The 57,671-nt window shown below is 69.9% G+C and carries 49 protein-coding genes and 3 pseudogenes (2 of these 52 only partly in view); 23 read left to right on the top strand and 29 right to left on the bottom strand.

Annotated features, from left to right (window positions below):
* Nucleotides 1-131, top strand: partial view of an IS110 family transposase gene (locus OG395_RS46065; RefSeq protein WP_327243526.1) — the final stretch only. Its footprint begins 1,069 nt before the window's first position; only the last 131 of its 1,200 coding nucleotides appear in the window; the start codon falls outside the window, past its left edge; it ends in the stop codon at nt 129-131.
* A 238-nt stretch (nt 132-369) separates the two neighbouring features.
* Here the strand turns inward: OG395_RS46065 and OG395_RS46060 are convergent, their stop codons facing one another.
* The gene (locus tag OG395_RS46060) at nt 370-1,734 is read right to left on the bottom strand and encodes an APC family permease (protein WP_327248240.1); all 1,365 of its coding nucleotides are present in this window, start codon (nt 1,732-1,734) and stop codon (nt 370-372) included.
* Between the two features lie 336 nt (nt 1,735-2,070).
* Between OG395_RS46060 and OG395_RS46055 the strand changes: the two genes are divergently transcribed.
* The 3 genes and pseudogenes from OG395_RS46055 (at nt 2,071) to OG395_RS46045 (ending at nt 4,440) form a co-directional block, all read left to right on the top strand.
* Nucleotides 2,071-3,519 (top strand): aldehyde dehydrogenase family protein, encoded by a 1,449-nt coding sequence (locus tag OG395_RS46055; RefSeq protein ID WP_327248239.1) that lies wholly within the window; start codon nt 2,071-2,073, stop codon nt 3,517-3,519.
* Between the two features lie 93 nt (nt 3,520-3,612).
* Nucleotides 3,613-3,825: pseudogene (locus OG395_RS46050) on the top strand (FAD-dependent oxidoreductase); the annotation flags it as partial.
* A gap of 81 nt (nt 3,826-3,906) precedes the next feature.
* Nucleotides 3,907-4,440, top strand: coding sequence for an Lrp/AsnC family transcriptional regulator (locus tag OG395_RS46045; protein ID WP_266989543.1), 534 nt, complete (start codon nt 3,907-3,909; stop codon nt 4,438-4,440).
* Between the two features lie 72 nt (nt 4,441-4,512).
* Here the strand turns inward: OG395_RS46045 and OG395_RS46040 are convergent, their stop codons facing one another.
* Nucleotides 4,513-4,749 (bottom strand): hypothetical protein, encoded by a 237-nt coding sequence (locus OG395_RS46040; protein WP_327248238.1) that lies wholly within the window; start codon nt 4,747-4,749, stop codon nt 4,513-4,515.
* A 134-nt stretch (nt 4,750-4,883) separates the two neighbouring features.
* Nucleotides 4,884-5,954 carry a LacI family DNA-binding transcriptional regulator gene (locus OG395_RS46035; protein WP_327248237.1) on the bottom strand — a complete coding sequence of 357 codons (1,071 nt, stop codon included), beginning with the start codon at nt 5,952-5,954 and terminating at the stop codon, nt 4,884-4,886.
* A 226-nt stretch (nt 5,955-6,180) separates the two neighbouring features.
* On the opposite strand from OG395_RS46035, the gene OG395_RS46030 reads away from it, so the two are divergent.
* From OG395_RS46030 to OG395_RS45980, 11 genes are all read left to right on the top strand, one after another.
* Entirely contained in the window at nt 6,181-7,449 is a 1,269-nt protein-coding gene (locus OG395_RS46030) for an ABC transporter substrate-binding protein (RefSeq protein WP_327248236.1), read from the top strand.
* Nucleotides 7,450-7,461: 12 nt separating this feature from the next.
* Entirely contained in the window at nt 7,462-8,430 is a 969-nt protein-coding gene (locus tag OG395_RS46025) for a carbohydrate ABC transporter permease (protein WP_327248235.1), read from the top strand.
* The gene (locus OG395_RS46020; protein WP_327248234.1) at nt 8,417-9,340 is read left to right on the top strand and encodes a carbohydrate ABC transporter permease; all 924 of its coding nucleotides are present in this window, start codon (nt 8,417-8,419) and stop codon (nt 9,338-9,340) included. The genes OG395_RS46025 and OG395_RS46020 overlap by 14 nt, the downstream gene beginning before the upstream one ends.
* A gap of 104 nt (nt 9,341-9,444) precedes the next feature.
* Nucleotides 9,445-10,209: an SDR family NAD(P)-dependent oxidoreductase gene (locus tag OG395_RS46015; protein WP_327248233.1), complete on the top strand. Its 765-nt coding sequence runs from the start codon at nt 9,445-9,447 to the stop codon at nt 10,207-10,209.
* The gene (locus tag OG395_RS46010; protein ID WP_327248232.1) at nt 10,197-11,984 is read left to right on the top strand and encodes a heparinase II/III domain-containing protein; all 1,788 of its coding nucleotides are present in this window, start codon (nt 10,197-10,199) and stop codon (nt 11,982-11,984) included. The genes OG395_RS46015 and OG395_RS46010 overlap by 13 nt, the downstream gene beginning before the upstream one ends.
* A gap of 3 nt (nt 11,985-11,987) precedes the next feature.
* Nucleotides 11,988-13,970, top strand: coding sequence for a hypothetical protein (locus tag OG395_RS46005; protein WP_327248231.1), 1,983 nt, complete (start codon nt 11,988-11,990; stop codon nt 13,968-13,970).
* 2 nt (nt 13,971-13,972) lie between these two features.
* A complete protein-coding gene (locus OG395_RS46000) occupies nt 13,973-14,602 on the top strand; it encodes a hypothetical protein (protein WP_266989528.1) in 630 nt (209 codons plus the stop codon).
* Nucleotides 14,599-15,678, top strand: a complete 1,080-nt coding sequence (locus OG395_RS45995) for a right-handed parallel beta-helix repeat-containing protein (protein WP_327248230.1) — start codon at nt 14,599-14,601, stop codon at nt 15,676-15,678. Before OG395_RS46000 ends, OG395_RS45995 begins: the two co-directional genes overlap by 4 nt.
* A complete protein-coding gene (locus OG395_RS45990; RefSeq protein ID WP_327248229.1) occupies nt 15,675-16,829 on the top strand; it encodes an SGNH/GDSL hydrolase family protein in 1,155 nt (384 codons plus the stop codon). Before OG395_RS45995 ends, OG395_RS45990 begins: the two co-directional genes overlap by 4 nt.
* Nucleotides 16,830-16,840: 11 nt before the next feature.
* Nucleotides 16,841-19,243 (top strand): polysaccharide lyase 8 family protein, encoded by a 2,403-nt coding sequence (locus tag OG395_RS45985; protein WP_327248228.1) that lies wholly within the window; start codon nt 16,841-16,843, stop codon nt 19,241-19,243.
* A 4-nt stretch (nt 19,244-19,247) separates the two neighbouring features.
* Nucleotides 19,248-20,222, top strand: coding sequence for an acetylxylan esterase (locus tag OG395_RS45980; protein ID WP_376342042.1), 975 nt, complete (start codon nt 19,248-19,250; stop codon nt 20,220-20,222).
* A gap of 13 nt (nt 20,223-20,235) precedes the next feature.
* Here the strand turns inward: OG395_RS45980 and OG395_RS45975 are convergent, their stop codons facing one another.
* The 9 genes and pseudogenes from OG395_RS45975 to OG395_RS45935 form a co-directional block, all read right to left on the bottom strand.
* The gene (locus OG395_RS45975) at nt 20,236-21,780 is read right to left on the bottom strand and encodes a phytoene desaturase family protein (RefSeq protein ID WP_327248227.1); all 1,545 of its coding nucleotides are present in this window, start codon (nt 21,778-21,780) and stop codon (nt 20,236-20,238) included.
* A 61-nt stretch (nt 21,781-21,841) separates the two neighbouring features.
* A complete protein-coding gene (locus OG395_RS45970) occupies nt 21,842-24,130 on the bottom strand; it encodes a serine/threonine-protein kinase (protein ID WP_327248226.1) in 2,289 nt (762 codons plus the stop codon).
* Between the two features lie 27 nt (nt 24,131-24,157).
* The gene (locus OG395_RS45965; protein WP_327249674.1) at nt 24,158-25,045 is read right to left on the bottom strand and encodes an oxygenase MpaB family protein; all 888 of its coding nucleotides are present in this window, start codon (nt 25,043-25,045) and stop codon (nt 24,158-24,160) included.
* Nucleotides 25,046-25,147: 102 nt separating this feature from the next.
* Nucleotides 25,148-25,452: pseudogene (locus OG395_RS45960) on the bottom strand (SDR family oxidoreductase); the annotation flags it as partial.
* Between the two features lie 596 nt (nt 25,453-26,048).
* Nucleotides 26,049-27,213, bottom strand: a pseudogene (locus OG395_RS45955) (IS701 family transposase).
* Between the two features lie 320 nt (nt 27,214-27,533).
* Entirely contained in the window at nt 27,534-28,856 is a 1,323-nt protein-coding gene (locus OG395_RS45950; protein ID WP_327241768.1) for an IS701 family transposase, read from the bottom strand.
* 176 nt (nt 28,857-29,032) lie between these two features.
* The gene (locus OG395_RS45945; protein ID WP_327248225.1) at nt 29,033-30,211 is read right to left on the bottom strand and encodes an acyl-CoA dehydrogenase family protein; all 1,179 of its coding nucleotides are present in this window, start codon (nt 30,209-30,211) and stop codon (nt 29,033-29,035) included.
* Nucleotides 30,212-30,314: 103 nt separating this feature from the next.
* Complete coding sequence (locus OG395_RS45940; RefSeq protein ID WP_327248224.1) at nt 30,315-31,472, bottom strand: methyltransferase; 1,158 nt, start codon at nt 31,470-31,472, stop codon at nt 30,315-30,317.
* 64 nt (nt 31,473-31,536) lie between these two features.
* A complete protein-coding gene (locus OG395_RS45935; RefSeq protein ID WP_266989504.1) occupies nt 31,537-31,743 on the bottom strand; it encodes a hypothetical protein in 207 nt (68 codons plus the stop codon).
* A gap of 218 nt (nt 31,744-31,961) precedes the next feature.
* Between OG395_RS45935 and OG395_RS45930 the strand changes: the two genes are divergently transcribed.
* Nucleotides 31,962-32,792 (top strand): endonuclease I family protein, encoded by an 831-nt coding sequence (locus tag OG395_RS45930; protein WP_327248223.1) that lies wholly within the window; start codon nt 31,962-31,964, stop codon nt 32,790-32,792.
* A gap of 152 nt (nt 32,793-32,944) precedes the next feature.
* Here the strand turns inward: OG395_RS45930 and glsA are convergent, their stop codons facing one another.
* The 3 genes from glsA to OG395_RS45915 form a co-directional block, all read right to left on the bottom strand.
* A complete protein-coding gene (glsA, locus tag OG395_RS45925) occupies nt 32,945-34,231 on the bottom strand; it encodes a glutaminase A (protein WP_327249673.1) in 1,287 nt (428 codons plus the stop codon).
* Between the two features lie 70 nt (nt 34,232-34,301).
* Nucleotides 34,302-34,865, bottom strand: coding sequence for a hypothetical protein (locus OG395_RS45920; protein WP_327248222.1), 564 nt, complete (start codon nt 34,863-34,865; stop codon nt 34,302-34,304).
* A 98-nt stretch (nt 34,866-34,963) separates the two neighbouring features.
* Nucleotides 34,964-35,458, bottom strand: coding sequence for a DUF1269 domain-containing protein (locus OG395_RS45915; RefSeq protein ID WP_327248221.1), 495 nt, complete (start codon nt 35,456-35,458; stop codon nt 34,964-34,966).
* 119 nt (nt 35,459-35,577) lie between these two features.
* Here OG395_RS45915 and OG395_RS45910 point away from each other — a divergent pair, with 119 nt between their 5' ends.
* Nucleotides 35,578-36,693: a baeRF3 domain-containing protein gene (locus OG395_RS45910; protein WP_327248220.1), complete on the top strand. Its 1,116-nt coding sequence runs from the start codon at nt 35,578-35,580 to the stop codon at nt 36,691-36,693.
* Nucleotides 36,694-36,986: 293 nt separating this feature from the next.
* The gene (locus OG395_RS45905) at nt 36,987-37,313 is read left to right on the top strand and encodes a plasmid stabilization protein (RefSeq protein ID WP_266989492.1); all 327 of its coding nucleotides are present in this window, start codon (nt 36,987-36,989) and stop codon (nt 37,311-37,313) included.
* Between the two features lie 55 nt (nt 37,314-37,368).
* Here OG395_RS45905 and OG395_RS45900 read toward each other — a convergent pair whose 3' ends face one another.
* From OG395_RS45900 to OG395_RS45865, 8 genes are all read right to left on the bottom strand, one after another.
* Nucleotides 37,369-39,801 (bottom strand): phosphoketolase family protein, encoded by a 2,433-nt coding sequence (locus OG395_RS45900; protein WP_327248219.1) that lies wholly within the window; start codon nt 39,799-39,801, stop codon nt 37,369-37,371.
* 52 nt (nt 39,802-39,853) lie between these two features.
* Nucleotides 39,854-41,281 carry an NADP-dependent succinic semialdehyde dehydrogenase gene (locus OG395_RS45895; protein ID WP_327248218.1) on the bottom strand — a complete coding sequence of 476 codons (1,428 nt, stop codon included), beginning with the start codon at nt 41,279-41,281 and terminating at the stop codon, nt 39,854-39,856.
* 221 nt (nt 41,282-41,502) lie between these two features.
* Nucleotides 41,503-41,970, bottom strand: a complete 468-nt coding sequence (locus OG395_RS45890) for an ATP-binding protein (RefSeq protein WP_327248217.1) — start codon at nt 41,968-41,970, stop codon at nt 41,503-41,505.
* Between the two features lie 593 nt (nt 41,971-42,563).
* The gene (locus OG395_RS45885) at nt 42,564-44,663 is read right to left on the bottom strand and encodes a xanthine dehydrogenase family protein molybdopterin-binding subunit (RefSeq protein ID WP_327248216.1); all 2,100 of its coding nucleotides are present in this window, start codon (nt 44,661-44,663) and stop codon (nt 42,564-42,566) included.
* A gap of 18 nt (nt 44,664-44,681) precedes the next feature.
* On the bottom strand, nt 44,682-45,668 hold the full coding sequence (locus OG395_RS45880; RefSeq protein ID WP_327248215.1) for an FAD binding domain-containing protein: 987 nt from the start codon (nt 45,666-45,668) through the stop codon (nt 44,682-44,684).
* Nucleotides 45,665-46,231 (bottom strand): 2Fe-2S iron-sulfur cluster-binding protein, encoded by a 567-nt coding sequence (locus OG395_RS45875; RefSeq protein ID WP_442818677.1) that lies wholly within the window; start codon nt 46,229-46,231, stop codon nt 45,665-45,667. Before OG395_RS45875 ends, OG395_RS45880 begins: the two co-directional genes overlap by 4 nt.
* Nucleotides 46,232-46,330: 99 nt before the next feature.
* Entirely contained in the window at nt 46,331-46,717 is a 387-nt protein-coding gene (locus tag OG395_RS45870; protein ID WP_327248214.1) for a hypothetical protein, read from the bottom strand.
* Nucleotides 46,714-46,893, bottom strand: a complete 180-nt coding sequence (locus tag OG395_RS45865; RefSeq protein WP_327248213.1) for a hypothetical protein — start codon at nt 46,891-46,893, stop codon at nt 46,714-46,716. Before OG395_RS45865 ends, OG395_RS45870 begins: the two co-directional genes overlap by 4 nt.
* Before the next feature lie 313 nt (nt 46,894-47,206).
* Here OG395_RS45865 and OG395_RS45860 point away from each other — a divergent pair, with 313 nt between their 5' ends.
* From OG395_RS45860 to OG395_RS45850, 3 genes are all read left to right on the top strand, one after another.
* Nucleotides 47,207-47,572 (top strand): DUF6479 family protein, encoded by a 366-nt coding sequence (locus OG395_RS45860; RefSeq protein WP_327248212.1) that lies wholly within the window; start codon nt 47,207-47,209, stop codon nt 47,570-47,572.
* A gap of 640 nt (nt 47,573-48,212) precedes the next feature.
* Nucleotides 48,213-49,064 (top strand): VOC family protein, encoded by an 852-nt coding sequence (locus OG395_RS45855; RefSeq protein ID WP_327248211.1) that lies wholly within the window; start codon nt 48,213-48,215, stop codon nt 49,062-49,064.
* Between the two features lie 157 nt (nt 49,065-49,221).
* Nucleotides 49,222-49,611: a VOC family protein gene (locus OG395_RS45850; protein WP_327248210.1), complete on the top strand. Its 390-nt coding sequence runs from the start codon at nt 49,222-49,224 to the stop codon at nt 49,609-49,611.
* Nucleotides 49,612-49,683: 72 nt separating this feature from the next.
* On the opposite strand, the gene OG395_RS45845 is transcribed toward OG395_RS45850, so the two are convergent.
* The 6 genes from OG395_RS45845 to OG395_RS45820 all read right to left on the bottom strand — a co-directional run bounded on the left by OG395_RS45845 (nt 49,684) and on the right by OG395_RS45820 (nt 53,517).
* Nucleotides 49,684-50,184 carry a GNAT family N-acetyltransferase gene (locus OG395_RS45845; RefSeq protein ID WP_327248209.1) on the bottom strand — a complete coding sequence of 167 codons (501 nt, stop codon included), beginning with the start codon at nt 50,182-50,184 and terminating at the stop codon, nt 49,684-49,686.
* Between the two features lie 42 nt (nt 50,185-50,226).
* Nucleotides 50,227-50,631, bottom strand: a complete 405-nt coding sequence (locus tag OG395_RS45840; protein WP_327248208.1) for a J-domain-containing protein — start codon at nt 50,629-50,631, stop codon at nt 50,227-50,229.
* A 59-nt stretch (nt 50,632-50,690) separates the two neighbouring features.
* A complete protein-coding gene (locus OG395_RS45835) occupies nt 50,691-51,674 on the bottom strand; it encodes a hypothetical protein (protein WP_327248207.1) in 984 nt (327 codons plus the stop codon).
* A gap of 107 nt (nt 51,675-51,781) precedes the next feature.
* A complete protein-coding gene (locus tag OG395_RS45830) occupies nt 51,782-52,579 on the bottom strand; it encodes a tyrosine-protein phosphatase (RefSeq protein ID WP_327248206.1) in 798 nt (265 codons plus the stop codon).
* A 124-nt stretch (nt 52,580-52,703) separates the two neighbouring features.
* A complete protein-coding gene (locus OG395_RS45825) occupies nt 52,704-53,021 on the bottom strand; it encodes an SHOCT domain-containing protein (protein ID WP_327248205.1) in 318 nt (105 codons plus the stop codon).
* Nucleotides 53,022-53,103: 82 nt separating this feature from the next.
* Nucleotides 53,104-53,517: a DUF6325 family protein gene (locus OG395_RS45820; RefSeq protein ID WP_327249671.1), complete on the bottom strand. Its 414-nt coding sequence runs from the start codon at nt 53,515-53,517 to the stop codon at nt 53,104-53,106.
* Nucleotides 53,518-54,155: 638 nt separating this feature from the next.
* Here OG395_RS45820 and mutA point away from each other — a divergent pair.
* Nucleotides 54,156-56,015, top strand: a complete 1,860-nt coding sequence (gene mutA / locus OG395_RS45815; RefSeq protein ID WP_327248204.1) for a methylmalonyl-CoA mutase small subunit — start codon at nt 54,156-54,158, stop codon at nt 56,013-56,015.
* Nucleotides 56,015-57,671, top strand: partial view of a methylmalonyl-CoA mutase gene (gene scpA, locus OG395_RS45810; RefSeq protein ID WP_327248203.1) — the 5' portion only. The gene runs 545 nt beyond the window's last position; only the first 1,657 of its 2,202 coding nucleotides appear in the window; its start codon is at nt 56,015-56,017; its stop codon lies beyond the right edge, outside the window. The genes mutA and scpA overlap by 1 nt, the downstream gene beginning before the upstream one ends.

Raw genomic sequence — 57,671 nt, 5'->3', positions numbered from 1 at the left:
AGAAAATCACCCTCACCGCCGCCGCCCACCACTTCAACGTCTGGCCCGCAGTCATCTCCTGCATCGAACGCGGCACCCGCCGTGACGACACCCTCGCCAACGCCTACCGCGACTGGCTAACCGCCGCTTGACAGCCAATAGGAGCATCAACACCCGAAAGCACAGGTCACCGCAGGTACGCAGAGAACTCCACCACTTCACGGCTCCGCTCCAAAGACCCATTCCTCCCCGACCCGAAGGCCGGGGCATCCTGGGAGAAATCAGGCGAGAGCGGGGCGTCCGACAGCACCATCGCGATGATTCCGCGGCCAGCGGGTCCGCTTCACGCCTGCTTCCGGCGGCTCGCCCGAAGCCTGTGCGCCAGCCGGGTCAGGCCGGGCGGTCGTCGGTGAGGTGCCGATCCTGCACCTTGGTCCGGTACAGCCACAGCAGTACCGCCACGACCAGAACGGCGAGTGCCACTCCCAGTTCTGTGTAGCCGCCGTATCCGGTGATGGAGAAGCCGGTCGCGCCCACCACCAGCACCACGGTGAGGAACCCGGCCAGCGTCCAGGCCAGGGGCACGAAGAACCGGGGCAGCCTGATGGGACGCACGGCGTCCGGACGGTCCCTTCGCAGCAGCGCGAAGCCGGAGACCGCCAGCACATGGACGAGGATGTATCCCAGGTTGCCCGTGACGATGATGGCCAGCGGGGTCTGAAGCACCGTCAGCACGAAGACATTGAGCACCAGGGCCACCAGCAACGCCCGGGCCGGCACACCGCGCTTGTTCAGCACCCCCACTTGCCTGATGGTGAGCCCCGACTTGCCCATCTCGTACAACACGCGGGAACCGTCCGCGAGACCGGTGATCATGATGAGCAGCAGCGAGGCGACGAGGAAGACCACCATGAGGTCGGAGGCGCCGCCCACCAGGTCCTGGAAGGCTCCGATGAAGAAGGTGGTGGGCTCCTCGCCGATGGCCTTCTCGCCGACGTACCCCGACAGGGTCAGTGGCAGCAGGATGAACACACCGAGGGAGAACAGCACACCGGCGCGCAGGGCTCGGGAGGTGTCGCGCACCGTGTCCTTGTATTCGGGGGCGAAGGTCGCGCACACCTCCACACCGAACGACGTCCACGCCATGACGTACAGCCACACCAGCGCCTCACGCAGCCCCGCGGCGCCGTGCAGATTCCAGTGCAGGCCCTGCGCGCTCCAGTCACCGGAGAACAGCGGCAGGACGATGAACACAGCGAGCGGCACGAGCAGCGCACCGCCGGTGACGTAGACGACCCACATGGCGACGTGCAGGCCGATCATCGCCGCGCCGAACAGCAGCAGCATCACGAGCAGGCCCACGGCTATGGGGAAGTCCACCTTCACCGGCCCGAACTCCACGCTCCAGTCCTGGCCGGGGAACCACTGGGCTTGGACGAACGAGCCGATGAGTCCGGAGTAGACGGCGAGGGCCGTCGTCCAGGGGAACCAGTAGCCGATGCTCGCGATCGGACCCACCACGGGCGCCCGCTTCTTCCAGCCCTCGGTCGCATAGTGCGCGATCCCTCCGGAGGAATCGGGGAACATCGCGGCCATCTCGGTGTAGATCCAGTTCGTCGCGGTGGCCAGCACCATCGAGGCCGTCCACAGGGCGATCGCACCCCAGGCGCCGAGTCCGCCGATGGAGGCGCCGAGCGAGGCGATGAGCGCCGCCGGCATGGTCAGCGACATCGCGAATCCGTCGAACCAGCTCATCTTTTTCGGCAGTGCCGGGGCGGACGCACCCGCCGATCCCGAGGAGTCCGAAGGGTCCGAGGAGGGCGGGGCTGGGATCTGTGGCTGGGATGACATGGCGTTCCCCTCAGGGTGGGCGCGGACATGACAGTCGATGAGGCCTCGTTATAGAGGAGGCGAAAAACGCCTGTCAATACTCACGAAAAAGCAATGATCGACTTCCACTTTTGCTCATTCCGCATTCTTGACAGTCCTTGATTGCCCAGCGAGTCTCCAGTCATCGCACCGGACCCGGGCCGACCCGGCTCAGAGCCGATGCGCCCTTTCCCGGTCAGGACAGGACAGAGAGGCCAACGCATGACCACCCCGACCGCCGACCGGCACCAGCTCTTCATCAACGGCGCGTACACCGAAGGCACTTCCGGGACCACCCACGAGGTCATCAGCCCCGCGACGGGCGAACGCGTGGGCACCTTCCCGCTGCCCGCGGCCGCCGACGTCGACGCCGCGGTGCGTGCCGCCAACGAGGCCCAGCCGGCCTGGGCCGCGACCAATGTGTGGACCCGTGCCGAGCTCTGCCACCGCATCGGTACGGAACTCGGCAAGCGCGTGGACGAACTCGCCCACCTCCAGTCCTTGGAGCAGGGCAAGCCGCTCGCCGAGTCCGTCGCCGACATCGAGGAGGCGGCCAAGCTCTTCCACCTGCACGCCGAGGACGCCGTACGACTGCACGGCGAGACGCTGCCCTCCACCGACAACACCAAGCGGATGTTCACCTTCCAGCGCCCGGTGGGCACTTGGGGCATCATCACGCCGTGGAACTTCCCCCTGCTGATGCTCGCGGAGTTCGTCGCCCCCGGTCTCGCCACCGGCAACGCCCATGTCGTCAAGCCGCCGGCCAACACCCCGCTCACCGTCCTCAAGGCGATGGAGGCGTTCGTCGCCGCCGGACTGCCCGACGGCCTCGTCAACATCGTGCCCGGAGAGGGCGACACCGGCGATGCGCTGGTACGCCACAAGGGCATCCACGCGATCGGATTCATCGGCTCCACCGCGACCGGTGCGAAGATCCAGTCCGCCGCCGGACTCAAGCGCTCCATCATGGAGTGCTCGGGCAACGGGCCGCTTGTCGTCCTCGCCGACGCCGATGTCGAGGCCGCCGCCAAGGCCGCTGTCGACGGTGCCTATCCGTGCGCCGGACAGGTCTGCTGCGCCACCGAACGCGTCATCGTGCACGCGGACATCCACGACGAGTTCGTCGAGGCCGTGCTCCGCGAGGCCCAGCGCATCACCCTCGGCGACCCGTTCGACCCCAAGACGGTTCTCGGCCCCCTCAACAACGAGGGCGTCGCGGCCAAGATGGACCGCCACATGGCCGACGCCCGCGAGCGCGGCGCGCGCATCCTGCTCGGCGGCAAGCGAGCTTCAGGGCACCCCACGGACCTCTACTACGAGTTCACCGTGGTGGACGGGGTGCCCGAGGACAGCCTGCTGTCCCGCGAGGAGTCCTTCGGCCCGGTCGTCCCGATCATCACCGGGCAGGACGAGGACGACCTTCTGCGCATCGCCAACGACGACGAACTGGGCCTCCAGGGTGCCGTCTTCACCCGCAGCATGACCTCCGCCTTCCGCTTCATCGAGGAAATGGCCGTCGGCCAGGTCGTCGTGAACGAGAGCAACAACTGGTGGGACATCAACATGCCTTTCGGCGGCGCCGGCAACCGCTCCACCGGCTGGGGACGCATCGGCGGCAAGTGGACGCTGATGGACATGACCGACACCCGTACCGGCGTCATCAGTCTCTGAGGGCCCCGCTCATCCGAACGTCCGCCGGCCGGGGCCCCGACAGCGTCGGGGCCCCGGACCGCACTGCCCCACCGAGCCGGCAACGAGGTACCCGCCCAGGTCATGCTGGACCTGCTCTCCGGCCGGCGCACGGAACGGCTCCGGCCCGCCATGATCCGCCGCCCTCCGGTGCCCTTCCCCCCGGAGCCGGTCCGGCATCTCGGCGTCGAGGCCACCGGGTGGTCCATGGCCCGCGAGGACACGTACGGCCATCGCAACCTGTGGTTGCGCACCCTGGACCGACTCGGCCTCGGCTTCGACTCCTGAGCCGGGCAGGATAGGCCCGTACGACCAAAGATCCAGGCCCGCACACCGTGGCGGACCGTACATGAGAGCCGGAGCAACAGCATGAGCACGCTGGGTGGCAGCCCCCTGGACGACACCGACCGCCAGATCATCGCCGCACTCCAAGCGGACGGCCGCCGCCCGTACAGCCAGATCGCCGAAGAACTGGACATCCCCGCCTCCTCCGTGCGATACCGCGTCCAGCGCATGGAGGAGAACGGCACCCTCCAGATCGTCGGCATCGCAAACCCGCTCACCATCGGCTTCGACCGGTTCGCCATGGTCGGCATCCGGGTCAGGCCGGGCAGCGCCCAGGAGGTCTGCCGAAGACTGCGGGAGCTGCCCGAGACCTCGTACGTCATCATGACGGCAGGCACCTACGACGTGATGGCGGAGGTGATCTGCCGGGACACCAACCACTTCACCGACCTGATGAACCGCAGACTGCATCACATCGACGGAGTCGTCTCGACCGACTCGTTCTTCGTGCTGGAAGTGCACAAACTCGCGTACGGCTGGGGCGTCGGTGAGGTGGACACCTCGCTGCTCGACGCCCCGCAGCCGCCGCTCAGCGCCGGTCTCGACCAGCGCGCCTGAGCCGAGTCGCGCGCGTCGGCTCGCCTCCATCGGTGTCACCGACACCGTCTGCGCCCACGCCCGACTCGGCTTTCAACTCCGAGCCGTCGACGCCGTCGGCGCCGCACTCGGCCGCCCGCCGAACACCAGGTGCGCGCCGCAGAAAGTCTCCACGCCCTGGAACGGCACGCCCAACTGGGACACCAGCGGCAACATCATGACCATGAAGCCGAACGGCAACGGCAGCCTGGCGGCTGAATCGTCGACGCCCTTGGGGTTCACCGTCATGACGAACGGGAGCTCGGCGACGCCCTCCATCGGTGCCTGCACGGCCTCCTGAGTATCCGTCACCGCTTGCCGCAGGGCGCGGCGATCTCCAAATCGCCGCGCGCTGCTCCGTCCGTTCCTGGCCGGCGCGGCTGGCCGGACCTCGCTGTTCCTCGCAGCCCGGCCCGCTGTCCGGCTCAGGCGGATGCGGGGGCAGGCACAGCGGCCGGCGCCTGCGCCGTCGACTCCCGCACGACCAGGCGCGGCCGGATGAGCAGCGAGCGCCCGGCCACCGGCGCCGAGTCGATCCGGGCCCTCAGCTGCTGGAACGTCTCGGCAGCCATCTCCGGAAGCGGCTGGCGGACCGTGGTGAGTGGCGGTTCGAAGAGGTCGGCGAGCAGGATGTCGTCGAAGCCGACCACCGAGACGTCCTGTCCGGCGGTGCGCCCGGCGTCCTTCGCGCCCCGGCAGATCCCGATCGCGCACATGTCGTTGATGGCGACGAACGCGGTGGGCGGGCGCGGTCCGGACAGCAGCTCCCGGGCGGCGTTACGGCCCAGCTCGGCGGCGTCCTTGTCGCCGAACTCGGTGGTGTCGGCGCCCGGCCAGACCACCGCGTCGGCCGGGTCGAGCCCCGCGGACTCCAGGGCCGCGCGGAAGCCGCGCAGTCGCTCACGACGGTTGACGCTGTTGACCGAGCCGGAGACGAACGCGAGGCGCCGGTGGCCCAGTTCGATGAGATGACGCGTGGCGAGTTCGGCGCCCATCGCGTTGTCCACGCTGATGCTGGCCAGCGATGGCGGGTCGCCGGCCTGGGCGGTGCGGTCGAAGGCGACCATCTTCAGACCGCGGCTGAGCAGCGGCGCCACATGGTCGAGCGACGGCAGTGAGGAGCAGAGCACCACTCCGCTCACCCCGTCGGCCAGCAGCTCCTCGCCGTACTTGAGTTCACGCGCCGGATCTCGCTCACTGTTGCAGAGCAGCACGTGATAGCCCTCGGCGAGCGCAATGGCCTCCAACTCGCGGGCGAGCGCCCCCCAGAAGGGGTTGGCCACCGACGGCACGATCAGGCCGATGACCTTGATCCGGCCGGTGCGCAGCATCCGTGCCGCACGGTTCGGCCGGTAGCTGAGCTGCTCAATCGCCTGCTCGACACGGGCCAGGGTGGTCGCCTGCATACGGTCCGTACGCCCGTTGAGGACATTCGAGACCGTGCTCGCGGAGACCCCCGCAGCCTCCGCGACCTGATGGATCGTTACCCCGCTCATGCCACCTCCGGTTCGGAACGTGTTCCATCGGGCTAGTGTACCGATTTACTGAACCCTCCTCACCGGTACACCCGTTAACTTCCCCGAAAATTATTAGGCATCAGCTGTTGACGTCCCTCTCGGGACGTTCCTAGCATCAGTGCATCGATTTACCAGCGCTTCCCAGCCATAGCTGGGTTGCCATCGCTGGATCGATCCACAGCCTCCACCTCAAAAGGGGTGTCCCATGGAACTCAAAAGACGGTCGTTGCTTGCTGCCATCGGCGCGGGTACCGCTGCCGCCGCCCTCGGCGGCTGCGGCACCGGCACGTCGACGGCCGACTCCGCCGGCGGTGCCGCTGAGGGTGAGATCACGCTCCTCACCCCGATCTATGAAGGCGCCGACGGCAAGACTCTGTTGGAGAAGGAGATCCTCGGCGGCTTCCGGAAGAAGTACCCGGACGTCAAGGTGAACGTGGACTACACCACGTACGCCCAGCTCAACGAGAAGATCACCACCGGTCTCGCGGGCGGTCTGCTGCCCGACGTGCTGATGATGGGCGTCGGCTGGATCCCGCCGTTCGCGGCCAAGAAGGCGATCGCCGAACTGCCGGAGAAGCTCGCCGCCGCGCACGACTACGAGAAGCGGGTGCTGGAGCCGTCCCGGTACGACGGCAAGCTGTACGCGCTGCCGGTCGTCCTCGACACCCGCATCGTCGTCTACCGCAAGGACCACTTCGCCGAGGCCGGTATCAAGAAGACCCCGGCGAACTGGGCCGAGCTGCGTGCCGTGGCCAAGCAGCTCACCAAGAACGGCCGGGTCGGATTCGACCCGTTCTCCATCGAGCTGCGCCAGTGCTGGGAGACCTTCCTCTTCGCCAACGGCGGCCAGCTGTTCAGCGCGGACGGCAAGAAGGTGCTGTTCACCGACACCCGTGGGGTCGAGGCGCTCCAGTTCTTCAAGGACCTGGTCAAGGACGGTTCGTCCGACTACGCCAAGAAGACGGAACTCGGGGCCCCGACCAACATACAGACCGGCAAGGCGTCGATGATGATGTCGACCAGCGCACTGTGGAAGCAGGTCGGCGACCAGGCGCCGGACCTGCTCAAGGACGACAAGCTCGGGGCGTTCATCCTCGCCAACCGGAAGCCCGCGATGCTCCAGGGCGGCACGCTCGTCACCCAGTCCGCAAGCTCCAAGCACCCCGCGGCGGCCCGCGCGCTCGTCGAGTACCTCGCCTCGCCCGATTCGATCCTCGGCGCTGCCAAGCAGCGCGGTTCGGTGCCCGGCCTGAAGGACCTCAGCGACACCTCGTACGTGAAGGAGAACAAGTTCGTCGACCTCGCCCTGCAGAGCATGGGCGACGCGTGCTCCGAGGGCGGCACCCCCGCCTGGATGGAGATCCGCGAGAAGATCAAGCCCACGCTGGAGCCCGCGATCGTGGGCAACCAGTCGGCGAAGGAAGCTATCGCTGAACTCGGCCGGCTCGCCGAGGCCGCGATCGGCCGGATGTAAGGACCCGTCACAGTGGGAGCTACATCCGTATTGAAGGCGCGTCCCGCGCCGCCCTCCGCCCCGGACGGACGCGCGGTCGCCAAGAAGCGCACCGGCCGGGCACCGACGGGGCCGGGGCGCCGCAGGCAACGCGCCGGCATGCTGATGGTGGCGCCCGCGCTGCTGCATGCCTCGCTCTGGATCGGCATGCCGGTCGTCGCATCGGTGGTCCTGGCCTTCACGAAGTACGACGTGCTGACGGCGCCGCAGTTCGTGGGTCTGGACAACTTCAGCGAGATGATGGGCGACGCGGTCTTCCGCAAGTCCATCGTCAACACCGTCATCTACACCTTCTTCACGGTGCCGTTCGGCATGATGCTGGGACTGCTCGTCGCCCTGGCGCTGCACACCGGTCTGAAGGCCCGGAGCATCTACCGCACTGCGGTCTTCCTGCCGCAGGTGACGGCGACCGTCGCGATCGCGCTGGTCTGGCTGTGGATCTACAACCCGGGCAACGGGCTGTTGAACACACTCCTGTCGTTCCTCGGGATCGACGGACCGGCCTGGCTCGCGTCGACCTCATGGGCGATGCCCTCCGTGATCCTGGTCGGGATCTGGCAGGGCATCGGCATGAAGATGCTCATCTACCTGGCCGCGCTGCAGTCCCTGCCGAAGGAGCTGTACGAGGCGGCCTCGGTGGACGGTGCCTCGAAGGTGCGGCAGTTCTTCTCGATCACCGTGCCGCTGCTGAGGCCCGCGACGTTCTTCGTCCTCATCACGTCGATGATCAGCGCGTTCCAGTCCTTCGACCAGATCTACATCCTGACCGACGGCGGTCCCGCCAACAGCACCACGATGATGACGTACGAGATCTACAAGTCCGCCTTCCGGGAATTCCGCGTCGGCTACGCCTGTGCCCAGTCACTGGTGCTGTTCGTGCTGCTGATGGGCTTCACCCTGGTCAACCGCCGGATCATGGGAGGCACCCGTGGCCACAACTGAGCTCCACGCGCCAAGGGGCGCGAAGAAGTCCCGGCCTCAGCGGAACGACAAGCCGGTCACCCCCGGCCGGATCGCGCTCTATGCGACCCTCACCGTCGTCTCGCTGCTGATGGTGGTGCCGTTCGTCTGGATGGTGCTGACCTCACTCAAGACCCCGGTGGAGATCGCCTCTCAGGACGCCGGACTGCTGCCGGAACACTGGGAGTTCGGGAACTATGTGGACGCGCTGAAGGCGGCACCGTTCGCGACGTACGCACGCAACAGCTTCATCATCGCGATCAGTCACACCGTCATCAATGTGGTCGTGGCGTCGATGGCCGGTTACGCGCTGGCGCGGATCAAGTTCCGCGGCAGCGAGGTCATCTTCTACCTCTTCATCGCCGCACTGATGATCCCGACGTACACCAAGGTGCTGCCGGAGTTCCTGATCGTCCGCTTCATGCCGCTGGCCGGCGGGAACGACATCTTCGGCCAGGGCGGCAGCGGCTGGCTGGACTCCTGGTGGGCGCTGATCATTCCCGGTGCCGTCACCCCGTTCGCGGTCTTCCTCTTCCGTCAGTTCTATCTGGACCTTCCGGTGGAACTGGAGGAGGCGGCCAGACTCGACGGTCTGGGCGAGTTCCGGATCTACGCCCGGATCATGACGCCGCAGGTCAAGCCCGCGCTCACCACGGTGGCGCTGCTGACCTTCGAGTCGTCGTGGAACAACTTCCTCTGGCCGCTGCTGGTGACCCGCACGGACAGTCTGCGGGTGATCCAGGTGGGGCTCTCCGTCTTCAAGACGGAGAACGGTCCCCAGTGGCACTTCCTGATGGCCGGCACCACGCTGGCCACCCTGCCGATGGTCATCCTCTTCCTCATCGGTCAGCGCTACTTCGTGCAGGGCTTCGCGACCGCCGGTCTCAAGTGACCGGATCGGGTCCCCGGTGACCGGATCAGGTCCCAGGTCACCGGGTCAGGTCCCAGGTCACCGGCTTTCGGCCGAACGGCCGTTCTTCGAAAGGTACTTACTCCATGTCTGCTGATCTCAACGAATCCCGCGCACTGGTGACAGGGGCGGGCCATGGCATCGGCCGCGCCATCGCCGTCGCCCTCGCCGAGGCCGGCGCCGATGTCGCCGTCCACTACCACTCCTCCGCCGACGAGGCCGCGAAGACGGTCTCCGCGATCGAGGCTCTGGGCCGCAGGGCGAAGGCGTTCCAGGCCGATGTGACCGTGACGGCGGACGTCGACCGGGTCGTCGAGGAGGCGGCCGGATTCCTCGGCGGTCTGGACGTCCTGGTCTGCAACGCGGGCCATCTGATCGGCCGCGCCACGATCGCCGAAATGACCGACGACCACTTCGACCAGGTGATCTCGACCAACCTGACGTCGACGTTCCGTACCGTGCGGGCCGCACTGCCGCATCTGACGCAGTCCCCCGCCGGGCGCGTCATCACCATGTCGTCGCTGGCCGCGCACAACGGTGGCGGCCCCGGCTCGGTGGCGTACGCGGCGGCCAAGGCCGGTATCCGCGGCTTCACCAAGGGGCTGGCCAAGGAGCTCGGCGGTACCGGGATCACGGTCAACACCGTCGCACCCGGCTTCATCAAGGGCACCGCCTTCCACGACACGTTCACCGCGCCCGAGGCGCAGCAGGCGATGGAGGCAGGCATCCCGGTGGGCCGGGCCGGCACGCCGGAGGATGTCGCAGCGGCCGTCGTCCACCTGGCGTCGCCGTCGTCCGGCTTCCTCACCGCCACCACGGTGGACATCGACGGTGGCGTATGGCCGCGTTGAGGCGGATCGCGCGGGAGCGCGGCGGCTGGTGGCACGCGTACGTCTGCCCGGCGCACGGGGTCGAGCTCGATCACGGTGATCTGCTCTCCGGGGTCTTCCCGGACGGCGGTGCGCGCTGCTCGTACGGCTGCCGGGTGGACGACGAGGCGGTGCGCGGCGCCTGGCTGGTGCTGTCGCACCAGGCGTGGGCACGGCATCTGCGGGTGCTGGCCCACCGGGGCGAGCGGGCGGAGGCGGTGGCGCGGCTCGTCGAGTACGCCGGTCTGTACGCGGAGCTCGCCACCGAGCGGCACGGCGAGGCTCAGACCTGGATGCTGCGCGGCCGGCTCTTCCACCAGGCCCTTACCGATGCCATCTGGGCGGTCGGCATCGGGCACACCGTCATCACGCTCGCCGAGGAGTCCACGGACGGTCTGGCCTCGGTGCTGCCGCTCCTCGACGATCTGGAACGGGCCGCGCTGGACGCCCGGGATGTGCTGACCGACCAGGGGCATCTCGCTTCCAACTACACCGCGTGGCTCAACGCCGCCGGTGTGGCGGCGAGTCGTGGTGCCGCCGCGGCCCGCGGCGAGGAATGGGACGGCGCGAAGGTATGGCTCGACGGCGAGCATGGGCTGTACGCGCATCTGCGCGTCGCGGTCGCCGACGACGGCTGGGAGTGGGAGGGCAGCACCTACTACCACGGGTTCGTACTGCGGGCCGCACTGCTGGCGCTGCGCTCGACCGACCCGGCGGCCGTTCCGTCCGACGTGATCGGCGTGCTGGCCGGGATGACGGATGTACTGGCGGCGATCGCCACGCCGGGCGGCATCCTTCCCGCACTGCACGACGGCCCGTATCTGCGTCGCCCTCTCGCCCTGGAGTGGCTCGAACTTGTGGCGCTGGCACAGCAGTTGGTTCCGTCCCCCGCCCTGGATGCGGTGGCGGAGCGGGCCCGGGCCGAGCTCGGCGCACACGACGACGGGCTGGACCGTGAACTGGGCGGCTGGTTCATGGGCCCGCCGCTGCCGGTACGCCCTGCGGCCGGTCCGGTCACGGTGTTCGGCGAGGCCGGATATGCGGTGCTGCACGGTGCGGGGATCCACGCACTGCTGGACTTCGGTCCGCACGGCGGCTCGCACGGCCATCGCGACAAGCTGTCGCTGTATCTCTACGGGGACACCACTACATGGCAGCCCGACCCCGGCCAAGTTCCCTATGCACACGCGGAGTTCCGTGAACTGTACGCGTCCACGGAGGTACATCCCGCCTTCCGGGCGGACCGCGCCGAGCAGGCGGAGTGCACCGGGAAGCTGCTCGCTTCGGACGGTTCCTCCGTCACGGCCGAGGTGACCCAGGCGTACGAGGGTGTCCGGGCGGTGCGACGGATCGCGTTCGGCGACAGCTTTCTCGTCGACCTGCTGACGCTGACCGCCGAGGACGCCCGGCAGTTCACCGCGCAGCTGCGCCCCGGCGTCGCGCTGGACGTCCAGCTGCAGGGAGTCGGTCCCGTGCGCACCACGTGGTACGGCGACGAGACGCTGCACGGCTGGCACACGCACACCGACGGCGTGCCGGTCCGTCCGGTCACCCGGCCGGGGCCGGGCCCGGCGGACGATCCGCAACGGATGCGTACCCGCGTCGACTTCACCGCCGACGCGCAGCGGGTCGTGTTCGCCTCGGTGTACCAGGCGTCGTCGGCGGGGCCCGCCGTCACCGACGTACAGCTGGACGGTGACGGACTGACGGTCGGCCTGGCCGACGGCAGTACGGCACGGTTCCGGACGGAGGACTGACCCTTGTTGCTCTCGGCGACCCCGCCGCCCGGCCCGCGTCCCGCGCAGGAGGTGCGGTTGTACGAGGAGGCCGCCCGCCACCGCGGGCTGACCCCGCCCCGTACGCATCCCCTGGCCAGCATCACCTGGCTGGGTCCCGCCGCCTCCAACCCGGCGCTGGCCTACCGGGTCGGCGGCGACCGGGCCCATCTGGCTGAGAGCCGTCGCTGGATCGAGGCGGCGGTACGGCTGCCGCACTGGGGCAAGGCCCATATGCCGGACCACGATCTGGACGCCGGCTGGCTGCTGCATCATCTCTCGCTCACCTACCGGTGGATCGGTGACGATCTGCCGGACGGGGTGCGGGCGCTGCTGCGGTACAAGCTGCTGCTCCAGGGGCGGCGGATGTACGAGTTCGCGGTGGCGAGCGAGGGCGGCTGGTGGTCGTCGTCGTACTGGCAGAACCACAACTGGATCTGCTACGCGGGGCTCGCGACGGCCGGTTACGTGCTGGGCAAGGAGGAATGGACCGGGCGCGCCAAGGACAATCTCGGTACGGTCCTCGATCTGATGCCGGAGGACGGTTCGCACGCCGAGGGCGTCGTCTACTGGCGCTACGGTGTGCCGTTCCTGGCGATCCAACTGGACCTCCTCCAGGAGGCGGAGGGCATCGACTGGTGGGACCGCGGCGGTTTCCTCTCCCGTACGTTCCGCTACCGGCTGCACCAGACCGCTCCCGGCTTCGCCCGCAATGTCGACCACGGCGACTGCCACGACCGGCGCAGCGGGCACAGCGCGGGTCTGTACTACCGCCTCGCTGCCCAGTACGGCATCCCGGAGGCGCAGTGGATGGGCGATCTGGCGTCGGGCGAACTCCTGTGGAAGGAGGCGTCGGAGAGCGGGGTGCGGCCGGGGATCCTGCCGGAGGCGTACCTCGAATACCTCTGGTACGACCCGTCCGTCCCGGCCGCACGGCCCACCGCGACCCGGGCGTTCTTCCCGGATCTGGGGCTGCTCGCGGCGCGTACGGGATGGGACGACGACGCCACACTCGTCTCCTTCAAGGCGAGCCCGGGCGGCGGTCACAAGGCGTGGGAGACCTCCGCGAAGCACCGGGCCGAGCGGGGCTGGGTGACGCTCAACCAGGGACACCACCACCCCGACTCTGGTTCGTTCGTGCTGGTTTCGCAGGGCGAATTCCTCGCGGTGGACGAGGGGTACAGCAACCGGAAGCGGGCCGCGCACCACAACCTGCTGCTGGTGGACGGGCAGGGTTACGCGGACGAGGACCGCTACCACGTCTACCAGGACATCCCGTTCGAGCGGCAGGCGCGGCAGCGCGATGTGCTCCTCGACGACGACTGCGGCTGGGCGCACGCCACGGCGGAGATCGCCGCGATGTACGACCCGGAGCTCGGGGTGCGGCGGCTCGACCGGACGCTGGTGTTCACCCCGTCGGGGCGGCTGGTGCTCCTGGACCTCGCCGAGGCGGATACGGCGCGGGAGTGGACGTTCCTGCTCCAGACCGACCGGCCGACCGAGCCGCAGCCGGACGGTACACGGCTGATCCGGTCCGGCGCCGCCGTGGCCCGGGTGGGGCAGTTCGCGCCCCACGACGCATCGGTCACCTCGGATGTCACCGAGGTGGAGGCCAATCCGACGTCCAGCACACCGGAGCTGCGTCTCACCCGCACGCTGCACACACTGCGGTCGACGACCGCGCGGACGGTTTCCGGGCTGTTCCTCACCACGATCACGCCCGGTGCGTCCGGCCCGGGCGAACACGCCGCGTGCGTGGAGGGACACGGAGTCGCCTTCGACGGCGAAACGGTGCTGCTCTCCCCCGTCGCCCGCCGGATCCGTACCGCCGACGTCGTTGCCGACGGGGCCGCCGTGCTGCTCGGCGACGGTGACAGCGCCCCGTACGTGGTCGCGGCCACGCGGCTGCGGCTGAACGGCCGCGTGCTCCTCGATGTCGCGGAGCCGTACACAGGAAAGGTCGGCTGATCATGCAGGCAACCCTCTCGACCCGGAAGCCGCGGGCCGGCGCCCTGTCCGGCTGGCCGACACTGCTGCGCCGGCTGGAGTTCGTGGCCTATCCGGCCGCTGCCGGGGCCGCGTTCGCGGTGCTGTCGCTCGGCGTCGTGACCTGGCTGCCCGCGCTCGCCGCGATGGGACACGCTCTCCAGCGGTGGCGCGCGGAGGGCGACAGCCGCTGCTTCACGCAGGTGTTCACCGCATTCCCGCAGTACTGGCGCGCGCTGTGGCGGCACTCCCTGGCGTCCACCGCCGCGGCGCTCGTCCTCGCGGCCAACATCGTCCACCTGCTGGGCCGTTCGGAGCCCTGGACGTTCGTGGTGCTCGCCGCGCAGGTGGGCATCGCGGCGGCAGCGGTCATCCACCATGTGGCGCTGGCGGCCGAGGCGGGCCGTACGCCCCGCGGACGCGTCCGCGACTGGTCGCGCGGTGCGCTGGTGCTCGGCTTCGGCTCGGCCGCCCGTGGCACCGCACTGCTCGGCGCGGTGATCTCCGCCGTGCTGCTCTCACTCGTCGTACCGCTGGGGCCGCTGCTTCTCGGCCCGAGCATTCCCGTACTGCTCGCTCTGTCCTTCGCCGATCCCAGGAGGAACACCCCATGAGCCGTGTATTACGCACCACTCTCGTCGCCGCGCTCGCCGCGGCAGCTCCGCTCGCCTGTCCGCCGCCGTCCGTCGCGGCGGAGGCGGCGACCGCGTACTACGTGTCGCCGTCGGGCAACGACTCGAACGCGGGCACGTCGGCAGGTGCCCCGCTCGCCACGATCCAGAAGGCCGTGGACCTGGCGCCCACGGGCGCGGTGGTGAATCTCGCTGCCGGTACGTACAAGCAGGACGTGGTGACCAGGCGCTCCGGCGTCACGATCACCGGCCCCTCGACCGCCGTGGTGAAGGGGGCGGGGGACGCCCGGATCATTCAGGTGCAGCACGACTCGACCACACTGAGCGGGTTCACCGTGGACGGGCTGCACGGGTCGTCCACCGATGTCTCGGGGTACCGCCTCAAGCTCATATATGTCATGAGCACGACTCCGGGCAATGGTGTGGGCGCGCTGCGCATCACCGGTATGACGCTGAAGAACGCCGCCGACGAATGCCTGCGGGTGCGCTATCTCGTCACCGGAGCCGACATCTCGGGCAACACCATCACCCACTGCGGCGTCGCCGACTTCGAGTTCGGCGGCGGTGGCAAGAACGGTGAGGGATTCTACCTCGGCACGGCCCCCGAGCAGCAAGGCGCCAACGGGGCCCCGGACGCCGCCCCCGACATCAGCAAGAACAACCGCATCCACCACAACACCATCGCCACCCAGGGCAATGAGTGCGTCGACGTGAAGGAGAACTCGACCAACAACTATGTGGAGTACAACGACTGCAGCGGTCAGCAGGACTCCAGCTCCGGGGGGCTCGACGCGCGCGGCAGCGGCAACATCTTCCGCTACAACACCATTCACGACAACGTCGGCGCGGGCATCCGGCTCGGTGGCGACACCGCCACGGACGGAATCGGCACCAGCGTCTACGGCAACACCATCACCGGCAACGCGGGCGGCGGCATCAAGTTCATGCGCACCCCGCAGGGACCGGTCTGCACCAACACGATGAGCGGGAACACCGGCGGCGACGCGGTCGGCACCTATGGCAGCGAGTACGCCCCGACGGGTGCGTGCCCCCGGTGACCGGCCGGGGACCCGCGAGACGCGGGGTACTGACGGCAGCTGCGGCAGGGCTCGCCGCGGCGGCCGCGACGGCGCCGGGTGCGCAGGCCGCCGAGGCACCGAGGAGCGGCGTGGGCAGGTCGCGCTGGACGACGTCCTGGGCGACCGCGCAGACCGCGCCGACCGCCACCGACGCCGTGGCGAGCGCCGGACTGACCGACGGGACGTTCACCGCCACCGTGCGGCTGTCGGCCGGCGGACAGGTCCGGCTGCGGTACGGGCACGCGTTCGGCACCGTACCCGTCCTGATCGGCCCGGTGACGGCGGGCGGGCAGCCGGTGACGTTCGGCGGACGGCGGCAGGCCTGGGTCGCCGCGGGCGCCTCCCTGACAAGTGATCCGGTCGCCGGTCTCCGTACCCCCGACGCAGCCCGGCTGACCGTGGAGACCCGGCTGCCCGGGCCCACGGGACCGCTCTCCTTCCACCGCAACACGCATGCCTCGCACAGCGTCGACGGAACCCGCACGACCTCCGTGTTCCTGCTGACGGGCGTCGAAGTGACGGGCGCACACGGGCCGGTGATCGCGGTGCTCGGCGACTCCATCGCGGAGGGCGTCGGCACGCCCGACGACGCCGATCTGCGCTGGCCGGACCAGCTTACGCGACGGCTGCCCGGATCCGCCGTCGCCAATCTCGGTATCAGCGGCAACCGGGTGTTGCTCGACGACACCCGGTTCGGACCGAGCGGTCAGGCCCGCTTCGACCGCGATGTGCTGTCGCTGCCGGGGCTGCGCACCGTCCTCGTCCATCTCGGGGTCAACGACCTTCAGCAGCCGCCCAGCCAGACCGACCCGGCACTCCTCCTGGCCGGCTACCGACAGCTCGTCCTGCGCGCCCGGAACACCGGGCTGCGGGCCGTCGGCGCGACCATCACCCCGTTCGAGGGCTGGACCCGCTGGACGCCCGAGCTCGAAGCGGTCCGGCAGCGGATCAACGCGGCCGTGCGCACGGGGCGGGTCTTCGACGCCGTCGTCGACTTCGACGCCGCGGTCCGCGACCCGGACCGCCCCTCGCGAATGCTGCCCACGCACGACAGCGGCGACGGACTGCACCCCAACCCCTCCGGCCATGCGGCGCTCGCCGCGGCCGTCGACCGACGACACCTCCTGTGAGGGCCCGCATCATGAACCGAGGCACCACCCGACGCACCGTTCTCACGGGAGCGGCGGCGCTCGGCGCAGCCGCCGCGCTGCCCCTGACCCCGACCACGGGTACGGCACACGCCGCGGAAGCCGCCGACAGCGCCGCCGCGCTCCGCGCCCGCTGGCACACCCTGCTCACCGGCGGCTACGGACTCGACCTCACGGACCCGCAGATCGCGGCGACGGTGGCCCGGATCGGCAAAGCCGCGACCACCTCCGCCAAGGGCCTCGACCCGACCCGACCCGACGGTCTGTTCCCGGATCTGACCAGCACCACGCTCTCCAACCACGTCACCACGTCGTTCAAACGCCTCGCCACGGTCGCGACCGCGTGGGCCGTCCCCGGCACTCCCCAGTACGGCGACACCGCACTGCGCGAACTGCTGCTGGCCGGCATCGACTGGATGCTGACGAACCGCTACGGCCCCGGGCACACCAGGTTCGACAACGACTGGGACTGGGAGATCGGCTCCGCGCTCGCCCTCAACGACGCGACCGTCCTGCTGTACGACGCGCTCGGTACGGAACGGCTGACCCTCATCAACACGGCAGTCCGGCACTACACGCCCGACCCCAATCTGTGGCGGGCCGACCGGCAGATCGCGACCGGTGCCAATCGGGTGTGGATCTCCACCGTCGTCGCTGTCAACGCGGTGCTGCGCGACAACGGCGACGATCTCCTCCGCGTCCGTGACGCCCTGTCGGACGTCGAGGGTTCGGGCGCCAACAGTGTGCTGGCGTTCAACGACACCAGCACCGCCGCGGAGGGCACCGGCGAGGGGTTCTACTCCGACGGCTCGTTCCTCCAGCACTACAAGCACCCGTACAACGGTGGCTACGGCAAGGAACTCCTGAGCAACCTCTCCCGGCTGCTGAACCTGCTCGCCGGTACGGCATGGACGGTCACCGACCCCGATCTCGACAACGTCCGGCACTGGGTCGACGACGGTTTCGACCCGCTCATCGCCCGCGGCGATGTCATGGCGTCCGTCTGCGGGCGCGAGATCGCCCGCCCCAGCAAGCAGGGCCACGTCTCGGCGCAGACGGTGATCGAAGCGGTGGTGCGGCTGATTCCGAGCTTTCCCGGAGAGACCGCCGACCGGTTCACCGCCCTGGTCAAGCAGTGGATCGCCGAGGACACCTACCGGGACTTCCTCGCCGCGACCGACCTGGCGACGCTCGTCGCCGCCCGGCAGATCATCGCCTCGCCCGTCCCGGCGCGCGGCCCACTGGTCGCCCACAAGCAGCACCCGCGGATGGACAAGGCGGCCCACCACCGGCCCTCGTTCGCACTCGGCATCTCGGCGTACTCGACGAGGATCTACAACTACGAGTCCATCCAGAACGAGAACCTGCACGCCTGGCACCTCTCCGACGGCATGGTCCTGCTCTACACCGACGACCTCGGGCACTACAGCGAGGACTACTGGCCGACCGTCGACCCGACCCGGCTGCCCGGCACCACCGTCCTCGCCGGCCGCCCCGCCGACGCGGCCGGCCAGCGCACCACCAGCACGGCCGACTGGGCGGGCGGCGCCGCGCTGCCCGGAACGACGCTCGGTGCGTACGGCATGGAACTGCGCGCGTTCGGGAGTTCGCTGCACGGCCTCAAGAGCTGGTTCTGCCTGGACGACGTGATCGCCTGCGTCGGCTCCGGCATCACCGCCGACGCGGGCACCGCCGAGACGGTCGTGGAGAACCGGAAGCTGCGCGACCCGCGGGCGGCCCTCCTCGTCAACGGCACGGCCGTACCCGCCGACGCGGGCTGGTCGGACCGGCTCGACCGGGTCCGCTGGCTGCATCTCGCCGGAACCGGTGGCTACATCTTCCCCGAGCCCGCCCAGGTCAATGGCGTGCGCGAGGACCGGACCGCGACCTGGCGCGAGATCAACCTCAAGTACGGCACCGACACCCCTGTCACCCGCCCGTATCTGACGCTGTGGCAGGACCACGGAACCGCGCCGGACGGAGCCGGCTACTTCTGGCTTCAGGCGCCCGGCGCATCCGCCGAACGCACCAGGCGGTGGTCGGCCGCGCCACCGGTGAAGCTGGTCGCCGACTCCACGGCCGTGCACGCGGTGCGCCGCTGCGCGGACGGCCTGTTCGCGGCGAACTTCTGGACCGCGGGCACCGCGCAGGGCCTCACCTCGGACGGGCCGGCATCGGTGCTGGTGCGGCCCGAGGGGAAGACGGTGACCGTGTCGCTGTCCGATCCCACCCAGCTCAGGTCCGGTGTGGTGCTGGATCTCGACCGGCGCGGTCTGTCCGTCGTCTCCGCCGATCCCGGCGTGAGCGCCGCGTCCACCGCCCGGGGCATCCGGATCACGGCCGACACCGCTGAACTCCACGGTGCAACCCTCACCCTCACCCTGAACAGGAGCTAGACCCTTGTTGTTCGACATGCCCCTGGAGCGGCTGCGCGAGTACCGGCCGGAGCCTGAGGAGCCCGCGGACTTCGACGCGTTCTGGGCGAAGACGCTCACCGAGACCGGCCGCCATGGCCTGGACGCCGAGTTCGTCCCGTACGACGCCGGGTTCGCGACCGTCGACGTGTTCGACGTGACCTTCCGAGGCTGGGGCGGGCAGCCGGTGAAGGCGTGGCTGATGCTGCCGCGCGTCCGCTCGGGCCCGTTGCCCGCCGTGGTGCAGTACATCGGCTACAACGGCGGCCGGGGCATCCCGTACTCCTGGCTGACCTGGAGCGCCCTCGGCTACGCGCATCTGGTCATGGACAACCGGGGACAGGGTGGTGGTGGCAAGAACACCGCGGACACCCCGGACATCGGACCCGACGGCCACGGCTCCTCGTCCCCGGGCTTCCTCACCCGCGGCATCGAGGATCCGTACCGCCACTACTACCGGCGGCTGATCACCGACGCGGTGCGGGCCGTCGACGCGGCCAAGGCCCATGAGGCCGTCGACGCGTCGCGGGTCGCGGTGCTGGGCGGCAGCCAGGGCGGCGGGCTCGCCCTCGCCGCCGCCGGGCTGCGGGACGACGTGGTGGCGGTTGTCGCCGACGTGCCGTTCCTCTGCCACTACCGGCGCGCCTCGCAGATCACGGACGCGGGCCCGTACGCGGAGATCGCCCGCTGGCTGTCCGGGCACCGCTTCCGGATCGACGAGGCGATGGAGACGCTGTCCTACTTCGACGGGGTCAACTTCGCGGCACGGGCGACCGCTCCGGCGTGGTTCTCGGTCGGGCTGATGGACAAGATCTGCCCGTCGTCGACGGTGTTCGCCGCCTACCACCGCTATGCGGGTCCGGCCGAGATCGAGGTGTTCACGTACAACGGACACGAGGGCGGCGCGGAATACGACCTGCCGCGCAAGCTCGGCGCACTGCGCGGCGTCCTCGGTCCGTAGGCACGGGAACAGGTCACCGGCCCAGCGCCGCCATCGCGGCGTTGTGGCCGGGGACCCCGCTGACCCCGCCGCCGCGCACCGCGCCCGCCCCGCACAGCAGGACGTTGGCGTGTTCCGTCTCGACGCCCCACCGGCCGGTGGACTCCATGGCGAACGGGAAGGCGAGGTCCCGGTGGAAGATATGGCCGCCGGGCAGCCGCAGATCCTGCTCGAGGTCGAGCGGGGTCTTCGCCTCGATGCACGGTTCGCCGTTCCCGTCGACGGCCAGACAGTCGGCGATCGGCTCGTCGAGATGCGCGTCGAATTCGGCGAGCGTGGCCTTGAGGAGGGCGGCGCGCGTCGCCTCGTTGTCCGCGGCGAAGAGCCGGGCGGGCGTGTGCAGACCGAAGAGGGTGAGGGTCTGGTAGCCGCGCGCGGCGAGGTCGGGACCGAGGATCGACGGGTCGGTCAGCGAGTGGCAGTAGATCTCCGACGGCGGGGCCGTGGGCAGCCGGCCCGCAGCCGCGTCCCGGTACGCGTCGGCCAGCTGCCCGTACCCCTCCGCGATGTGGAACGTCCCGGCGAACGCCTGGCGAGGGTCGACGGAGCGGTCGCGCAGCCGGGGCAGCCGGCGCAGCAGCATGTTCACCTTCAGCTGGGCGCCCTCGGCAGGAGTCGGCGGTTCGTCGCCGAGAAGTGCGGCCAGGGCCTGCGGCGAGGCGTTGACGAGGACCCGGCGGGCGGCGACCGTCCGCTCGCCCTCGGCTGTGCCGACGGTGACCTCGGCCCGTGTCCCGTCGGTCTCGATCCGGGTCGCCTCGTGGTGGACCCGGATCTCGGCCCCCGCCGTCCGGGCAGCCTGCGCGAGGGCGTCGGTGAGCGCACCCATGCCGCCGACGGGGACGTCCCAGTCGCCCGTGCCGCCGCCGATCACGTGGTAGAGGAAGCAGCGGTTCTGGAGCAGCGACGGGTCGTGCGCGTCGGCGAAGGTACCGATCAGCGCGTCGGTGAGCACGACGCCGCGCACGAGATCGTCGGTGAAGTTCTCCTCGACGGCCGCGCCGATCGGCTCCTCGAAGAGCATGCGCCAGGCGTCCGCGTCCCCGATCCGGTCGCGGAGCGCGTCCCGGGTGGGCAGCGGTTCGGTGAGGGTCGGGAAGACCCTCTCGGCGACCTGCCGCGTCATGCCGTAGAAGCGCTGCCATGCCTCGTACTCGCGCTCCCCGCCGGTGAGGGCGGCGAAGGACTCCCGGGTGCGGTCCCCGCCGACGAGCAGTCCGGTGGCTCGCCCGCCACGGACGGTCGGGGTGTACGAGGAGACGGTCCGCTTCCGTACGGCGAAGTCCAGACCCAGGTCGCGGACGATCTTCTGTGGCAGCAGGGACACCAGATAGGAGTAGCGCGACAGCCGTGCGTCGATCCCGTCGAAGGGACGGGTCGAGACGGCCGCTCCCCCGGTGGTCCCGAGGCGTTCGAGGACCAGGACGGACTGTCCTGCGCGGGCGAGGTAGGCGGCGGCGACCAGACCGTTGTGGCCGCCGCCCACGATCACTGCGTCATAGGTGTCAGGTGCGGGCATGGCCCTTGTTAACACAGGATGATCGCCACTGGCCAGAGGCGGTGGCCCGGGGGGTCCACAGTCAGTGCGGGGGCACACCCCGCTGCTGGCGCAGCGCCGCGACCCTGCGGTACAGCTCGACGGCCTCCGTGCCCCGGCCGAGCTGTTCGAGGCAGTGCGCCTCGTCGTTGCGGCTGGCGAGCGCGTCGGGGTGATCGGCTCCGAGGACCTGTTCGCGGGCCTCGGCAACCGCCCGGTAGACGGTGAGGGCTTCGGCCCAGCGGCCGAGCCAGCCGAGGCCGACCGCGACCTCGCGGCGGCTGATGAGGGTGTCGGGGTGGTCGGGGCCCAGGACCCGTTCCCGCATGGCGCACACGTCGCGTGCTTCGGTGAGCGCTTCCTCCCAGCGGGCCAGCCGTCCCAGGTTGACGCCGAGGCCGTGGCGGGCCCGGAGCGTCTCGGGGTCGGCGGGGCCGTTCACCCGGGTCCGGTCGTCGACGAGGGCGCGGTAGAGCTCCAGGGCCTCCGCGCTGCGGCCGAGTCGGCCGAGACTGATGCCGACCTCGTAGCGGGCCGAAAGCGTGTCGGGGTGGTCGGCGCCGAGGGTTCGCGCGCGACCCTGAGCGACTTCCCGGTAGGTCTGCAGGGCATCCGTCCAGCGCCCCAACTGGCCGAGGGTGTACGCGACCTCATAGAGGGTGACCAGGGTGTCGGGGTGGCTCGCGCCGAGCAACCGGGTGCGGGCGTGCGCCACGTCTCGGGACATCCGGTACGAGTCCTCCAGGCGCCCGAGCCTGCTGAGGTTGAACGCGAGGTTGTGGCGGCAGCGGAGGGTGTCGGGGTGGTCGGGGCCCATCGACCTTTCCCTGGAGGCGAGCACCGCGGCGTACACCTGGTGGGCTTCGAAGTGACGGCCGAGCTGGCCGAGTACGTATGCCATCTCCTGTCGGGCGGCGAGGGTCTCCGGGTGGTCGGGGCCGAGAGTCCGTTCGCGGCCTTGGGTGACGCGCCCGAATTCGCGTAGCGCGTCGGCGGCGCGCCCGGTGCGGCTGAGGGTGAACCCCACCTCGTACCGGCTGGAGAGGGTGTCTGGGTGGTCGGGGCCGAGGGCGTGCTCGCGTTCGGCGGCGACCGCGCGGTGCACCTCGCCGGCCTCCTCCCAGTGACCGAGCCGGCCCAGGTTGAGGCCCGCGCTGTGCCGGTTGGCGAGAGTGGAGAGGAGCTCCGGGGAGGGGGTGGGCCGCTCGGGCCGGGCGGGCGGCAGCCCCGCAGTCGGGGCCCTCAGGTCGGTGCCGGTGGTCCACTCGCCGGTCAGGCCCGCGGAGTGGTCGGGCGGGGCGAGACCGAGTTGCATGGCGCCGGACGCCTTGTGTCCGGTGGTCATGCCCCGGGTCCAGGATGGTAGCCGGGGTTCGCCGTCGGGCGGCTGCTGTCCCGGGCGTACGACGGGGACCGGCGGGGCGAGCCGGACGCGTCCCGACGGCCGTGGGGGTCCGGACGCCGGAAGATGCCGCTGTTCGCCGGTGCGTCCTACGGCGATCCGCTGCCGCAGGTCGCCCGCGTCTGCGGGCCGCTCCTCCGGGGTCTTCGCCAGCAGCTCCAGGACGACGCGGTCGAAGAAGCCGGGGAGTTCGGCACGGTGGGTGCGGAGCGGTTCCGGCTGGGTGTCGCGGTGTCCGACGAGAACGGCCCAGGCGTCATCGAGGTCGAAGGGCGGAACCCCTGTGGCGATCTCGTAGAGGACGCAGCCCAGCGAGTAGAGGTCGCTGCGGTGGTCGACCTGGCCACCGCTGATCTGCTCGGGCGACATGTAGTGCGGGGTACCCATGGCAATGCCCGTACCGGTCAGGCGGGAGGTGAAGTCGATGTCGTGCCCGAGCCGGGCGATGCCGAAGTCGCAGATCTTCACCGTGCCGTCGGCCAGCCGCATGATGTTGGCGGGCTTGAGGTCGCGGTGCACGATGCCCTGCTGATGGGTGTAGCCGAGGGCGTCGGCAACCTGCTCGGCGATGTCGACGACGTCCGGGACCGGCAGCGGATGCTGCTTGTTGTCCTCCAGGAGCTGGCTGAGGTTGCGGCCGTCGAGGAGCTCCATCACCAGGTAGAGGACCCCTTCGTACTCGCCGAAGTCATGGACGACGGTGACACCGCGGTGCTGGAGGGCGGCGGCCACCCGTGCCTCTCGACGGAACCGTTCGCGCAGGATCCGGGTGAACGACTGATCATGCTGGGGCCCCACCGGCTTGAGACATTTGACGGCCACGTGACGGCCCAGCGACTCGTCGCGGGCGCGCCACACCTCGCCCATGCCCCCGCGCCCGATCAGATCGAGCAGCCGGTACCGGCTCTGGATCAGCCTGGTGTCCGCCATCGCGTGCTGTCGCCCCCGTCGCTTCGCCTACTGCTGCGCCCTCCCCGGCCCGTCCAGTATGGCTGCCGGGCTGCGGAGTTTGGAGGGGGTGGGGCGGCTGCCGGGACCGAGTCGTTCCATCGCCTTCACAATGTGGCCGGGCGGGAGTTGCCAGCGCAGCCGTGAGGGGATGCAGCGCAGGGCGGTGCCGGTGGCGCGCAGCCGCCGGTCGACGGCGTGCGGGGGCGGCGCGGCCCTCCCGTAGAGCTCATGGGCGTAAGGGGGAAGGGACTGGTAGGCGAGTGCTGCGACGCGCCGCCAGAGGAGTTCGCGCGCCGGTACCAACAGGGCGTGGACGGGCGGTCGGCGGAGGAAGGAGTCGACGTCGAACGCCTCGGCTCCTGCGGCGAGCTCGGGGCGCACCCGGTCGAAGTAGGCGGCGAGCTGGGCGGTGGTCGCGGGTACGCCGTCGGGATCGAGGCCCACCAGGCGGGCGCTGGTGCGGTGTTCGTCGATGTAACGGTCGGCCTGGGCGGCGCTGAGCCTCTGGCCGGAGCGGAGCTGCACCTGGAGGTAGGAGTCGACCTCGGCGCAGTGCACCCAGAGCAGCAGCTCCGGTTCGTCGACGCCGTACGTCTCGCCGGTCGCCGGGTCGGTGGCCTTGAGCAGCCGGTGGATCCGGCGGACGCGGGCGCCCGCCTTCTCGGCGGCTTCGGTGGTGCCGTAGGTGATGGTGCCGACGAAGCCTGCGGTACGCATCAGCCGCCCCCAGGCGTCCTTGCGGAAATCGGAGTTCTGCATGACGCCCCGGACGGCGCGCGGGTGCAACGCCTGGAGGTAGAGGGCACGCACCCCGGCGATCCACATCATCGGGTCGCCGTGCAACTGCCAGGTGACGGATTCGGGACCGAAGAGCCCCGGGTCGGCTTCCACCATCACTGCTCGTACCTCCCGCTCGGCCGCGTACGTACGTATGGCGTCTGCACCCACAGGATGCGCTGTGACCGGGCTGATGCTCCAGGCCCCGCTCCGGCTCGGTCACACCCCGGCGACGGCCGCGACGCCGACCCGGCCGCCGTCGACGTCGCGCACGGTTCCGTGGGCGAACGCCACCTCGTCGCCGGCCAGGTGCGCCGCCGCCCGCGCGAGGGCATCGGGGCTGCCGACCCGGCCGGCCGGAGCGCCTTCATCATGATGTCGGCCGCATGCGCCTCGGTCTCGTCCGGGGCGCGCGTGCGCACCACGCCGGGCGAGATCGCGTTGATCCGCACGCCGGGCGGGCCGAACTCGGCGGTCCAGGCCCGGGTCGAGGTCTCCACCGCTCTCTTGCTGGAGCTGTAGAGGATGATCAACAGTTCCCACTTTTTTTCAGCGGATATCCGTCATCCTCAGTGAACAACCTGATGTTGTGAAGCTTTCCGAGTGGGCAGCGCGCAGCGGCGTGCACTACCAGACCGCGTGGACCTGGGCGAAAGAGGGCCGTATGCCGGTCCCGGTCGTCCAGACGCCGTCGGGTACGTGGCTCGTGACCGCGCCCGCCATGTCGGAACCGGGCTGTGCGGACGTCGGTCAGTGCGTTCTCGCCCGCGGTGGCGAAGATGTCGATCACACGGGAGACCGTCGGGTCGTCGGCCACCAGCCCGAACACGGCCGACAAGAACGTCTTCGACAAACCGTTCCTAAACAGTGTCGAGGAGTGAGCCTTGTACCCACGTCCCCGACACCATCACGTGCAAGGACTTCCGGAGAGAGATCCCGGCACCCGACCCCGGCCCTGAGGGACCGTCCGAGCCCTAATACTGCAACCGCATGTGGGGGTCATGGCCTCGGCGTTGGTAGTGGCAGCGGCGGGCTCGGGCTTGGCTGCGGCGTCGGAAGTGTGACCAGTGCAGACGGTGCTCGTTGGAATGGCAGTGGGGCGTGATGACGACGTGCCCGATCAGTCGGCGGATCTCCGGGACGCTGAGGGGTATGAGGTCTTGCTCGTCGTTTCCGCTGCCCCTTTTGCGGCTTCTGCGGCGCGGATGGCGGTCAGGTAGGCGAGGGCGGCCATTGCCAGGGTGATGTGCCGGTACCAGGCCCGGTAGAGACGGACCTGGTAGTGGTCCAGGCCGCATTCGCCCTTGGCGATCTGGAAGCATTCCTCCACCTGCCAACGTGCGCCAGCGGTCCTGACCAGGTCTTTCAGCCGGGAGGTGACGGGGCCGTAGCAGACGTAGTAGGCGATCTCGGTGGGGTCGCTGATGCTGCGGCGGGCCAGGACCCAGTGCCCGAAGCCGTCCTCCCATGCCGGGCGGATTGCGATCCGGGCCCAGTCGTAGAACCGCTGGCCGTGCGCGCCCGCACCAGCGGAGATCCGTTTCCATGCCTGCCGGGGCACGGCGGTGACCAGGTCGCGGACCTCGGCGTCCGTGCCGCCGGTGGTGGGCACGGTGTCGTTGACCTTGGTGGCCAGGACGTAGGCGACGTGTCGTTCCTCCAGCCAGGCCCGCATGTGTTTGACCTGGCCGTATGCCTCATCCGCGGTGACCCAGGCGAAAGGGACGCGTGCGTCGATCGCGCGTTGCAGCATCCACTTGAAGTGCTCGATCTTCGTGGCGAAGGGCACCTCGTCACCGATCCCGGCCGCCCGGCACCGTTCCCTGTCATCCGTCCAGGAGACAGGGATATACAGCTCGCGGTCGATCAAGGCCCGGCCTGCGGCGGAGGCGTAGGCCAGGAACGTGCCGATCTGGCAGTTCTCCGTGCGCCCGGCCGTTCCGGAGTACTGCCTCTGGACCCCGGCCGACTTGATGCCCTTCTTCAGGAAGCCGGTGTCGTCCCCGATCAGTACCGCGTCCTTGCTGCCGATCGTCTCGACGATGAAGTCGCGCACATCGTCGCGGACCGCGTGCTCGTCCCAGTCGGCGAAGTTCAGCAGCCGCTGGAAACCGTCCGGGCGACGCTGGCCTAGCCTGCTCAGCCAGCGTCCACCCATTCTTCCTTTCCAGCGGCGCGAGCAACGTGGACAGGTAGTCCAACGCCCGCTCACGTGGCTCCGACCGGCCAAAACGTCCCGCAAACCGGGCATGAAGCCCGGCTATCCCATCGGACCAGTCCTCGATCTGCGCGACCGTCAGCGATTCATCACACAGTCAGCCCAACGACCAAAACGACGACCCGTCACGCCACATGCGGTTGCAGTACTAACCTTCACCCAAGCCATGGTCGAAGCCCCGCAGTACCGGATCGAGCCGCTCCCACAGGTCGTCCGGCACGATCCACGGCGAAGTCCTCATGCGCCACCAATGCGGAGCACCGACATGCGCAAGGTGTGATGGACAACCGCCAGCATTTCGCCGCTCCGCCTGCTCATGACCTGGCACTACGCGCCTTCTACGTAGTGCCAACTACCCATCTCGACTTTCGACGTTCTGATTGATCGTCATGCCAGGTGTGCGCTGGCTGCGGCCCATGCCTCTTGCACGGCGCGGATTTCGGTATCTGTGGGCTGACCGGCGTCGATGGGCATAAATCGGGCCGCGATGATCGTTCGGCGGAGCTTGGCGGTCATGTCGGAGAACGCCGGGTGCGTCTTGGTGAGGTACCACGGGGCCCGTGCCCGGTGCTCGGCCGCGTCCTGGGGGTGGTGGCCGTGCAGCGCGTACCAGACCACGGTGATCGTGTAGCAGTACAGGCCGAACGGAACCCCTCGCTGGACCGCGCGCCGGGTCCGGTGGTGGGCCTGGCCGACGCCGAGGATGCCGCGGGCTTCGCCGAAGGTCACCTCGATCGACCATCGCGCGGCATACCGGGCCACCAGTTGCCCGGCCGACGCGGTCAGGTCGGTGGAGATCAACGCCAGGTCGTAGCCGGTGTCGATGGCATCCTCGCGGAGCAGCAGCACCTTCACCGTTTGGGTGTGGAAGGAGCCGTACCACAGGCAGGTGGTCTCGGCGGTGAACACGGTCTCGGTGCGGCCGTAGCGGGTCACGGCCTGCGGGGTGAACGCCAGCGTGGCGGCCAGCTCGGCCGGAGTGCCGAGCCTGTCGCCTTTCAGGCGGGGCCTACCGCGCCGTCCGGTCGGCGGTGGGGCAAGGCGGTAGAGCACCGCGTGGGACGGCAGCCGGGTAGTGAAGGTGACAGATACGGGCAGGTCACGCAGCGCCTTGCCGTGGTAGGCGGCATCCGCGACCACATCGATACGTCGGCTCCAGTGGCAGGCGGCCAGGAATCGGATCATGGAAGCGGCCAGTTCGACCTTGGTCTGCTCGCCTTTCGGGCGGTGCAGCCGGGCGGCCACCGGCAGGCACACCGGACGGGGCAGGAACGGCAGGTCCACGATCAGGCCGAGGACGACGAAGCAGGTGCCGTAGCCGATCCCGTCGCGGCCGGCGGCGGAGCCGTCGTGCTGCCAGGCGGCGCCGAAGACCTTCTTCCCACGCCGTTTGAACAGCGTGTCGTCGACCGCCACCGTCAGCGGGGTGCCGTCGGGCACCACAGAGCGCACCACAAGGTGGGACAGCGACGCGCCCAGCGTCTGCGGCTCCCAGCGGGCGCGGGCGAAGAAGGAGTGGGCCCGGTCATGGGACCAGCAACGGGTCAACCCCGCGCCCAGCAGCATCCCGGTGACCGTGCCCCGACCGGTGTTCGCGATCAGCCCAGTGACCAGCGCGGCGAACGTGGAGAAGGTCGGCGAGGTGAAACTGCCGCGCAAAGCGCCCAGCACAGCGAGCAGAGATGCGGGTACGGTCGGATCCGGAAGCATCGGCGGGTCCCTCACAGCAGGCGACATAAGCACCGCCGATGCTTCCTTGGCGTTTGCCTCCCGGCCGGGCCGATGGCCACAGGTCACCCGTGCGAGCTACCTATCTGACAGTTGGTCAGAACGACGAAAGTCGAGACCCATCTTTTGTGCCAACTAAAAAGCCTCGTCACAAACCCTCAGCGGCGTACGCGCGGCATCCCCAGGCCGATCCACGAGATGATTTCCCGCTGTATCTCGTTGTTGCCACCACCGAAGGTGAAGATGACCGCGGACCGGTATCCCCGTTCGAGTTCGCCGTGCAGGACGGCGCCCGCCGAGCCTTCCTTGAGCGGTCCGGCCGAACCGAGGATCTGCATCAGCCAGGCGTAGGCGTCGCGTCGCGCCTCGGAGCCGTAGACCTTGACGGCGGAGGCGTCCTGCGGGGTGAGGGTGGACCGCTGGACGGCGGAGACCATCTGCCAGTTGAGAAGCTTCATCGCGTCGAGCCGGGTGTGGGTCCGGGCGAGGAGGGCACGGACCCAGCCGAGGTCGATGACCCGGCGCCCGTCGGCGAGCTCGGTGCCGGCGGCCCAGCGCTGCACGTTGTGGAGGGCGCGGATGGCCATGGTGCCGTGGGCGGCGAGGGTGACGCGTTCGTGATTGAGCTGGTTGGTGATGAGCCGCCATCCCTTGTTCTCGTCGCCGACGCGACGGGAGAGGGGGACACGGATGTTCTCGTAGTAGCTGGCAGTGGTGTCGTGCGAGGCGAGGGTGTTGATCAGCGTGCAGGAGTAGCCGGGGTCGCTCGTGGGGACGAGCAGCATGGTGATGCCCTTGTGCGGCGGGGCGTCGGGATCGGTGCGGACGGCGAGCCACACCCAGTCGGCGGTGTCGCCGTTGGTCGTCCAGATCTTCTGCCCGTTGACCACATATGTGTCGCCGTCGCGTACGGCGCGGGTCTTGAGGGCCGCGAGGTCGGTGCCCGCGTCGGGTTCGCTGTAGCCGATCGCGAAGTCGATCTCGCCTGCCAGGATCTTCGGCAGGAAGTACGCCTTCTGTTCGTCGGTGCCGAACTGCATGATCGTCGGGCCGACGGTGTTGAGCGCCATCAGGGGCAGCGGTACGCCCGCCTGGGCCGCTTCGTCGAAGAAGATGAACTGTTCCATCGGGGACAGGCCGCGTCCGCCGTACTCCGTGGGCCAGCCGACGCCGAGCCAGCCGTCGGCGCCGAGGCGTCGGATCGTCTCGCGGTAGAAGCGTTTCTGGACGGTGGGGTCGTCGTATCTGGCGTAGGCGTTGTCGGGAACGAGTGCGGCGAAGTACGTGCGCAGTTCGGCGCGCAACTGCTGCTGCTCAGGCGTGTATTCGAGGTGCACGGCCCCTCCAGGAGTCTCGCGGTCGCGTCGCCCGTGTGCGGCGGCGCACACAGTAGAACGTGTTGCAAGAATCCGGAAGGGCCGCGGAGCCGCACCCGTGGTGTCAGCGCTTGACGGCGCGCAGCACGACGAACTTCGGGTCGCCGGCGACGGTGGTGCAGTTGCCGAAGATCCGGCGCAGCTGCGTGTGGTACCCGAGGTGTCGGTTGCCGACGACCCACAGCTCGCCGCCCTGCCGCAGCACGGTCCGCGCGCCGTGGAACATGTTCCGGGCGGTGGCGTCGGTGGTCGCCAGGTGCGAGTGGAACGGTGGGTTGTTGAGCACCAGGTCCACGCTGCCCGGGACCAGGTCCGCCGTCCCGTCGCCGACCAGGAAGCGGGCCTCGGCGTCCGCGCCGACATTGGCACGGAAGGTCGCCTCGGCGGACGCGACCGCCTGGTAGGACTCGTCGACGAAGGTGACCGCCGCTCCGGGGTTGGCGAGCGCGGCAGAGGTGCCGACGACCCCGTTGCCGCAGCCCAGGTCCACGACATGGTCGTGGCCGGTGCGCTCGGGAAGATGGTTCAGGAAGAATCGGGTGCCGATGTCGAGGCGCTCGGCGCAGAAGATCCCGGCGTGGTTGACCACGGTCCGGCCGGAGACCGCGCCGACGTCGCCGGGCAGCTCGTACCGGTGCGGCCAGGGGCTGGGGGTACGGGCCAGCGCCGGGTCCGGGGTGCAGAAGATCAGCCGAGCCTTCTTCACCGCGAGCGAGGTGCGGGTGGGGCCGATGATCCGCTCGAACAGTTTGAGGGTGGAGGTGTGGATCTCCTTCACCATGCCGGTGCCGATGACGACCGTTCCGGCGTGCACGGCGGGCGCGAGCCGGTGCAGCTGATCCTCCAGAAGCGCGAGGCTCTTGGGAACCCGCACGAGAAGGACGTCGATCCGGTCCGGCGGGGTGTCCCTGGCCGACAGCAGACGTACGGCGTCCTCGTCGTGGCCGTTGCGGACGAGGTTCGCCAGCGTCGCACGCTGGGCGAGGTACGAGTCGGTGATCTGTACGGGGTGGTGCTCGGCCACCACCGTACTCAGGGCGCCCCAGCGGTCGCCCACCACGACCACGGTGCCGGTCAGCTCGACCGGGGTCGCACCGTCGGCCCCCTCCAGCTGCCGGAGCAGATATTCGTCGGCAGCGTCCCAGGCGCGGAACGGGTCGCGCGGGTGCTCGGGGTAGCGGGCGAGCTCGTACTCGCCCTTTGACGTCGTCAAACGGTTCATTGTGCCTTCAGGCTAGCCGAGCGGCGGGGAGCACCCACACACTCCCCGCCGCGCCGGCCGCCCACTAAGGCAACTGCTTTTCGATTGCCGCCCGGCCCTCTCGTGCCAGCCGGCGCTGTGCCCACTCCAGATTCTGCGGAGTCAGGTCCCGCCCGGAGGCGAGCACCAGGTCCTCTGCCGACGCGTTGTCGCTCCCGCCGGTGTGCAAGAGGCTGTCCGGGGTCACCCCCCGTGCCAGGGATGCGGATACGGATTCGGGGTCTTCGCTCATGCCGCCTCCTCGTCCTTGCGGCAATTCTCGCCCTGCGGCTCCAGGAGCGCATCCGAAGCGTTCACTTGACCTGCACATGATAAGTACGCTGCGTTCACACCGCGATCACGGTGCGTGTGGAAGGCTCCCGCTGACCACGTACCACACGACCACCACGGCGCCGTCCCCCACCCCGTGACGGCGCCGCGATGCCGCATGCCCCGGAGAGGACACCCCACATGTCCCGTCGCCGCCATCACCACCGGCGCCCATTGCTCGCCACCCTCGCCGCCTTCGCGGTTCTCGCCGGCACGGCCGCCGCCGCACCGGCGGCACCTGCCGCGCCCCGGACCGCACCGGCGGCCGCGACGCCGCTCACCACGCTCGACGACACGTACTACCAGAGCGCAATCGGCAAGACCGGCACCCAGCTCAAGAGCGCCTTGCACTCGATCATCAGCGTCCAGTCCAAGATCTCGTACAGCCAGGTCTGGGACGCACTCAAGAACACCGACCAGGACCCCGTCAACTCCTCGAACGTCATCCTGATCTACTCCGGGCGCTCCGAGCCGAAGAGCGACAACGGGGGCTCGGTCGGCCAGTGGAACCGTGAGCACGTCTGGGCCAAGTCGCACGGCGACTTCGGCACCACCACCGGACCCGGCACCGACATCCACCATCTGCGTCCGGAGGATGTCACCGTCAACTCCATCCGCGGCAACAAGGACTTCGACGACGGCGGCAGCGCGGTGAGCGGGGCACCGGGCAACTACACCGACGGCGACTCCTTCGAGCCGCGCGATGCGGCCAAGGGTGATGTCGCTCGCATGATCCTCTACATGGCGGTGCGCTACGAGGGCGACGACGCCTTCGCCGACCTCGAACCGAACGAGCAGGTGAACAACGGCTCCGCGCCGAACATCGGCAGGCTCTCCGTGCTGAAGCAGTGGAGCCAGGAAGACCCGCCGGACACCTTCGAGAAGCGGCGCAACGACGTCATATTCGACCAGTACCAGCACAACAGGAACCCGTTCATCGACCACCCGGAATGGGTCGAATCCATCTGGTAGAACGGCCGATTCGTCCAGCACGCGGTCACGTCGTCGGGCGAGCCGCCCGACGACGTGACCGCGGACGAGCGGACGGCGTACGGCATGCATGACGGGCACGGCCGGCCGGACCGTCGCCCGTACCCTCGCCGGTGTCGGCGCCCCGGTCGCCCCTAGGGCTCCAGGTCATGAGCAACGCGATCGACGGCCTCGTCGCGTGAGGTGAACCGCTGGGGAGCTGTCGGACCTTCGCCGGCGGACACTGCTGCCAAGTGGCCCGCCGGGTCGACCACCGCCGTCCGCCGGCCGCCCTCCGCGAGCCGCTCCAGTCCGGACCGCAGCATCGCCAGGGCCACGGTGTCCACCCCTGTCACCTGTCGCAGATCCAGCACCACGGACGCGGTCTCCTGCGTCCGCGACTCGTCGAGCGCGTACAGCACCCGTTCCGCCGCGGTGAAGTCGAGCGCCCCCTGCGCGGCCACGACTGACACCTGCTCCCGCAGGGCACGCTCCTGCTCCCCCGTCGGGGCGGACGGCAGATCGTCGGCGGTGGTGACCAGGGTGACGGTCGAACCGGCGAGTGCCGGGTTGTGCATCAGGTGCAGACCGAGCCGCTCCGAGAGCGCCCCCAGCGCCCGGCGCCCGCGCACCGAGGTGCCGGTCGGATCGAGGAGCGGACTGTACGTCGCCAGGCCGAACCGGGCCGGTCCCGCAGCGATCAGACCACCCGACACCCCGCTCTTGGCGGGCAGCCCCACCCGCAGCAGCCAGTCGCCCGATGCGTCGTACATGCCGCACGTCGCCATCACGGTGAGCACCTGCGCGGCGACCGCTTCCTCGACGACCGCCTCACCGGTGAGCGGGTTCACCCCGCCGTGCGCGAGCGTCGCGGCCATCGCGGCGAGGTCGAGGGCCGTGACCCGCACCGCGCACTGCCGGAAGTAGGTCTCGACCGACGCCACCGGGTCGACGGGCAGCAGACCGGTGCTGCGGATCAGGTAGGCGAGGGCGCGGTTGCGATCGCCGGTGGCGACCTCAGAGGCGTACACCGCCTCGTCGACGTCCAACTGCCGTCCGGCGAACCGGCTCAGGCAGTCCAGGATGCGGTCGAACCTCGGGGCGTCGGCGGTGTCCGGGATCAGTGCGGTGGTGACGATCGCACCGGCATTGACCATGGCATTGGCTGGGCGTCCGGTCGCCCGTTCCAGGCTGATGGCGTTGAACGCCTCGCCGCTGGGCTCGGCATTCACCCAGCGGCACACCTCGTCGAGTCCGAGGACGGACAGCGCGAGGGCATAGACGAATGGCTTCGACACGGACTGCATGGTGAACGGAACGTCGGCCTCACCGGTGCTGTAGCGGTGGCCGTCCATGCTGATCAGCGCCAGCCCGAAGGCGTCCGGGTCGGCCAGCGCCAACTGGGGGATGTAGTCGATGAGTTCCCCGACCCGCTCCCCCATGAACCGGCTGCGCAGTTCCCGCAGGACGTCCGTCACTGCGTCGGCGGCGGCGCTCACCTCGCCCCCGTCGTCAGCTGCGCTCGGCCTGGGCGATCCGGGGGAACGACTTGACGCCCGCTGCCTTACGGCTGTTCGCGTGCTCACTGACCGTCCTGCCGGGCGGGGCGTCCGCGAAGCCGAGCACCACGGAGTCGAGGACCTTCCCCGACGCGTCGACGAACTCCACCCGGACCGCGTAGAACGCCGGCTTGTCGGTGGGGTTGGTAACGCGGACCAGGGCGCTTCGGAACTGCTCGGACTTAGCGACCGGCAGCCCGGTCACCGACACGTCCTTCACGGCGTTGCCCTGCCCCTGGACGCCTGCGAGTTGTTTGGTCGCCCGCTGCCTGTTGCGTTCGACCTCGGCCGAGACCGAAGCCGCGAATGACTCGTGGGTGCGCGGCGAGGCGCTCGCGGACGGCGACTCGGTCGGGCCCGGGGACACCGTACGGGTGCTCCTGGCCGTGCCTGGCGCGGTGGTGGAGCCGCCGCAGGCGGCGGTGCCGGCGACGATCACCGTGGCCAGCAGGGCGGGGGTGAGGCGGCGGGCGGTGCGGCCGCCGAGGGTGCGCCGCAGAGGGCGGGACTGGTTCACGGACACTCCGGGTCTGCTCGGGAAAGTGGGTCGACGGCATACGGCAGGACGGGGGACGCACCGGACGAACCCGGATCCGCCGGGCTCCTCCACTCGGGTCACTCGGCGTCGTCGCCGAAGACCTCGCGGAGCCGCGCCTCACTGAGGGTGTCCAGGTTGCTGTGGAGGAGCTCGGCGCCGCCACCGGGGAGCGCGTCGCTGATCCGGTCCGGAACCTCGTTCGTGGTCAGCAGGAACAGGGCCGAAGTGCCGGGCGTCACCTGCTTCTTGACCTCGGCGATGAAGTCGTCGTCGATGCCGACGTCGGCCAGCTTGCCACCCAGCGCCCCGGCCGCCGCGCCGATGGCCGCGCCCAGCAGCGGCATCAGGAAGATCAGCCCGAAGAGCATCCCCCAGAACGTGCCGCTCAGGGCGCCCGCGCCGACCAGGTTGAGCAGTTGCTTGGTCTTCGGCTTCGCCTTGTCGGCCGGCCAGCTGACCACCGCGGCGTCCAGGATCTTGATCAGCCCCTCCTTCTGCAGGGACTTGAGCGCGGTCTCCACGTCCTCCGCCCCCTCGGCCGACTGGAACTTCCACACGGTGAGCGTGGACATCGCACATCCCTCCTGAGGCAAGGTCAAGCAATTCGCTCATATTAGGATCAAAAGGTATGAATTGACTCGTCGAAGTCGTCCGCTCTGCACGGGAGTGGGCGCAATTCCCCGGAGGAACTATGGATACGGACGCCCTGACCGCCGGCCTGCTGCAGGAGCTGCGAGCGCCCAAGCCCTATCCGGCTGTGTCCCTGACCATGCCGACGCACCGACAGGCTCCGGACAACGCTCAGGACGCCGTACGGCTGCGCAACCTGCTCTCCGAAGCCGAACGGCGGCTCGACGCCGATCCCGCGGTGTCCCGGGAGGCCAGGGCGGCCATCAAGACGCAGCTGGCCCGTGCGATCGACGAGGTGGATACACGCCGCAGGCTCGACGGTCTGCTCATCCTGGCCACGGCGGACGAGCATCAGATCTGGCTGCTTCCCCGTACGGCGCCCGAACGGGTGGTCCTGAGCGACACCTATCTGACCCGGAACCTGGTGGCCGCGAAGGCCCTGGCCGAACCGTACTGGGCGCTGACCGTCGCATCCGACCACGCGACACTGTGGAGCGGAACGGCCGACTCCGTGCACCAGGAGCAGACCGGCGGGTTCCCGCTGACGGTTCCGCAGGAGGCACCGAACCCGCAGCGCGAGGAGCAGATCGGGGACACACCGAGCACGTTCTCCGACGAGGAGACGCGTATCTTCCTGCGCTCCGTCGACGAGAAGTTGCGTGCCGTCCTGGCCGCCGATCCGCGACCGGTGTACCTGGTCGGTCTCGCCCCGGCCCTCGCCCTGCTGGACGAGGTCGGCGGGACCACCAAGCCGGCGGTCGGCCGGGTCACGAAGGGGGTGCCGGCCGATCTGTCGCCGAGCGGCTTCCTCAAGGAGCTCGCACCCGCTCTCGGTCAACGCCGGGCGGAGGCCGCCGCAGAGGTCGCGGCCAGGCTCGACGACGCCCGCGGCCGCCGTGCCTACGCAGGTGGTCTCGACGAGGTGTGGGCAGCCGTGCGGGAGGGGCGGGCCGCTCTCGTCGCGGTGGAGGAGCAGTTCCAGCAGACCGTACGGGTCACGGACGAGCACCTGGAGCCGGTGCCCGCGGGCACCGTGGGCACAGCCGACGGGACGATCCGCGAGGACATCGTCGACGAGCTCGTCGAGGCGGCGCTGGACAGCGGCGCCGATGTGGTGTTCCTCGCCGACGACTCGCTGGCGGAGCACGGGCGGATCGCGGCAGCTCTGCGCTACTGAGCAGGAGTCGCTGCGCAGCGGGAGCACCCCATGTGAACAGGGCCGGAGCGGGCGCGGCGGTACGCAGGACGGCGGACAGCCTCCGGACGGCGGGCCGCCGGCGCCCTCGCCGCCTCGAGGACGGACGAGGACCCGGGCGGCTGCGCGGCTGCGCGGCTGCCCGGGCGGCCGCGAGGCCCCTGTACCGGCGGCGACCCGATGCGTGTCCCAGGAGCCGCTGGGACACTGGAGAGGGCGCCCCGGACCCCCGTCCCGCAGAGGACACAGCCCCCGGGAGAGGAAGTGACCGCACCATGCCACCCGGATCCAGTACCAACCGTGTGCGGCAGTACGAACACATCAAGGAGAGTGCGCAGGAGCGCGGAGTGAGTGAGGAGCGGGCCGAGGAGATCGCGGCGCGCACGGTGCACATGGAGCGTGCCCGCTCCGGCGAGTCGAGGACCGCGAGCGATCTGTTCGTCCATGACCTCTCGTCCGCGCAGCGCGGCGGCAGTCCGGGCCCCCGCAGCGGAGCCGAAGGCCCCACCCGCGACCAGCTCTACGAAGAGGCCAGGAAGAAGAACATCAAGGGACGCTCGAACATGACGAAGTCCCAACTGGCCAGGGCGGTCGGCCGCTGAGCGCTCGCCCCCGTCGGTCCGCATCCACCTCGGGGTCCGTCCGGACAGGGCGTTGTCAGCCGTCCCAGGTCCAATCGGCCACCTCGGGCAGGTCTGTGCCGTGTTCACGGATCCACGCGTGATGGCGGGTGCGGACATCCGCCATCGCCTGGCGCACGGCCACGGCGCGGACGCCGAGTCCGGGCACCCGGTCGATGACGTCCATGGCCAGCCGGTAGCGGTCGAGGTCGTTCCGGACGACCATGTCGAACGGCGTGGTGGTCGTACCCTCCTCCTTGTAGCCCCGCACGTGCAGGTGGGCGTGCCCGGCCCGCCGGTAGGCGAGCCGGTGGATCAGCCAGGGATAGCCGTGGTAGGCGAAGATCACCGGCTTGTCCCGGGTGAAGACGGCGTCGTACTCGGCATCGGGCATGCCATGGGGATGCTCGCTCTGCGGCAGCAGCTTCGTCATGTCGACCACGTTCACCACGCGCACAGCGAGTTCCGGCACATGGCGGCGGAGCAGCCCGGCCGCCGCGACGGTCTCCAGCGTGGGTACGTCCCCGGCGCAGGCCAGCACGACATCGGGTTCACGGCTGCCGTCCTCCGTACCCGCCCATTCCCAGACGCCGACCCCGCGCGCACAGTGCGCCCGGGCCTCGTCGAGCGTGAGCCAGTCGAAGACGGGCTGTTTGCCCGCCACGATCACATTGACGTAGTCGCGGCTGCGCAGGGCATGGTCGGCGACGGACAGCAGGGTGTTGGCGTCCGGCGGCAGGTAGACCCGGACGACTTCGGGGCTCTTGTTGAGGATGTGGTCGACGAACCCGGGGTCCTGGTGCGAGAAGCCGTTGTGGTCCTGACGCCAGACGTGCGAGGTGAGCAGATAGTTGAGGGAGGCGACGGGGCGGCGCCAGGGCAGTCGGCGTGAGGTGCGCAGCCATTTGATGTGCTGGTTGACCATCGAGTCGATGATGTGGGCGAACGCCTCGTAGCAGGAGAAGAGTCCGTGCCGGCCGGTGAGGAGATAGCCCTCCAGCCACCCCTGGCACAGGTGCTCGGAGAGGACCTCCATCACACGGCCGTCGCGGGCAAGATGCTCGTCGGTGGGGAGCGTCCGCGCCTGCCAGGCCTTGCCGGTGGCCTCGTACACCGCGTCGAGCCGGTTCGACGCGGTCTCGTCGGGGCCGACGAGGCGGAAGTCGCGGCGTCCGGCGGTGGCGGCCATGACATCTTCGAGGAGCCCGCCGAGCACCCGGGTCGGCTCGTGCTGGACGGTGCCGGGTTCGGCGACCTCGACGGCGTGTTCCTCAAGGGGCGGCACCGGCAGATCGCGCAGGAGCAGCCCGCCGTTGGCGTACGGGGTGGCGCCGAGGCGTGCCGTCCCCTCGGGTACGCAGTCGAGGACCTGAGGGGACGGCCTGCCCTCGCTGTCGAAGAGCTCGTCGGGCCGGTAGGAGCGCAGCCAGGCCTCCAGCTGCCGCAGGTGTTCGGGGTTGTCCCGGACGCCGGACAGCGGAACCTGGTGGGCGCGCCAGGTGCCTTCGACGGGCAGCCCGTCGACCTCCCGGGGGCCGGTCCAGCCCTTGGGGGTGCGCAGCACGATCATGGGCCAGGCGGGGCGGCCGGTGTCGCCGCCGGTGCGTGCGGCGCTCTGGAGTTCCCCGATGCGGTCGACGGCCCGGTCCATCGCGTCGGCCATCGCCCGGTGGACGGTGAAGGGATCGTCTCCGCTGACGTACAGCGGCTCGTGCCCGTAGCCGCGCAGCAGTGCGTCGAGTTCCGTCTCGGGGAGACGGGCGAGCACCGTCGGGTTGGCGATCTTGTAGCCGTTGAGGTGGAGCACCGGAAGGACGGCCCCGTCGTGCACGGGGTCGAGGAATTTGTTGGAGTGCCAGGACGCGGCGAGCGGGCCCGTCTCCGCTTCACCGTCGCCGATGACGCAGGTGACGAGCAGGTCCGGGTGGTCGAACGCGGCGCCGTAGGCGTGGGTGAGGGCGTAGCCGAGTTCCCCGCCCTCGTGGATGGAGCCCGGTGTCTCCGGTGCGACATGGCTCGGTACCCCACCGGGGAAGGAGAACTGTCTGAACAGCAGCCCCATGCCGGCCGCGTCACGGCTGACATCGGGGTATGTGTCGGAGTAGCTGCCCTCCAGCCACGAGTTGGCAAGGACGGCGGGACCACCGTGGCCGGGGCCCCAGACACAGAGCGCCTGGATGGAGCGGGCCTTGATGACACGGTTGAGGTGGGTGTGGACCAGGTTGAGTCCGGGCGAAGTGCCCCAGTGACCGAGCAGTCGGGGCTTGATGTGCTCCGGGGCGAGCGGCTCCTTCAGGAGCGGGTTGGACATCAGATAGATCTGTCCGACGGCGAGGTAGTTGGCGGCGCGCCAGTGCGCGTCGAGAGCCGATACCTCGACGTCGGACAGGCCGGACGTCCCTGCCGGAGCAGAGGCGTCCGGTGCACGGGCGTCGTCCGTGCGGGTGTGAGGCGTGCGGGCGTCGCTCATGTGCGTCTCCTCGACAGGGTCGCAAGCAGTACGGGCCGGCATCACGGGGCAGCTATGCGGACCGGCTTTCGTCCGCCTCGGGGCCGTACCAGACCGTCGTGGCATTGCAGAACTCGCGAATCCCGTGCCCGGCGAGCTCCCGCCCGTAGCCGGAGCGCTTCACCCCGCCGAAGGGCAGTGCGGGGTGGGAGGCCGTCATGCCGTTGAAGAAGACACCACCCGCCTGCAGATCACGCACGCACTGACGGCTTTCGTCGGCGTCACGTGTCCATACGTTGGAGCTGAGACCGAAGGGGGTGTCGTTGGCCAGGGTCACGGCTTCGCCCAGGTCGGCGGCCCGGTACAGCGTGGCGACGGGACCGAAGGTCTCCTCGCGGTGGATCCGCATGGCCGGGGTGATCGCGCTGAGGACCGTGGGGGCGTAGAACCAGCCGCGGTCCAGCCTCGCGCCCAGACCGGTGGGCCGGCTGCCACCGCAGAGCACGGTCGCTCCCTGCCGTACGGCGTCGTCCACCAGCTCCTCGATGTCGGTGCGGCCCTGTTCGCTGGCGAGGGGGCCGATGTCCGTGGACTCCTGCTGCGGGTCGCCGACCTTCAGAGCGCGCATTCCCGCGGTGAACTCCTCGGCGAACTCGTCGTACACATCGGTGTGCACGATGAACCGTTTGGCGGCGATGCAGGACTGGCCGTTGTTCTGCACCCGGGCGGTCACCGCTGTACGGGCGGCCTGCCGCACGTCGGCCGAGGGAAGGACGAGAAACGGGTCGCTGCCACCCAGTTCCAGCACGGTGTGTTTCACCTCGTCACCCGCGATCGCCGCAACCGCACGGCCGGCCGGCTCGCTCCCGGTGAGGGTGGCGGCGACGACCCGGGGGTCACGCAGGATGGACTCGACCGCCCCGGAACCGACCAGCAGCGTCTGGAAGCAGCCTGCCGGGAATCCCGCCCGGCAAAACAGGTCCTCCAGGTACAGCGCGGTCTGCGGGACGTTCGACGCGTGCTTGAGCAGGCCGACGTTGCCGGCCATGAGCGCGGGGGCCGCGAACCGTACGACCTGCCAGAGCGGGAAGTTCCACGGCATCACGGCGAGGACGGGGCCCAGCGGACGGTAGTGGACATAGGCCCGGGAGGCTCCGGCGTCGCCCACATCGCCGGCCGACGGGTGCTCGTCCGCGAGGAGTCCCTCGGCGGCGGCCGCGTACCAGCGCATGGCCTTGGCGCATTTCGCGGCCTCCGCACGGGCTGCCTTGACGGGTTTGCCCATTTCGGTGGTCATGGTGCGGGCGATGTTCTGCTGGTCCTCGTCGAGGAGGTCGGCGGCCCGGTTCAGCAGGCGGGCCCGTTCGCCGAACCCGGTCGTGCGGTACTCCCGGAAAGTGGTGTCCGCGGCCGCGAGCCTGCGTTCGATCTCCGCGGCTCCCAGTGCGTCGAACGTCTTGAGGGTCTCGCCGTTCGCGGGGTCGACCGTCGCGATGGGCATGACTGTGGCCTCCTTGCCTCGGTCCTTCGACCGTGCCGCGCCACGCCCCGTCGCGCAACGCGGGCCCTCGTGCGGGTACCCGACCGGCGCGGACCATGCGTGCTGTGAGCACGTCATCCGCGCCGGTGGGCAGGGCTGTCTTCGTCGCGTACGGACCCGCGTACCGGTCCGGGTTGGGGATGTGCGCTCCCCGTTTCGTGGGGCCGGCAGCGGCGGCCGCGTCAGACGAGGGCGGGCTCGGAGACGGGCGGCAGCAGGAACTCGTCCACCCCGGGCAGCGGCGTGCGGGGCAGCAGGTCGGTACTCCGCGGCGCCTCGGCGTAGCGGGTGAACCAGACGACCTTGCCGTCGAGAGTCCGGCAGGTGCCCCAGCTGTGGCTCAGGGCCATCACACGGCTGAGACCACCGCCGCCGGTGCTGAGCAGCCGCGGCATCTCCGAACTGTTGTCCGCGACGGAGACCGTGAGGTGCCGTCCGGACCAGCGGAGTTCGACGACGCAATGGTTGTCGTCACCGACGTGCCGGTGGACGTTGGTCAGCAGCTCCTCCACGCCCCGGCACACCGGCCGGATGTGGAGTTCGAGGCTCCAGTGGCGCAGATGCGCGGCGACGATCCGTCGCACCTGGGTAACGCGCTCTGCCGATACCTGGAGTTCGACCAGATAGTGCCGGTCGAGTGGAACGGTCATCGTCGAGGCTCCTCACATCGAGGCCCACCTGCTTCGCCCGTTGAACCAACGACCCCCCGAACACAAAGAGTGAGCAGATGTCACTGTTAGGTCACTCCTTAGGGTGACCCGGTAGGACCGGTTGCGCAACACGTCGGCCGACGGGGCCGTGGCCACGGGGCGGGGAGACAGTCCCGGAAGCCATGCTCGGCCCAGGAAGAGGGCGGGCAGAACCAGCGTGCCGAGCAGTGTCATGCCCATGAGTGCACAGGCCACGCAGCCGCCGATGTGCCCCCGGTGAGGGTGACGCAGCGGCTCCGCCCACCGGTCTGCCGACCATGTCGCGGGACACCGAACGGCATGGGCGGCGAGCGCGACGGCCGGCAGCCACGCCGGCCCCCCCGAGGCGGGGAACGACCGGCGTGCCGTCGGTGCGGCTCCTCGAAGTACCGCCAGGAGCAGGCGAGTACGGCCCACGGTCAGCAGCGAGATCAGTGCCGCGAGTCCGAGCGCCATCGGGGCGCCGACCGGCACGATGCCCACGCTCCGGCCGCCCTGCGGCTTCCATCCGGCGTCGAACGGCCACCAGCGGTCCGCCCGCGCTTCACCGGGCGTCAGGGCAGATACGGCAGCAGCTTGTCCGGAGTGAGCGGGAGGCTGCGCAGCCGGGCTCCGGTGGCGTGCCGCACCGCGTTGCCGATGGCGGCCGCGGCCCCGACGATGCCGATCTCGCCGATGCCCTTGCTGCCCATCGGGTTGAGATGCGGGTCGTCCTCGTCGATCCAGTGCGCCTCGATCTCCGGGACGTCTGCGCAGACGGGCACGTGGTAGGAGGCGAGATCGTTCTGCGTGAAGTCGCCGAAGACGGGGTCGATCGTGCTGCCCTCGGTCAGCGCCATGCCGAGCCCCATGATCATGCCGCCGATGAACTGGGAGCGTGCGGTACGGGAGTTGAGGATGCGCCCGGCGGCGAAGACGCCGAGCATGCGGCGCACCCGGATCTCACCGGTACGGCTGTCGACGGCGACTTCGGCAAAGTGCGCGCCGAACGCATGCCGTGCGTAAGGGGATTGCACGGCCGTCTCCTCCGCTGTGTCGGCGGTGACCGTGAGGCCCTCGTCGGGCAGAGGTCCGGTGCGCTCGCGCAGGTGGCGTACCAGGGCGGTGGACGCCTTGTGCACGGACCAGCCCCAGGAGGCCGTACCCGCGGAACCGCCGGCCAGGGGCGCTTCGGGCAGCGCGCTGCTGCCGATGTCGATCCGGACGTCGGTCACGGGGGTGTCCAGCACGGACGCCGCGATCTGCGCGAGGACGGTGCGGGCGCCGGTGCCGATGTCCGTGGCATTGATCCTGATGCGGTAGGTGCCGTCGGCGGCGGCGTGTGCCGAGGCGCTGGAGCCGGCGATGTATACGGGGTACGTGGCGGAGGCGACGCCCGTGCCGAGCAGCAGTGGGCCTTCCGTTCGGACCGCGGGGCTCGGGTCGCGGTCGTACCAGCCGAACCGTGCGGCTCCCTCCTCCAGGCAGGCGGCGAGGCCACGGCTGCTGAAGGGGCGGCCTGTGTCGGGTTCGTGCGCGGGGTCGTTGCGCAGGCGCAGTTCGACGGGGTCGATACCGAGGGCCACGGCCAGCTCGTCCATGGCCGACTCCAGCGCGTACATGCCGGGGGCCTCGCCGGGTGCCCGCATCCACGAGGGGCTCGGCACGTCCAGGGCGGTCACCCGGTGGACGGTACGGCTGTGCCCGGACGAGTACATCGTGCGGGCCGGTACGGCTGCCTGTTCCACGAACTCCTTGACCGTGGAAGTGTGGGTGATGATCTCGTGGGCGAGCGAGGTGAGGGTGCCGTCGAGTTCCGCGCCGAGTCTGACGCGCTGCACGGTGGGGGCGCGGTGGCCCACGACGGCGGGCAGTTCGCGCCGCGGCAGGGCGAGCTTGACGGGGTGTCCGGTGTGGCGCGCGGCCATGGCGGCCAGCACCGCCTGCGGGCGCGCGGTGCCCTTGGAGCCGAAGCCGCCGCCGACGTGTTCGGAGACGACCGTGACCTGTTCGGGCCGGAGCCCGAACACGGTGGCCAGGGTGTCGCGAACCGTTCCGGTGCCCTGGCTGGAGTCGTACACGGTCAGCTGCCCGTCGTCCGTCCAATGGGCGGTGGCGGCGTGCGGTTCCATGGGGTGGTTGTGGAGGGGCCCGAGCGTGTATGTGGCGTCGATCTGTACGGGGGACATGGCGAAGGCGCGGTCGAAGTCGCCCCGTTCGCGAACGGCTGGGTATCCACCGTTCACCGTCTGCGGTGTGTACAGGCCCGGGTGGTCCTCGTCAAGCAGGACATCGTGCCCGACACTCTCGTACTCGATGCGAACGGCCTCGGCTCCGGCGCGGGCCGATTCGAGGGTGTCGGCCACCACGAGCGCGACGTGCCGGCCCCGGTGCGGGACCCAGGCGTCCTGGAGGACGGCGAGGACCGGGTCGTCGGGCTGCTTCAGCTTCGGGGCGTTCTCATGGGTGAGGACGGTGTGCACGCCGGGCAGGGCAAGTGCCTCGTCGGCGTGGATCGCCGTGATCCGGCCGCGTACGACGGTGGCCGGTACGGGCCAGGCGTACAGACAGCCCGGTGGAGTGTGCTCGGCGGCGTAGCGGGCGGCGCCGGTGACCTTGTCCCGGCCCTCGAGGCGGACCACGGGGCTGCCCAGCGGCTCGGGCGCGTCGCTCATGGTGGGAAGTCCACTTCCTCAGTTGCGGGCGGTGAGTGCGGCCAGCGCGTCGACGGCCAGGCTGCGGGCGAGCTCCACCTTGAATGCGTTGTCGCGCAGCGGCCGGGCGGCCGCGAGTTCGGCGTCCACAGCCCGGGTGAAGGTGTCGTCGGTGGTGGTGGCGCCCCGCAGGACCTCTTCCGCGGCGCGGGCGCGCCAGGGGCGATGGGCGAGCCCGCCGAAGGCCAGTGCTGCGTGCTCGATGCGGCCGTCGCGGGCGGTGACGACCGCGGCGACGGAGGCGAGCGCGAAGGCGTAGGAGGCGCGGTCGCGGGCCTTGCGGTAGACGGAGACGGCGCCCTCCGGACGCGGCGGCAACAGCACCTCGGTGATCAGCTCGCCCGGCCGGATCACGGTGTCGCGGTCAGGAGTGTCTCCCGGCAGCCGGTGGAAGTCGGTGACAGGAACGCTCCGCTCGCCGTCCGGGCCGTACAGCTGGACCGTGGCGTCGAGGGCGGCCAGGGCAACAGCCATGTCCGACGGATGGGTGGCGACACATGCCTCGGAGTGGCCGATGACCGCCAGGTCGCGGTGGGTGCCTTCACGGGCGGGGCAGCCGATGCCCGGCACCCGTTTGTTGCATGGCTTCGAGATGTCCTGAAAGTACGGGCATCGGGTGCGTTGCAACAGGTTTCCGCCGGTCGTGGCGGAGTTGCGGAGCTGCCCGGAGGCTCCGGAGAGCAGTGCCTGCGACAGGGCGGGGTAGCGGGTGCGCACGGCGTGGTGGGCGGCGAGGTCACTGTTGCGTACGGTCGCACCGATGCGCAGACCACCGTCGGAGGTGTCCGCCACCTGGTCCAGTGGCAGCCCCCTGACGTCGACGAGGAGATCCGGGGTCGCCACACCGAGCTTCATCAGGTCGATCAGATTGGTGCCCCCGCCGAGGAAGACTGCCCCCGGGTGTCGGGTCATCGCGCTGACCGCCTCGTCAGTGGTGCGGGCGCGCAGATATCCGAACGGTTTCACGGCGCCATGTCCTCGATCGCTTCGACGATGCGCGGGTAGGCGCCGCAGCGACACAGGTTGCCGCTCATCCGCTCCCGGATCTCGGGGGCGGTGAGCCGCGCCGGGGCGGAGCCGTCCTCTCCGCCCTCGGTGGCGTGGGACGGGAAGCCGTCCGCTGCTTCACCGAGCATGCCGACGGCCGAGCAGATCTGACCGGGTGTGCAGTAGCCGCACTGCAGGGCGTCCCTGGCCAGGAATGCCTCCTGGACGGGATGCAGCCGGTCACCGTCGGCGAGGCCCTCGACAGTCGTGATGCGGGCCCCGTCGTGCGCGACGGCGAGCAGCAGACAGCTGTTGGCGCGCCGGCCGTCGACAATGACGGTGCACGCCCCGCACTGGCCGTGGTCACAGCCCTTCTTGGCGCCTGTGAGGCCCAGATGTTCGCGCAGCGCGTCCAGGACGGTCGTGCGGTGATCGAGTGTCAGGCTCCGTTCCGCGCCGTTGATGTGCAGCGCCACGGCGGAACGGTGACGGGTCTCCCCCAGCTGTCCGGAACTGTTCTCCCGCTCGCTGGTGGGATCCACTCGCGCACACCTCTCATCACTGTGACTTTTGCGTGCTTTGTACCAGATGCGCTTCGACTTGTCCGGTTCATTGCCCCCGCGCCGGTACAGTTCTGCGCCCTACCGGCTCTCCAGCCGCAGGCGCACCTCCTCCTCCTGGTCACCGGAGACCGTTCCGACGACCTGTACCGTGAAGGCGTCCGCCAGGTGTTTCCTCAGCTCCTCGACCGCCCAGTAACCGCCCTGCACATCGACCTTCACGGGCTTGCCCAGCGCGACGGGACCCGAGACCACCAGCGCCTCGGACACGTCGACGGTCATGGTCCATACCGTGGGGCGCTTTCCCGCCAGGTCCTGCGGCACATCCACCAAGGCCCGGTCAGTGGCGAAGGCGGCCCGCAGGACGTCGAAGACCGTTCGTGCGTCATCCTTCGCGCATCCGCTGATGGCGACCGACACCTCCTTTCCGTACCGGTTCTCCTCCGTCTGCGACTGTGTGCTGTTCACCGGGGTTCCTTCCGCTCGGAGTTCTGCCGTACGTCCCCGCGCCGGGGACCGACGCCGTGGACCGGATCCTCGGCGGACGCGATGCCGGCCGCGAAGATCCCGAAGCGTATGCGGGCCGAACCCGCGAGCAGCGCGAGTCCGGCGCAGACGGCGGCCGCCCGGCGGTTCCCGAGCACGGCTGCTCCCGCGGCACCGTGCCACGGACTGATCGGTGAATCGGGAGCCCTCTCCAGGCTCACCCCACAACTGGGTGTCGGCGACACGAGAAGGACGGTGGCGGATGTGCGCGGCAGCCGTGACGCCCGAGCCACCGGACCCGACGGAAAACGACGTCCGGACAGACCGCTCCGCCAGGGGGAGGAACAGCATGTCCGCCGCCCGGCCATCAGGACCACCGAGCAACGAAACTTTTTTCAACCTATATCCACTTAAAACATGAATTGACAGACATTACCGAGTGACATCCTCGTGCCGGGGTATTCGGCATGCATGGACGTTTCGAACGGAGCCCTCGGTTCCCTGGCCCTGGCCCTGCCCCTTGCGGACGGACGGGGCGCGACCGGGGTGGTGATGCCGATTGTCGGAGTGGCCCTGGTGGCCATGCTGATCGGTGCTTTCTGGCTGGGAATGCGGCGCCGGGACCAGGAACTGCCGCCGCCCCGGCCCGACGAGCAGCCGCCGCGGCCGGACCACCGGACCCACCTCGAAGAGCATGACATCCACGGCGACGACAGCTTTCCAGCCGACGGACGGGGACTTTGGCCCTACGAACTCGGTGACCACGGGAACGAGCCCATTCCCCGGGAGCACGGGAGCGAGCCCATTCCCCGGGAGAAGGACGAGCCACGCGACTGAAACGGAATCCGACGCGACCGGCTCCACCCCCCGTGACCGGGGGAAGCACGGGCACACTGTCCTGCCCGGCCCGTCGGCGGATCCATGGGTGTCTCTTCCCGGTCCCCCGGTCCGACCGCCGCACATCTCCGCGAGCTTCTGCTGCCCACGCGCCGGCGCGTGTCACCGACATCCGCACACGGCTGCGGCAGAAGGTGGGACGTCGTCGCCCCGCGCAGCCATGTGCCCGGGCCGCCGCTCGTGTCGCAGGTGACGGCATCCTGCCTTCCCCGCTTCGGGGCCCGGTGAACCAGGTCCGGTCAGATCGCAGGACCCGCGCCACCGTGCACGTGGCGCTCTTCCTGCCGGCCGCATTGCGGCGCGGTGGGCATCTTCGCCGTCCGCAGCTGCGTGTCGTTCTTCCGGGGCTTCGAGGCTCTGATCGCGAACGACCAGGAGTCCCCAGCGGGTATGGCGCGGGACTGATCGTCCTCGGTGTCGCCCTGCTGTGCGCCGCCCCCGGGCGGAGTGCGACCTGCTGCCCGCCGGAAGGGGACGGACCCGGCGCGTGTTGCGGGAGTGAGCGACCGAAGTGAGGCTGGTAGAGGCCCGACGGCCACCGGCACACGCATGCCGCAGACCCGACGAAGGCAGTGGGACCATGACCGGAAGCAAACCCAGGACGGTGTCCGCGCCGGCTGCGCTCACAGGGTCGGCGGCCCCCTGCTGGGTCAACCTCATGACCCGCGACCTGGAATCGGCGCAGGGGTTCTACAGCGCCGTCCTGGGCTGGACCTTCCGTGCGGGCAAGCTGGGGCAGGAATTCTCCGTAGCGCGCCGCGACGACGTGCCCGTGGCCGGCATCGCCGCGGTGGCGACCGCCTATCAGGTCGCCGTCGTCTGGACGCCCTATTTCGCCGTCCCGGACGCGGACGTGACCGCCTCGCGCATCCGCGAACGCAGCGGAACGGTCGCGGTGGGGCCGCTGGCCCTCGGCAAGGGGCGCGGGGCTCTGGCGGCGGATCGCGACGGCGCCGTGTTCGGCTTCTGGGAGCGCACGGCGCCGGCGACCTCTCCCCCGGCGCCGGACAACTACTCGCACGCATGGCTCCGGCTGCGCACCAGGAGCGCCTTCGAAGCGGCGATCTTCTACGGTGAGGTCCTCGACTGGGCGACCGGACGCCCCGGCTGCTGCGAGGTGTCGTACGCAAAGGACGAGGTCATCGTGGAGTGCGGCGGCAGGCAGCTCGCCCGCATCAGCTCGGGGGCGGTCGAGGCGGCACCCGATCCGCTGATCCGTCCGCACTGGCAGGTCCACTTCCCGGTGGACGATGTGGCGGCGGCGGTGTCCACGGCGCGCGAGCACGGCGGCTCGGTCGTCGAGGAGCGGTCGACGACCGAGGGCAGCGAGGCCACGCTGCTGGATCCGGACGGTGGACTGTTCACCGTCACGGACGTCCGGAACCCGACCGCGGAGATCGTGGAGGTCACGGAGGTGGCGGAGGACGCGTAGACCGGCTGGGAAGGAACTGTTCCGTATCCCCTCCCGCGTACTCACTCGACGGCCCGGCGCCGGCTCGCCTACGATCTTGAGTACGGCATCGCGCGTCGGTCACCGGCCGGGTGAGGCGTGGAGGTGCCCGTGAGATGCCCGTTGGAGGCATTCCACAGTGTCAGTCGAGTTGAATCACACCATCATTCACGCCCGGGACAACCGGGAATCCGCCGAATTCCTGGCGAACATCCTCGGTCTGGAAATCGGCGCGGAATGGGGTCCGTTCATCCCGGTCGCCACCGCGAACGGGGTCACGCTGGATTTCGCGACCATTCCCACCGAGTCGATCATCGCACAGCATTACGCCTTCCTGACCTCGGAGGCGGAGTTCGACACGGCGTACGCCCGCATCAAGGATCTCGGGATCACCTATTGGGCCGATCCGCACCGGAAGCATCCGGGCGAGATCAACCACAATGACGGCGGCCGGGGTATCTACTTCCTGGATCCCTCCGGCCATGCCATGGAGATCATCACGCGTCCCTACGGCGGCTTCGCCTCGTAGCGGGGCCCGGCACACGAGGCGTTCAGCCGGGACCGGGTATCCGGGTCCCGGCTGAACGCCTCGTGCGGTCCATCAGCCGACCGGGAGCATCAGCTCGGGCCGGTCCCACATCACGGCGGGCGGACGGGCCGCCTCGGTGCCGGTCCGCCGGGCACCCACACTGCGGTAGAAGCCCTCGGCAGGCGGATGCGAAACGATGCGGACGCCGGCGAGTCCGGCATTCCGCGCCTCGCCGCGCAGATGCCCGATGAGCAGGCGGCCGATCCCGAGGCCCTGGGCGTCGTCGGCGACGAACATGAGGTCCAGTTCCGGGGGGTCGAGGATCAGGGAGTAAAAGCCGAGCAGGCGGCCGGAACCGGACTCTGCCGACTCGACGGCGGCAAACACCCGATGGGTCTCGATGTAGTCGGCTCCCACCCGGTATCCGGCGACCATGGGCGCATAAGGCCCCTCGTAGGCACGGGAGTTCCTGACCAGTCGGGTGAGACGCTTCGCGTCGCCCACCGTCGCCCGCCGGACCCGCACCGCACCGCGACCCGCCTCGCCACTCGACGGCGTAACACTCGATCTCATAGAGGGAGTATTACGCATCAGGAGACAGGCCGCCGCCCCTACCTACACCGAGCCGCGTCCGGCATGCCACTCCCCGACCACCGCGTCGATGTCGAACGGGCGCAGATTCAGCAGCGGCCCCGGCGGCGGCCGCCGGATCGCCGCCTCGATCTTCGCGTTGACCTCGGTGAGCATCCGGCGCACCTCGGCCTCCGAACGGGCTCCGGACACCGCCTCGCGCACATCCTCCGCCTCCTTGCGCAGGGCCAGTGCCGGCGGGAGCACCGATACGCCTTCGCGCTGCATCTTCGCCTTGATCCACCAGGCATCGTCGTACGGGCGGTCGATATCGGGCAGCGGCTTGCCGAAACCCGGCAGTTGGGAGAAGTCGCCGCGCTCCTCGGAATCGCGGATCTGCTTGTCGACCCATGATTCGAAGCTGACGCCCGGGGGTTTGCGCTCGGTCACCGTACGCCCCTCTCGGAGATTCCATGATCCCGCCCCCCACGATACCGAGGGGCGGCCCCTCAGTGCTGGTGCCCGCTGTTCTGGTGCTGGTGCCCGCTGTTCTGGTGCCCGCTGTTCGCCCCGGTCCGGGACCTCACCGAGGGTTCCACCTCGACCGTGAAGGCGGCGGTGCGGACCTTGCCCTCGTGCTGGAAGTCGAGGAACAGGCGGTACGTGCCCGCGCTGGGCGCCGTCGCCGTGAAGGAGACCGCCGGTCCGGGACCGCCGCCGTTCGGGTGGACGTGCAGATAGGCGAGGTCGCCCGAGCGCAGGGCGACCAGGTGCCCGTAAGCGCCGAGATAGGGCTGCAGATCGGTGACCGGCTTTCCGTTGCGGCTGATGGTCAGTTCGAGTTCGCTCTCCCGGCCGGCCCGGAGTTCGCCACCGAGGGCGACCCGGTAGTCCTCGACCTCGGCCGTGGTGCGGGCGACGGGCGGAGCGGCGGGGCGGTAGGCGCCGGAGACCGGGAGAGCCGCGCCCAGCGTGAGGTTCTCGGCGCCTTCGGCGGCCGGGGTGAAGTCCGCGAATACCCGGTAGTCACCGGCTTTCGGTAGATCGACGGAGGTCGACCAGGTGCCGTCGGCCGCGCGGACGGGGTGCAGATGCCGGTACTCGGTGAGGTCGCGCGAGGCGAGGATGAAATGCAGTTCCTTGCCGTGTTCGCGCCGGAAAGCAGTGACCTTGCGACCGGCGTCGTCCTCGATCGCGAACCGGATCCCGGTTCGGCCGCCCGCGGCGACTGCGGGCGTTTCGAGCGCCAGCGTGTAGCCGTCCTCGGATATCTGCAGTCCGCCGGGCCCGTGCTCGGCGGCGCCGTCCCGCTCGGCGGCGCCGTCCGGCTCGGTGGCGCCGTCCCGCTCGGTGGCGCCGTGGCCGCTGTGCTGCTGCGGCGCGTGAGCGCCGGTGGAGACCAGCGGGTCGGCCCCCTTACCGACGCCGTACGCCGTCCCGAAGGTCGCGGCAAGCGCGGCAGCAAAGACGGTGATCTTCAGTCCGTTGTTCATGACGGCCTCCATCGACGGGGAAGCGGGCGCTTCCAACAGGTCAACAACATACCCCCTAGGGGTATCAAGTCAACCCGCGGATGCCCTGTCGACGGCCGGTTCCGGGATCAGGTGGAGACCACGAGACGGCTCCGCAGCCGCTCCACCACGGGCTCGGGGATCCGCAGCCCGTCGCGCACATATCCGTCGAGCCCACCCCACCGCTCGTCCATGGCATCCAGGGCTACGTCGAGATAGCGGGGGCGGACCTCGATGATCGCGGCGGCGATCTCCGGGTCGCCCCCTGCGTCCAGGAAGCCCTGCACATACGGACGGAAGGCGGTCCGCACCACCGGGTTCACAGCAAGGAACTCGGCACGTACGACCTCGCGCGACGCCCCGACCATCAGCAGGAGCAACGCGGTGGCCCAGCCGGTGCGGTCCTTGCCCGCCGTGCAGTGGAAGAGCACCGGACGGGCCCTGTCGTCCGCGGCCGTCTCGACGAAGGCCCGGTACGCGGCCGAGGCGCCCGGCGACAGCACCATCTGCCGGTATGTCTGCGCGAACAGCTCCTCGGCCTTTCCGCCCCCGAGCAATTCGTCCGCGGCCACCCGGTCGGCGAGCAACGCGCGCAGCCGGGCGGGTGCCACACCCGGCTTGTCACCGAGGACGTCGGCGACGAACAGCCGGGCCCCCGGCGGCAGACGGTCCGGGGCCGACGTGCGCTCATCCGCGGTCCGCAGGTCGACGACCGTGCGGATACCGAGGGCGGTCACTGCCGGGTCGTGCACCGTGTCGAGCTCACTGAGCTGACCGGAGCGCACTACAGCACCGGGCCGGACGCGGCGGTCGGGACCCAACGAAATGCCGCCGAGGTCGCGCATATTGATGACGGTGGCTGCCGGAACGGGCCTGGCGGTCTGCACGATGAACTTCCCCTCACCCCGGACACGGCTGATGAATTGATTCGGCTCGGCCGAATCAACTCGCAGACTGCCGGGAGATCGACAAAGGAAAACGCCGGGAACGGGGCGGTGGGCGGCGGCCGGGTCAGCCTGCCAGAATCTTCGCCTTCTGCGCCTCGAACTCGGCTTCGGTCAGAACGCCTTGCTTCTTCAGCTCGGCCAGCCGTTCCAGTCGGTCGAGGAGGTCGTCCGCCGCAGGCGCGGACGGTGCCATCTGCTGTTGCATGGACTGTTGCTGTTGTACGGCCCGCTGTTCCTCCACCTGTTGCTGTGCGACCACCTCCTGGGCTCCCCACTTCGCCTGCTGACGCCTCTGGACCCGTCCACCGACCGCCGATGCGGTTCCGGCGACGGCGGCTGTGCGCGCCACGGTGCCCAGCAGTCCCGGTCCGCGGCGGTTCATGCCCGGTCCTCGGAAAATCGGCATGATGTGCGCCCCTTCCAGTGCGATGCGGTGATGACGACGGTTGGCGGGCGGGGCGGGTTCAGCCGGCGGAACCGGAGGCGGCCACGGCCGCTTCCGCGACGTCGGCCGGGATCCGCTCATGGGCCACCAGCCGGCCGCCCGAGGCGCGAACGGCCTCCGTGAGCGGTACCGCCCACAGGTCCTCCCACACGATCAGCGCGGCGGAGCTGCCCCGCGGAACGCTCTCTCCGAGGGCGCGGATGTCCTCGCTGTTCAGCAGGCCGCTGACCACTCCCTCGACCGGCTCGAAGGACACCAGGTCATCAGGGTCCAGGTCCTCCAGTTCGACCAATTCGAGCGTGCCGTCCTCGGCGCGGTACACAAACGTGAGGTCGAGAATCCGCACCGCCTTCGACGCGACCGCGTCCGCCAGCGCCGGCGCGATGGCCCCGGTGAAACGACTGCCGGGGAATGCGACGACGAGGTACTCCACTGGTCCCACAGCCACGGGCGTTTCCTCTCCTGAGGGATGGAATGTCTGCAGCATAACTTCGGTCATTTACTGTCGCACTGTGACAATTTGCCTGCGGCGGCGACCTCTGTGGCCGCCCGGGCAGAAGGCGACGGGGCGTACGCCGCGCTGGACAGGGGGCCCAGGTGCGGGAAGAGCGCGCCGGTCCGGGGCGTCCGGGCGCCACCGCGACCGTGCGAGGCCGGCGAGGTGACGCCGAGGCGGAACGCGGCTACGGCGCGCAGGGTGAGGCCATACGTTTCGTCCTCGGAACGCGCCAGGTCCCGGCCGCCAGTGGGACGACAGCCGCTTTCGTCGCGAGGGGTCGCGGCCCCTCCGGCGTCCACCCAGTGGCGGGCGCGGGAAAGCCCCCCAGCAGACACGCACGCCCACCCAATCACACAGGACCGCACATGCGATATGACTCCCAGAATGATCTCGCAATTGCGATGCGGGAAGCGAATTCATGGCGCACATGCCAACAAGGATTCAGGAAGCACCGAGGTCTTGACGGCTCTCCGGCTACGCCACTGTCCGTACTGGATCAAGCGCGTTGAGAGAGGGCAAGGTCACAGGCGGTCCCCCTGCTGCTCATCTGAGCCTTCGCCTAGCATCCAGGCATGACGGTCCTGCCTGCTGACGGGCTTTCGTTGGCCGCCGAGTTCCCTGATCCAGCCCATGAGCAGTGGCAGAGCCTTGTCGAAGGTGTGCTGCGCAAGTCGGGCAAGGATGTCTCGGGTTCGGCCGCCGAGGAAGCGTTGTCCACCACGGTGGAGGACGGGCTCATCACCCGCCCTCTCTACACCTCGCGCGATGACGCGCCCGATGCCGGATATCCGGGTTTCGCTCCCTTCACCCGCGGCAGCAAGGCCGCGGGCAACGCGGCGGGCGGCTGGGACGTGAGGCAGCGGCACAGCCTGACGGATCCGGCCCGGCTGAACGAGGCCGTGCTCGCGGATCTGGAGAACGGTGCCACGTCCCTGTGGCTGACCGTCGGCGGTACCTCGGGTGTGCCGGTGTCCGGTCTGGCGCGGGCGCTGGACGGTGTCCACCTCGATCTGGCTCCCCTCGCGATCGACGCGGGCGGTGAACTCGACGCCGCGGCAGCGGAACTGCTCCGGCTGTATCAGGGGCGCGGGGTTGCCGCGGCATCGGTGCGCGGCAGTCTCGGCGCGGATCCGCTGGGGCAGGCGGCGCGCAGCGGCGATGCTCCGGACCTGACGGCCGCCGTGCACTGGGCGGAGCGGTGCGCGAAGGAGTACCCCGGGCTGCGGGCTCTGACGGTGGACGCGCTGCCGTACCACGAGGCCGGTGGCTCGGCCGCCCAGGAACTGGGCAGTTCGCTGGCCACGGGTGTGACCTATCTGCGTGCGCTGACCGCGGCGGGGCTCTCCGTCGAGGCGGCCTGCGCGCAGATGGAGTTCCGGTACGCGGCGACGGCCGACCAGTTCCTGACCATCGCCAAGTTGCGGGCGGCGCGCCGGCTGTGGGCGCGGGTCGCCGAGGTGTGCGGGGCTCCGGGCGCCGGTGCGCAGCGTCAGCACGCGGTGACGTCGCCGGTGATGATGACGCGGCGCGATCCATGGGTGAACATACTGCGGACGACGCTGGCGTGTCTGGGCGCGGGAGTCGGCGGGGCCGACTCCGTCACCGTGCTGCCGTTCGATCACGCGCTGGGCCTGCCGGACGCGTTCGCACGGCGCATCGCCCGCAATACGTCGACGATCCTGCTGGAGGAGTCGCATCTGGCCCGGGTCATCGACCCGGCGGGCGGCTCGTGGTACGTGGAGCGACTGACATCCGAACTCGCCGACGCGGCCTGGGCGTTCTTCCAGGAGATCGAGCGCGCGGGCGGCCAGGCCTCGGCGCTGGGCTCCGGCCTGGTCGGTGAGCGGCTGGCGGCCACCTGGGCGGCGCGCAGCAAGGATCTGGCTCGGCGCAAGGAGCCGATCACCGGGGTCAGTGAGTTCCCTCAGCTGGCGGAGCGTCAGCTGGAGCGCGAGACGGCTCCCGGCGCCGCCGGCGCGTCGGGCGGTCTGCCCGTGGTCCGTCGTGACGAGGCGTTCGAGGCGCTTCGCGCGCGGTCGGACGCCCATCTGGCGGCGACGGGCAGCCGCCCACGGGTGTTCCTCGCCGCGCTCGGACCCGCGTCGGCACACACCGCGCGAGCCTCGTTCGCCGCCAACCTGTTCCAGGCGGGCGGGATCGAGCCCGTGCACGACCCGCTGTCGGTGGACGCGTCGACGGCCGCCGGAGCCTTCGCCGCCAGTGGGGCAGGTGTGACGGTGCTCTGTTCCAGCGACGCGCTCTACGCCGAGCAGGCCGGTGCCGTGGCCTCGGCGCTGCGCGCGGCCGGTGCGCAGCAGGTCTTCCTCGCGGGCCGGCCCGCCGAGTATCCCGATGTCGACGCGTACGTCTTCGCGGGCTGCGATGTGGTGGCCGTGCTCTCCTCCGTTCTCGACCGTATGGGTGTGGCGTAATGCGGATCCCCGACTTCTCCGACATCGAACTCGGGCCCGGCGCCGGCGCCGAGGGGTCCGAGGACCAGTGGCGCACAGCGGTGAAGGAGTCCACCGGCGACCCCGAAGGTGATCTGCTGTGGGAGACGCCGGAGGGCATCTCGGTCAAGCCGCTGTACACCGGGCGTGACCTGGAAGGGCTCGACTTCCTCGGCACCTACCCCGGTATGGCCCCCTATCTGCGCGGTCCCTACCCGACGATGTACGTCAACCAGCCCTGGACGATCCGACAGTACGCGGGCTTCTCCACGGCCGAGGAGTCCAACGCCTTCTACCGCCGCAACCTCGCGGCCGGGCAGAAGGGACTCTCCGTCGCCTTCGACCTGCCGACCCACCGCGGCTACGACAGCGACCATCCGCGGGTGACCGGCGATGTCGGCATGGCGGGCGTGGCGATCGACTCGATCTATGACATGCGCCAGCTGTTCGACGGCATTCCGCTGGACCGTATGACGGTGTCGATGACGATGAACGGCGCGGTGCTCCCCGTACTCGCGCTGTACATCGTGGCCGCCGAGGAGCAGGGCGTACCGCCCGAGAAGCTGGCCGGGACCATTCAGAACGACATCCTCAAGGAGTTCATGGTCCGCAACACCTACATCTATCCGCCGAAGCCCTCGATGCGGATCATCTCCGACATCTTCGCGTACACCTCGCAGAAGATGCCGCGCTACAACTCGATCTCCATCTCCGGCTATCACATCCAGGAAGCGGGTGCGACGGCCGACCTGGAGCTGGCATACACCCTCGCGGACGGAGTGGAGTATCTGAGGGCCGGGCGGGACGCCGGTCTCGATGTCGACGCGTTCGCACCGCGGCTGTCCTTCTTCTGGGCCATCGGCATGAACTTCTTCATGGAGATCGCGAAGCTGCGGGCGGCCCGGCTGCTCTGGGCGAAGCTGGTCAAGGAGTTCGACCCGAAGAACGCCAAGTCCCTGTCGCTGCGCACCCATTCGCAGACATCGGGATGGTCGCTCACCGCTCAGGACGTGTTCAACAACGTCACACGGACCTGTGTGGAGGCGATGGCCGCCACCCAGGGGCACACGCAGTCGCTGCACACCAACGCCCTCGACGAGGCCCTCGCGTTGCCGACGGACTTCTCGGCGCGGATCGCCCGGAACACCCAGCTGCTGCTGCAGCAGGAGTCGGGTACCGGCCGGGTCATCGACCCGTGGGGCGGCAGCGCGTACGTGGAGAAGCTGACGTACGACCTGGCGCGACGGGCGTGGCAGCACATCGAGGAGGTCGAGGCGGCGGGCGGGATGGCGCAGGCCATCGACGCGGGCATCCCGAAGCTCCGGGTGGAGGAGGCCGCGGCCCGTACGCAGGCCCGGATCGACTCCGGGCGGCAGCCGGTGATCGGCGTCAACAAGTACCGGGTGGAGACCGATGAGCAGATCGATGTGCTCAAGGTCGACAACTCCTCGGTGCGCGCCCAGCAGATCGAGAAGCTGCGGCGGCTGCGCGCGGAGCGCGACGAGGGGGCCTGCCAGGCGTCGCTGCGAGCGCTGACGGCGGCTGCCGAGCGCGGTCCCGGCCAGTGCCTCGACGGCAATCTGCTGGCGCTCGCGGTCGACGCGGCCCGCGCGATGGCCACGGTCGGCGAGATCTCGG

The sequence above is a fragment of the Streptomyces sp. NBC_01320 genome (assembly GCF_035974375.1).
In the GTDB taxonomy this organism is placed as follows: Bacteria; Actinomycetota; Actinomycetes; order Streptomycetales; family Streptomycetaceae; genus Streptomyces; species Streptomyces yanii.
Note: the sequence above shows the minus strand (reverse complement) of the source record. Positions and strands in the feature narration are given on the sequence as shown.

Excerpts from the sequence above, each read along its gene's own strand:
- OG395_RS45935 (WP_266989504.1), bottom strand. The coding sequence starts at position 31,743 with ATGAGCGAAGACCCCGAATCCGTATCCGCATCCCTGGCACGGGGGGTG.
- OG395_RS45895 (WP_327248218.1), bottom strand. The coding sequence starts at position 41,281 with ATGCCCATCGCGACGGTCGACCCCGCGAACGGCGAGACCCTCAAGACG.
- OG395_RS46015 (WP_327248233.1), top strand. The coding sequence starts at position 9,445 with ATGTCTGCTGATCTCAACGAATCCCGCGCACTGGTGACAGGGGCGGGC.
- OG395_RS46030 (WP_327248236.1), top strand. The coding sequence starts at position 6,181 with ATGGAACTCAAAAGACGGTCGTTGCTTGCTGCCATCGGCGCGGGTACC.
- OG395_RS46045 (WP_266989543.1), top strand. The coding sequence starts at position 3,907 with ATGAGCACGCTGGGTGGCAGCCCCCTGGACGACACCGACCGCCAGATC.
- OG395_RS45930 (WP_327248223.1), top strand. The coding sequence starts at position 31,962 with ATGTCCCGTCGCCGCCATCACCACCGGCGCCCATTGCTCGCCACCCTC.
- OG395_RS45940 (WP_327248224.1), bottom strand. The coding sequence starts at position 31,472 with ATGAACCGTTTGACGACGTCAAAGGGCGAGTACGAGCTCGCCCGCTAC.
- OG395_RS45915 (WP_327248221.1), bottom strand. The coding sequence starts at position 35,458 with ATGTCCACGCTCACCGTGTGGAAGTTCCAGTCGGCCGAGGGGGCGGAG.
- OG395_RS46000 (WP_266989528.1), top strand. The coding sequence starts at position 13,973 with ATGCAGGCAACCCTCTCGACCCGGAAGCCGCGGGCCGGCGCCCTGTCC.
- OG395_RS45890 (WP_327248217.1), bottom strand. The coding sequence starts at position 41,970 with ATGACCGTTCCACTCGACCGGCACTATCTGGTCGAACTCCAGGTATCG.
- OG395_RS46010 (WP_327248232.1), top strand. The coding sequence starts at position 10,197 with ATGGCCGCGTTGAGGCGGATCGCGCGGGAGCGCGGCGGCTGGTGGCAC.
- OG395_RS45950 (WP_327241768.1), bottom strand. The coding sequence starts at position 28,856 with ATGCTTCCGGATCCGACCGTACCCGCATCTCTGCTCGCTGTGCTGGGC.
- OG395_RS45825 (WP_327248205.1), bottom strand. The coding sequence starts at position 53,021 with ATGAACCGCCGCGGACCGGGACTGCTGGGCACCGTGGCGCGCACAGCC.
- OG395_RS45965 (WP_327249674.1), bottom strand. The coding sequence starts at position 25,045 with ATGGTGGAAGCCGACCCGGGGCTCTTCGGTCCCGAATCCGTCACCTGG.
- OG395_RS45995 (WP_327248230.1), top strand. The coding sequence starts at position 14,599 with ATGAGCCGTGTATTACGCACCACTCTCGTCGCCGCGCTCGCCGCGGCA.
- glsA (WP_327249673.1), bottom strand. The coding sequence starts at position 34,231 with ATGGGGGAGCGGGTCGGGGAACTCATCGACTACATCCCCCAGTTGGCG.
- OG395_RS45975 (WP_327248227.1), bottom strand. The coding sequence starts at position 21,780 with ATGCCCGCACCTGACACCTATGACGCAGTGATCGTGGGCGGCGGCCAC.
- OG395_RS45910 (WP_327248220.1), top strand. The coding sequence starts at position 35,578 with ATGGATACGGACGCCCTGACCGCCGGCCTGCTGCAGGAGCTGCGAGCG.
- OG395_RS46035 (WP_327248237.1), bottom strand. The coding sequence starts at position 5,954 with ATGAGCGGGGTAACGATCCATCAGGTCGCGGAGGCTGCGGGGGTCTCC.
- OG395_RS45900 (WP_327248219.1), bottom strand. The coding sequence starts at position 39,801 with ATGAGCGACGCCCGCACGCCTCACACCCGCACGGACGACGCCCGTGCA.
- OG395_RS45985 (WP_327248228.1), top strand. The coding sequence starts at position 16,841 with ATGAACCGAGGCACCACCCGACGCACCGTTCTCACGGGAGCGGCGGCG.
- mutA (WP_327248204.1), top strand. The coding sequence starts at position 54,156 with ATGACGGTCCTGCCTGCTGACGGGCTTTCGTTGGCCGCCGAGTTCCCT.
- OG395_RS45855 (WP_327248211.1), top strand. The coding sequence starts at position 48,213 with ATGACCGGAAGCAAACCCAGGACGGTGTCCGCGCCGGCTGCGCTCACA.
- OG395_RS45835 (WP_327248207.1), bottom strand. The coding sequence starts at position 51,674 with ATGAACAACGGACTGAAGATCACCGTCTTTGCTGCCGCGCTTGCCGCG.
- OG395_RS46060 (WP_327248240.1), bottom strand. The coding sequence starts at position 1,734 with ATGAGCTGGTTCGACGGATTCGCGATGTCGCTGACCATGCCGGCGGCG.
- OG395_RS45905 (WP_266989492.1), top strand. The coding sequence starts at position 36,987 with ATGCCACCCGGATCCAGTACCAACCGTGTGCGGCAGTACGAACACATC.
- OG395_RS45970 (WP_327248226.1), bottom strand. The coding sequence starts at position 24,130 with ATGGCGGACACCAGGCTGATCCAGAGCCGGTACCGGCTGCTCGATCTG.
- OG395_RS45860 (WP_327248212.1), top strand. The coding sequence starts at position 47,207 with ATGGACGTTTCGAACGGAGCCCTCGGTTCCCTGGCCCTGGCCCTGCCC.
- OG395_RS46055 (WP_327248239.1), top strand. The coding sequence starts at position 2,071 with ATGACCACCCCGACCGCCGACCGGCACCAGCTCTTCATCAACGGCGCG.
- OG395_RS45885 (WP_327248216.1), bottom strand. The coding sequence starts at position 44,663 with ATGAGCGACGCGCCCGAGCCGCTGGGCAGCCCCGTGGTCCGCCTCGAG.
- OG395_RS45845 (WP_327248209.1), bottom strand. The coding sequence starts at position 50,184 with ATGAGATCGAGTGTTACGCCGTCGAGTGGCGAGGCGGGTCGCGGTGCG.